General features: G+C 71.3%; 48 protein-coding genes (1 of these 48 running past the window's edge). 14 read left to right on the top strand and 34 right to left on the bottom strand.

Annotated elements, in window-relative coordinates:
* From ABZY33_RS23940 to eccD, 3 genes are all read right to left on the bottom strand, one after another.
* Positions 1-123, bottom strand: the 5' end (the start) of a protein-coding gene (locus ABZY33_RS23940; RefSeq protein ID WP_356493685.1) for a polyribonucleotide nucleotidyltransferase. It extends 2,094 nt beyond the left edge of the window; the window shows 123 of its 2,217 coding nt (coding positions 1-123); its start codon is at positions 121-123; its stop codon lies off the left edge, out of view.
* A 281-nt stretch (positions 124-404) separates the two neighbouring features.
* Positions 405-692 carry a 30S ribosomal protein S15 gene (gene rpsO, locus ABZY33_RS23935; protein ID WP_356493684.1) on the bottom strand — a complete coding sequence of 96 codons (288 nt, stop codon included), beginning with the start codon at positions 690-692 and terminating at the stop codon, positions 405-407.
* 193 nt (positions 693-885) lie between these two features.
* The gene (gene eccD, locus ABZY33_RS23930) at positions 886-2,400 is read right to left on the bottom strand and encodes a type VII secretion integral membrane protein EccD (protein WP_356493696.1); all 1,515 of its coding nucleotides are present in this window, start codon (positions 2,398-2,400) and stop codon (positions 886-888) included.
* A gap of 368 nt (positions 2,401-2,768) precedes the next feature.
* Between eccD and eccCa the strand changes: the two genes are divergently transcribed.
* Positions 2,769-6,737, top strand: a complete 3,969-nt coding sequence (eccCa, locus tag ABZY33_RS23925) for a type VII secretion protein EccCa (RefSeq protein ID WP_356493683.1) — start codon at positions 2,769-2,771, stop codon at positions 6,735-6,737.
* Positions 6,738-6,938: 201 nt separating this feature from the next.
* Positions 6,939-7,283 carry a DUF397 domain-containing protein gene (locus ABZY33_RS23920; RefSeq protein WP_356493682.1) on the top strand — a complete coding sequence of 115 codons (345 nt, stop codon included), beginning with the start codon at positions 6,939-6,941 and terminating at the stop codon, positions 7,281-7,283.
* A 130-nt stretch (positions 7,284-7,413) separates the two neighbouring features.
* Here the strand turns inward: ABZY33_RS23920 and ABZY33_RS23915 are convergent, their stop codons facing one another.
* From ABZY33_RS23915 to ABZY33_RS23885, 7 genes are all read right to left on the bottom strand, one after another.
* Positions 7,414-8,904, bottom strand: a complete 1,491-nt coding sequence (locus ABZY33_RS23915; RefSeq protein WP_356493681.1) for a hypothetical protein — start codon at positions 8,902-8,904, stop codon at positions 7,414-7,416.
* Between the two features lie 89 nt (positions 8,905-8,993).
* Positions 8,994-9,293 carry a WXG100 family type VII secretion target gene (locus tag ABZY33_RS23910; RefSeq protein WP_356493680.1) on the bottom strand — a complete coding sequence of 100 codons (300 nt, stop codon included), beginning with the start codon at positions 9,291-9,293 and terminating at the stop codon, positions 8,994-8,996.
* 69 nt (positions 9,294-9,362) lie between these two features.
* Positions 9,363-9,698, bottom strand: coding sequence for a WXG100 family type VII secretion target (locus ABZY33_RS23905; RefSeq protein ID WP_356493679.1), 336 nt, complete (start codon positions 9,696-9,698; stop codon positions 9,363-9,365).
* A 124-nt stretch (positions 9,699-9,822) separates the two neighbouring features.
* Entirely contained in the window at positions 9,823-10,929 is a 1,107-nt protein-coding gene (locus ABZY33_RS23900) for a S8 family serine peptidase (RefSeq protein ID WP_356493678.1), read from the bottom strand.
* A 202-nt stretch (positions 10,930-11,131) separates the two neighbouring features.
* The gene (locus ABZY33_RS23895; protein WP_356493677.1) at positions 11,132-12,898 is read right to left on the bottom strand and encodes a hypothetical protein; all 1,767 of its coding nucleotides are present in this window, start codon (positions 12,896-12,898) and stop codon (positions 11,132-11,134) included.
* Positions 12,899-13,348: a hypothetical protein gene (locus ABZY33_RS23890; RefSeq protein ID WP_356493676.1), complete on the bottom strand. Its 450-nt coding sequence runs from the start codon at positions 13,346-13,348 to the stop codon at positions 12,899-12,901.
* A 333-nt stretch (positions 13,349-13,681) separates the two neighbouring features.
* Positions 13,682-14,035: a DUF4333 domain-containing protein gene (locus ABZY33_RS23885; protein WP_356493675.1), complete on the bottom strand. Its 354-nt coding sequence runs from the start codon at positions 14,033-14,035 to the stop codon at positions 13,682-13,684.
* A gap of 306 nt (positions 14,036-14,341) precedes the next feature.
* Here ABZY33_RS23885 and ABZY33_RS23880 point away from each other — a divergent pair, with 306 nt between their 5' ends.
* A complete protein-coding gene (locus tag ABZY33_RS23880) occupies positions 14,342-15,061 on the top strand; it encodes a hypothetical protein (protein WP_356493674.1) in 720 nt (239 codons plus the stop codon).
* Positions 15,062-15,146: 85 nt separating this feature from the next.
* Here the strand turns inward: ABZY33_RS23880 and ABZY33_RS23875 are convergent, their stop codons facing one another.
* The 6 genes from ABZY33_RS23875 to eccB all read right to left on the bottom strand — a co-directional run bounded on the left by ABZY33_RS23875 (position 15,147) and on the right by eccB (position 21,009).
* Positions 15,147-15,656 carry a hypothetical protein gene (locus ABZY33_RS23875; RefSeq protein WP_356493673.1) on the bottom strand — a complete coding sequence of 170 codons (510 nt, stop codon included), beginning with the start codon at positions 15,654-15,656 and terminating at the stop codon, positions 15,147-15,149.
* A gap of 46 nt (positions 15,657-15,702) precedes the next feature.
* Positions 15,703-17,001 (bottom strand): putative T7SS-secreted protein, encoded by a 1,299-nt coding sequence (locus ABZY33_RS23870; protein WP_356493672.1) that lies wholly within the window; start codon positions 16,999-17,001, stop codon positions 15,703-15,705.
* 53 nt (positions 17,002-17,054) lie between these two features.
* On the bottom strand, positions 17,055-17,306 hold the full coding sequence (locus ABZY33_RS23865; protein WP_356493671.1) for a hypothetical protein: 252 nt from the start codon (positions 17,304-17,306) through the stop codon (positions 17,055-17,057).
* A gap of 218 nt (positions 17,307-17,524) precedes the next feature.
* Positions 17,525-18,103: a hypothetical protein gene (locus tag ABZY33_RS23860; RefSeq protein ID WP_356493670.1), complete on the bottom strand. Its 579-nt coding sequence runs from the start codon at positions 18,101-18,103 to the stop codon at positions 17,525-17,527.
* Positions 18,104-18,129: 26 nt separating this feature from the next.
* Positions 18,130-19,335, bottom strand: coding sequence for a type VII secretion-associated serine protease mycosin (mycP, locus tag ABZY33_RS23855; protein WP_356493695.1), 1,206 nt, complete (start codon positions 19,333-19,335; stop codon positions 18,130-18,132).
* Positions 19,336-19,476: 141 nt separating this feature from the next.
* A complete protein-coding gene (gene eccB / locus ABZY33_RS23850; RefSeq protein WP_356493669.1) occupies positions 19,477-21,009 on the bottom strand; it encodes a type VII secretion protein EccB in 1,533 nt (510 codons plus the stop codon).
* Positions 21,010-21,384: 375 nt separating this feature from the next.
* Here eccB and eccE point away from each other — a divergent pair, with 375 nt between their 5' ends.
* The 8 genes from eccE (at position 21,385) to ABZY33_RS23810 (ending at position 32,824) form a co-directional block, all read left to right on the top strand.
* Entirely contained in the window at positions 21,385-22,677 is a 1,293-nt protein-coding gene (gene eccE / locus ABZY33_RS23845; protein WP_356493694.1) for a type VII secretion protein EccE, read from the top strand.
* A complete protein-coding gene (locus ABZY33_RS23840) occupies positions 22,677-23,417 on the top strand; it encodes a hypothetical protein (RefSeq protein ID WP_356493668.1) in 741 nt (246 codons plus the stop codon). The genes eccE and ABZY33_RS23840 overlap by 1 nt, the downstream gene beginning before the upstream one ends.
* Before the next feature lie 370 nt (positions 23,418-23,787).
* Positions 23,788-26,616, top strand: coding sequence for an SCO5717 family growth-regulating ATPase (locus tag ABZY33_RS23835; protein ID WP_356493667.1), 2,829 nt, complete (start codon positions 23,788-23,790; stop codon positions 26,614-26,616).
* A gap of 279 nt (positions 26,617-26,895) precedes the next feature.
* The gene (locus ABZY33_RS23830; RefSeq protein ID WP_356493666.1) at positions 26,896-28,782 is read left to right on the top strand and encodes an ABC transporter substrate-binding protein; all 1,887 of its coding nucleotides are present in this window, start codon (positions 26,896-26,898) and stop codon (positions 28,780-28,782) included.
* Positions 28,783-28,837: 55 nt separating this feature from the next.
* A complete protein-coding gene (locus tag ABZY33_RS23825; protein ID WP_356493665.1) occupies positions 28,838-29,926 on the top strand; it encodes an ABC transporter permease in 1,089 nt (362 codons plus the stop codon).
* Positions 29,923-30,846: an ABC transporter permease gene (locus tag ABZY33_RS23820; RefSeq protein ID WP_356493664.1), complete on the top strand. Its 924-nt coding sequence runs from the start codon at positions 29,923-29,925 to the stop codon at positions 30,844-30,846. Before ABZY33_RS23825 ends, ABZY33_RS23820 begins: the two co-directional genes overlap by 4 nt.
* Positions 30,843-31,835, top strand: coding sequence for an ABC transporter ATP-binding protein (locus ABZY33_RS23815; RefSeq protein WP_356493663.1), 993 nt, complete (start codon positions 30,843-30,845; stop codon positions 31,833-31,835). The genes ABZY33_RS23820 and ABZY33_RS23815 overlap by 4 nt, the downstream gene beginning before the upstream one ends.
* Positions 31,832-32,824 (top strand): ABC transporter ATP-binding protein, encoded by a 993-nt coding sequence (locus tag ABZY33_RS23810; RefSeq protein WP_356493662.1) that lies wholly within the window; start codon positions 31,832-31,834, stop codon positions 32,822-32,824. Before ABZY33_RS23815 ends, ABZY33_RS23810 begins: the two co-directional genes overlap by 4 nt.
* Positions 32,825-33,067: 243 nt before the next feature.
* Here ABZY33_RS23810 and ABZY33_RS23805 read toward each other — a convergent pair whose 3' ends face one another.
* The 10 genes from ABZY33_RS23805 to rimP all read right to left on the bottom strand — a co-directional run bounded on the left by ABZY33_RS23805 (position 33,068) and on the right by rimP (position 45,411).
* Entirely contained in the window at positions 33,068-33,556 is a 489-nt protein-coding gene (locus tag ABZY33_RS23805; protein ID WP_356493661.1) for a carboxymuconolactone decarboxylase family protein, read from the bottom strand.
* Positions 33,557-33,647: 91 nt separating this feature from the next.
* On the bottom strand, positions 33,648-34,598 hold the full coding sequence (locus tag ABZY33_RS23800; RefSeq protein ID WP_356493660.1) for a bifunctional riboflavin kinase/FAD synthetase: 951 nt from the start codon (positions 34,596-34,598) through the stop codon (positions 33,648-33,650).
* Between the two features lie 138 nt (positions 34,599-34,736).
* Positions 34,737-38,078: a serine protease gene (locus ABZY33_RS23795; protein WP_356493659.1), complete on the bottom strand. Its 3,342-nt coding sequence runs from the start codon at positions 38,076-38,078 to the stop codon at positions 34,737-34,739.
* Positions 38,079-38,329: 251 nt separating this feature from the next.
* A complete protein-coding gene (gene truB, locus ABZY33_RS23790) occupies positions 38,330-39,235 on the bottom strand; it encodes a tRNA pseudouridine(55) synthase TruB (protein WP_356493658.1) in 906 nt (301 codons plus the stop codon).
* A 2-nt stretch (positions 39,236-39,237) separates the two neighbouring features.
* Positions 39,238-39,702, bottom strand: a complete 465-nt coding sequence (gene rbfA, locus ABZY33_RS23785) for a 30S ribosome-binding factor RbfA (protein WP_356493657.1) — start codon at positions 39,700-39,702, stop codon at positions 39,238-39,240.
* Positions 39,703-39,738: 36 nt separating this feature from the next.
* On the bottom strand, positions 39,739-40,032 hold the full coding sequence (locus tag ABZY33_RS23780) for a DUF503 domain-containing protein (protein ID WP_356493656.1): 294 nt from the start codon (positions 40,030-40,032) through the stop codon (positions 39,739-39,741).
* A 151-nt stretch (positions 40,033-40,183) separates the two neighbouring features.
* Positions 40,184-43,315, bottom strand: coding sequence for a translation initiation factor IF-2 (gene infB, locus ABZY33_RS23775; RefSeq protein ID WP_356493655.1), 3,132 nt, complete (start codon positions 43,313-43,315; stop codon positions 40,184-40,186).
* Positions 43,316-43,461: 146 nt separating this feature from the next.
* Positions 43,462-43,740: a YlxR family protein gene (locus ABZY33_RS23770; protein WP_356493654.1), complete on the bottom strand. Its 279-nt coding sequence runs from the start codon at positions 43,738-43,740 to the stop codon at positions 43,462-43,464.
* 103 nt (positions 43,741-43,843) lie between these two features.
* The gene (nusA, locus tag ABZY33_RS23765; protein WP_356493653.1) at positions 43,844-44,899 is read right to left on the bottom strand and encodes a transcription termination factor NusA; all 1,056 of its coding nucleotides are present in this window, start codon (positions 44,897-44,899) and stop codon (positions 43,844-43,846) included.
* A 2-nt stretch (positions 44,900-44,901) separates the two neighbouring features.
* The gene (gene rimP / locus ABZY33_RS23760; protein WP_356493652.1) at positions 44,902-45,411 is read right to left on the bottom strand and encodes a ribosome maturation factor RimP; all 510 of its coding nucleotides are present in this window, start codon (positions 45,409-45,411) and stop codon (positions 44,902-44,904) included.
* 186 nt (positions 45,412-45,597) lie between these two features.
* Here rimP and ABZY33_RS23755 point away from each other — a divergent pair, with 186 nt between their 5' ends.
* Genes ABZY33_RS23755 through ABZY33_RS23745 form a run of 3 tightly spaced genes read left to right on the top strand, consistent with a single transcriptional unit; the run spans position 45,598 to position 47,515 of the window.
* Positions 45,598-46,092 carry a hypothetical protein gene (locus tag ABZY33_RS23755; protein ID WP_356493651.1) on the top strand — a complete coding sequence of 165 codons (495 nt, stop codon included), beginning with the start codon at positions 45,598-45,600 and terminating at the stop codon, positions 46,090-46,092.
* Positions 46,093-46,097: 5 nt separating this feature from the next.
* Positions 46,098-46,562 carry a ferritin-like domain-containing protein gene (locus ABZY33_RS23750; protein ID WP_356493650.1) on the top strand — a complete coding sequence of 155 codons (465 nt, stop codon included), beginning with the start codon at positions 46,098-46,100 and terminating at the stop codon, positions 46,560-46,562.
* Between the two features lie 50 nt (positions 46,563-46,612).
* Positions 46,613-47,515, top strand: a complete 903-nt coding sequence (locus tag ABZY33_RS23745) for an aminoglycoside phosphotransferase family protein (protein WP_356493649.1) — start codon at positions 46,613-46,615, stop codon at positions 47,513-47,515.
* 64 nt (positions 47,516-47,579) lie between these two features.
* Here ABZY33_RS23745 and ABZY33_RS23740 read toward each other — a convergent pair whose 3' ends face one another.
* The 8 genes from ABZY33_RS23740 to ABZY33_RS23705 all read right to left on the bottom strand — a co-directional run bounded on the left by ABZY33_RS23740 (position 47,580) and on the right by ABZY33_RS23705 (position 57,464).
* Positions 47,580-49,280 (bottom strand): proline--tRNA ligase, encoded by a 1,701-nt coding sequence (locus tag ABZY33_RS23740; RefSeq protein WP_356493648.1) that lies wholly within the window; start codon positions 49,278-49,280, stop codon positions 47,580-47,582.
* 77 nt (positions 49,281-49,357) lie between these two features.
* Positions 49,358-49,912, bottom strand: coding sequence for a GNAT family N-acetyltransferase (locus ABZY33_RS23735; protein WP_356493647.1), 555 nt, complete (start codon positions 49,910-49,912; stop codon positions 49,358-49,360).
* A gap of 52 nt (positions 49,913-49,964) precedes the next feature.
* Positions 49,965-50,813: a GNAT family N-acetyltransferase gene (locus tag ABZY33_RS23730; RefSeq protein WP_356493646.1), complete on the bottom strand. Its 849-nt coding sequence runs from the start codon at positions 50,811-50,813 to the stop codon at positions 49,965-49,967.
* A gap of 319 nt (positions 50,814-51,132) precedes the next feature.
* The gene (gene ispG, locus ABZY33_RS23725) at positions 51,133-52,290 is read right to left on the bottom strand and encodes a flavodoxin-dependent (E)-4-hydroxy-3-methylbut-2-enyl-diphosphate synthase (protein ID WP_356493645.1); all 1,158 of its coding nucleotides are present in this window, start codon (positions 52,288-52,290) and stop codon (positions 51,133-51,135) included.
* A 154-nt stretch (positions 52,291-52,444) separates the two neighbouring features.
* A complete protein-coding gene (locus ABZY33_RS23720) occupies positions 52,445-53,746 on the bottom strand; it encodes a site-2 protease family protein (RefSeq protein WP_356493644.1) in 1,302 nt (433 codons plus the stop codon).
* Complete coding sequence (gene dxr / locus ABZY33_RS23715; protein ID WP_356493643.1) at positions 53,743-55,014, bottom strand: 1-deoxy-D-xylulose-5-phosphate reductoisomerase; 1,272 nt, start codon at positions 55,012-55,014, stop codon at positions 53,743-53,745. The genes ABZY33_RS23720 and dxr overlap by 4 nt, the downstream gene beginning before the upstream one ends.
* Positions 55,015-55,083: 69 nt before the next feature.
* The gene (locus ABZY33_RS23710; protein WP_356493642.1) at positions 55,084-55,449 is read right to left on the bottom strand and encodes a hypothetical protein; all 366 of its coding nucleotides are present in this window, start codon (positions 55,447-55,449) and stop codon (positions 55,084-55,086) included.
* Positions 55,450-55,523: 74 nt separating this feature from the next.
* Complete coding sequence (locus ABZY33_RS23705) at positions 55,524-57,464, bottom strand: acyl-CoA dehydrogenase family protein (RefSeq protein WP_356493641.1); 1,941 nt, start codon at positions 57,462-57,464, stop codon at positions 55,524-55,526.
* Positions 57,465-57,671 lie beyond the last annotated feature (207 nt).

Here is a 57,671-nt window from a genome sequence, read left to right as displayed (position 1 = left end):
GAGGTAGGCGACGGCGGAGCCGGCGGCCTGACGGGCCAGACGGCCCGTCTCGAAGCGGATGGTGCGGGTGCCGAAGGAGCCGTTGTCGATGACGGCCTCGGCGTAGTGGGTCTCGTTCTCCACTAAATTTTCTCCGTTACTTTCGTCTGTTACGTCTTTTGTCCGCAGCTGCCCGTGTGGCAGCGGGACGGGTGGAGAAGCGCGCCGTGAATGCGGGCCGGTCTTCGATCGAAGCTCCCGGAGATCCTCTTGCGTCTCCGGGGGCCACTACCGAGGACCGGCGGCGGCGAGGGTGCGCTACTCCTCTTCTGTGTCACCAGAGTACAAAGCGTCGGTGACAGTGCGCACGTACGGCAAAGGGAGCGGCCCCCTCAAGAGTGGGAACCGCTCCCCTTCACGCTGTCTTAGCGGGCGCCGGCCGCACCGCGGCGGATGCCGAGGCGCTCGACCAGCGTACGGAAGCGCTGGATGTCCTTCTTGGCCAGGTACTGCAGGAGGCGGCGACGCTGGCCGACCAGGATCAGCAGACCACGACGGGAGTGGTGGTCGTGCTTGTGCGTCTTGAGGTGCTCGGTGAGGTCCGAGATGCGGCGGGAAAGCATGGCGACCTGGACCTCGGGGGAGCCGGTGTCGCCCTCCTTCTGGCCGAACTCGGAGATGAGCTGCTTCTTCGTAGCGGCGTCGAGCGACACGCGTACTCCTCGTAGTCTTCTTCATGGCCACCGAGCGCCCCTGGTCTACATCTCAGGAGAGCTTCCGTAACTCGGAGCCGGGGATCCGCTGGGCGCTGCCCCTGGATCAAGCCGGGGGCGCGTACACAAGCGGCCGTAACACAGCGTACCAGCCGCCGGGAGCGCCCCCGACCGGGTCTTGAGGTGTGCGGTCTCAGCTGGTCATCGCGCGTGCCGACGCGTACACGTCGAAGACGGCGAGGGCCAGCGGGATCAGGGTGAGCAGCACGAACGTCTCGGCGATCTCCAGGAAGCGGCCCCAGAAGGGGGTGACACCGCGCCGGGGGGTGATCAGGCCGATCGCGGTGACGAGGGCGGCGGCGGCGCCGATGGCCGCGGTGACCCAGACCGTACGGATGTCGAGCGCGGTGGTGTCGTTCTTCATGGCGTCGTACACGTACGCCATCGGGGGGTGCAGGGCGAGGCCGAGGCCCAGGAAGACGAGGGCCGCGAGGCCCGCCGCGAGGGTGGCGCCGACCTGGGCGGTGTAGCGGAACAGGTGGGCGCGCATCAGCATGGCGACGCCGGTGGCCAGGGCGAGGAGCTGTCCCCACACGTTCGTGGAGAAGCCGAGGACGATCGAGGCGCCCACGGCGACGAGGGCACAGCCGCCGACGAGGCCGACGAGCAGTTCGTGGCCGCGGCGGGCCTGGGCGGCGACGCGCTCGGCGTCGACGGCCTCGTGCGGGTCGGCCGGTTCGCCCGTGGAGTCGTAGCCCGCGCGCGCGGGGTTGGGCGGCGCGAACCCGATGGGCAGGCGCGCGAACCGCATGGACAGGCCCGGCAGGAAGGCCAGCGCGCTCACCGCGAGCGGCGCGCAGAGGGCGGCCGTCTCGATGGGCCTCAGCTCCGTGAGGTTGGCGATGAAGGTGGTGATCAGGCCGATCAGGGAGGCGAAGACGAACGCCACGAAGGGGCCGTCACCGCCCGGCGAGACCAGGGTGAGGACGACGGAGACGACCAGGACCGCCGCGCAGGCGAGGAGGAACTGGAGGCGGCCGATGCCCTGGCCCGCGGAGAGCGGCAGCAGTCCGGAGCCGGCCGCGGCGATGTTCGGCAGGGCGCCCAGGCCGAGGGCGACGGCCGAGCCGCGGTCGTTGTAGACCCGCGCGCGCACGCACGCCAGGGTGACCAGGAGGAGGCCCGCGACGGCGGCCAGGACGCCCTGGAGGCTGTGCATGTCGTGGCGCAGCTCGGAGTTCCAGGCCACGAAGGCGATCAGGGCGGGGAGGATGCCGCCGGCCACGAGGCCCGCCGCGCGCGTGAGGTCGCCGCTCCACAGGGTGCGGTCCTTGGTGACGGCGGAGGCGACGGCCTCGGAGACGTCGTCGAAGACCGCGGGCGGCAGCGACTCGGAGAAGGGGCGCAGCGTGAGCAGCTCGCCGTCCAGGATGCGCTGCGCGGCGAACGAGCGGGCGCTGTCGAGCACCGTGCCGTCGCGCCGGACGAGGTGGTAGCCGACGGGGGCGCCCTCGGCCGGGCTCTGCTGGGAGAGCCGCAGGATCTCGGGGTACAGGTCGGCGACCGGTACGTCGTCGGGCAGCGCCACGTCGATGCGGCTGTCGGGCGCCACGATGGTGACGCGGCAGAAGCCGAGGCCCGTGCCCGCCGCGGCAGGGGCTCCGGTACCCGTTGCGCCGGCGCGGCCGGTCGGCGCGGAGGCCGTCATGCTCACCTGCTGTTCCCCCTTTTTCCGAAGGCTCTTCGAGACTCTTCCGAAGACTCGGTCGTGCGCGGACGGGCGCGGTGCTGTGCCCGGCACGTCCGTCTGTAAAAATCCTGTGTACGTTGCGCTTCCCGCCCCGCGGGGCCGGTCACACGCGCTTCCCCGGCCGGAATCCGGGCCGGGCACACGTTCCGAACCGTGCGGATTGCCCGGATTTCCCGGGTGGATTCGCCCCTGTTCACGCGTACCACCGGCACCCTACCGCCCGCCGCTGTCAGTGGTTGTCAGTAGGATCGCGAACCGCGATCGACGTCCGCCTGACACGGGGCGGCGGACGGAACAGCTCGGTCCGGCAAGGGAATTGGTGCAGAGTGAGCCACATCGTCGTCAAGCGCCCACCTCGGGCACTGCCGTCCGAGGTGCCCACGGAGGAGGTGGTGCTGCAGCCTCCGCCGGAGCTTCCGCGTGGGCAGCAAGAGGGCGCGCTGATGCAGATCCTGCCCATGCTCGGCATGGGTGGCTCGGTCGTGTTCTTCTTCAATCCCCAGGCCCAGCCCTTCATGAAGATCATGGGCATGGTGATGGTGGCGTCCACGATCGCGATGGGCATTGCGATGCTGGCCCGCTACCGCAAGGGCAACCAGGGACAGATGGCGGACATGCGCCGCGACTACCTGCGCTACTTGTCGCAGACGCGGCGCGAGGCCCTGGGCACCGCCCGTAAGCAGCGCGACGCGCAGTACTACCTGCACCCTTCGCCGGAGCAACTGTGGGCGCTGGTCGCCGAGGGCAGCCGCGTCTGGGAGCGGCGCAGCGGCGACGAGGACTTCGGGCAGGTGCGGGTGGGGCTCGGCCCCCAGGGTCTGGCCACTCCCCTGGTGCCGCCGCAGACCGCCCCGGTCGACGAGCTGGAGCCGCTGACGGCGGGCGCGATGCAGCGCTTTCTCGCCACCCACAGCACGCTCGAAGAGCTGCCGATGGCCGTGTCGCTGCGGGCCTTCTACCACGTGTCCGTGAGCGGAGAGCCGGTGACCGTGCGCGGCTCCGCGCGCGCCCTGGTCGCCTCCCTCGCCTCCATGCACTCCCCCGAGGACCTCGTCATCGCGGTCGCCGCCGGGCGCCAGACCGCACCGGAGTGGGAGTGGGCGAAGTGGCTCCCCCACAACCAGGTGCCCGGGCTCACCGACGGCGCCGGCAGCCGCCGCCTCGTCACGACGGACGCCGGCGAGCTGGAGGAGCTGCTCGGCACCCGTCTGGAGGGCCGACCGCGCTTCCACCCCGGCGGCGCCCCCGTACCGGAGCAGCCGCACGTGGTCGTCGTCCTCGACGGCCTCTCCCTGCCTCCCACCTCACTCCTTGCCAGCCCCGAGGGTCTGCAGGGCGTGACGGTCCTGGAGGTCGTCCCCGGCGACCTCACGACCGGCCGCGGCGACCTCTCCGTCGTCGTCCACCCGAAGGTGCTGCGCCTGGAGTCGGCGCACGGCATGGTCTACGAAGGCACCCCGGACGTGCTCTCGTACGCCGCCGCCGAGGCGCTCGCCCGCCAGCTCGCCCCGCTGCGTATGGCGACGGGCGGCGACAGCGACGACGAACCGCTGCTCGCCAACCTCGAGTTCACCGATCTGATGAACCTGGGCGACGCGGCGACCGTCGACACCAAGCGCACCTGGCGGCCGCGTTCGCAGGCCGAGCGGCTGCGCGTGCCCATCGGTGTCGGTGACGACGGCCGGCCCGTGATGCTCGACCTGAAGGAAGCCGCCCAGGAGGGCATGGGTCCGCACGGTCTGTGCGTCGGCGCCACCGGTTCCGGCAAGTCGGAGCTGCTGCGCACCCTGGTGCTCGGTCTCGCGGTGACGCACTCCTCCGAGACGCTCAACTTCGTCCTCGCGGACTTCAAGGGTGGTGCCACGTTCGCCGGCATGGCCCAGATGCCGCACGTCGCGGCCGTGATCACCAACCTCGCGGACGACCTCACCCTCGTCGACCGCATGGGTGACTCGATCCGCGGTGAGCTCAACCGCCGCCAGGAGATGCTGCGCGACGCGGGCAACTACGCGAACATCCACGACTACGAGAAGGCGCGCGCGGCCGGTGCGCCGCTCCAGCCGATCCCCTCGCTCGTCCTGGTGATCGACGAGTTCAGCGAGCTGCTGACGGCGAAGCCGGACTTCATCGAGATGTTCGTGCAGATCGGCCGCATCGGCCGGTCCCTCGGCGTCCACCTGCTGCTCGCCTCGCAGCGCCTGGAGGAGGGCCGCCTGCGCGGTCTGGAGACGTACCTGTCCTACCGGATCGGCCTGCGGACCTTCTCCGCCGCCGAGTCCCGGGCGGCGCTGGGTGTCCCGGACGCGTACGAGCTGCCGAACGTGCCGGGTTCCGGCTTCCTGAAGTACGGCACCGACGAGATGGTGCGCTTCAAGGCGGCGTACGTCTCCGGGGTGTACCGCACCGGTTCGGCGCGGGTCGCCACGCCCGGCGGGCCCCTTCCGGTGGACCGGCGCCCGGCGCTGTTCACGGCGGCCGAGGTCCCCGTGCAGTACAGCCCGGTGCCGCAGCAGCGCGAGGAGGAGGCGCCGCGCGACGACAAGGACGACGCGCTCGCCGACACCGTGCTGGACGTCATCGTGCGGCGCCTGGAGGCGCAGGGTCCCGCGGCGCACCAGGTGTGGCTGCCGCCGCTGGACAGCCCGCCGTCGCTCGACTCCCTGCTGCCCGGCCTCGCGCCCGTGCAGGGCCGCGGTCTCACGCAGCCCGGGTACGAGGGCGCCGGCCGTCTCGTCGTCCCCGTCGGCCTCGTCGACAAGCCCTACGAGCAGCGCCGTGACCCGCTCTGGATCGACTTCGGCGGCGCGGCAGGCCACATGCAGATCCTGGGTGGCCCGCAGTCCGGCAAGTCGACGCTGCTGCGCTCGATCATCGCCTCCTTCGCGCTGACGCACACGCCGCAGGAAGTGCAGTTCTACGGCCTCGACTTCGGTGGTGGCGGTATGGCCGCCGTCGCCGGTCTGCCACATGTGGGCGGTGTCGCCTCCCGCCTGGACCCGGAGAAGGTGCGCCGTACGGCGGCCGAGGTCTACGGCGTGCTGACCCGGCGCGAGGAGTACTTCCGCACGGCGGGCATCGCCTCCATCGCCGACTTCCGCAACCGCCGCGCGCGGGGCGACATCTCGATGACCGACCAGCCGTGGGGCGACGTCTTCCTGGTCATCGACGGCTGGGGCAACTTCCGTACGGACTACGAGGCGCTGGAGCCGCTCGTCCTGGACATCGCGGCGCGCGGTCTCGGGTACGGCCTCCACGTGATCCTGACGGCGTCGCGGTCCATGGAGGTCCGGGCGAACATGAAGGACCACCTCATGAACCGCCTGGAGCTGCGGCTCGGCGACACGATGGACTCCGAGTTCGACCGCAAGATCGCGGCCAATGTGCCGACGGGTGTGCCCGGACGCGGCCAGACCCCGCAGAAGCAGCACTTCATGGCGGCGGTCCCGCGCATCGACGGCCTGTCGTCGGACACGGACCTGGCCGAGGCGACGTCAGCGCTGGCCGCGGAGGTCACCCGGCACTGGACGCAGCCCGGGGCGCCCGAGGTCCGGCTGCTGCCGCGGGAGTTCCCCGCGCGCCAGCTGCCGCCGGGCGACCGCTTCCCGGAGCGCGGCATCTCCTTCGCGCTCGACGAGGACAACCTCGAACCGGTCTTCGTCGACTTCGACCAGGACCCGTTCTTCCTCATCTTCGGCGAGAGCGAGTCCGGCAAGTCGAACCTGCTGAAGCTGATCATCCGGCAGCTGACGCAGCGCTACAGCGGCGACACCTGCAAGCTGTTCGTGGTCGACAACCGGCGCTCCCTGCTCGATGTCGCCCCGGCCTCGCACCTGGCCGAGTACATCCCGATGTCGAACCAGATGTCGCACCACATGGACGCGCTCGTCGACCTGATGCAGCGCCGTACGCCGACCGCGGACGTGACGGCCCAGCAGCTGCGTGACCGCAGCTGGTGGCGCGGGCCGACCGTCTACGTGATCATCGACGACTACGACCTGGTCTCGACGTCCAGCGGCAACCCGCTCTCGGGCCTGACCGAGCTGCTGCCGTTCGCGCGCGATGTCGGCGTGCGGTTCATCATCGCCCGCTCCACGGCGGGTTCGGGCCGCGCCGGTTACGAGGCCTTCATGCAGCGCATCAAGGAACTCGGCGCGCAAGGTGTGGTGTTGGCCGGCGACCCGAACGAGGGCGACCTCCTCGGCGGGGTGCGGCCGCGGCCGATGCCGCCGGGCCGGGGCACGTTCGTCTCGCGCAAGCGGGGCAAGCCGTTGGTGCAGGTGGGGTTGGAGCAGTAGGGCCGGCCCAGCGGGGTCGAGGGAGGGGCTGCGCCTTGCAGGGTGCGGCCCCTTTCTGGTGGGTCCGCCGTTCGGTGCGGCCCTTTCTGGTGCGGGGGGTCATGTGGAGGGGGCTTTCCGGCGGGACGCATGAGGTGGTGGGCCCGCGCCAAGTAGGGTGGCCGCAGCAGCAGTTCGTACGTCCGGAAGGGGCCGCTCACCATGGCGGATGCACAGGAGCCCACCGCGCGGGAGACTCGGCGGACCGAGACCCCCGAGGAGATGCAGGCACGCAAGGAGCGCGAGAAGAACGAGCTGTACGCGCTCGACATCTCCGGCGTGGAGTGGCACAGCGCCCCGGGTACGGAGCAGCACGAGGAGCGCGTGGAGATCGCGTACCTGCCGGACGGGGCGGTGGCGATGCGGTCGTCGCTGGAGCCGGAGACGGTGTTGCGGTACACGGAGGCGGAGTGGACGGCGTTCGTCCTGGGGGCGCGGGACGGGGAGTTCGATCTGGAGCCGGCCGTGACAAATGGCGGGGCTGCGGGCGAGCAGGAGCAGAAGTAGGCGTCGGCTCAACTCGGGGCGATACCAGTCCCGGGAAGGAACACCTGCCCTCATGGGCCTCACAGCATCGGCAGGCCCCCACGGAAGCTCCAGCCGCCCTTCAGTCGCCCGGGGAGGGCTCGTGCACCCTTTACTGTGCGCGGCCCACCCCGAACGCGCGCCAGGTATAGGCGGGTTGACTCTTGGTTCCCCCGCCTTGCACGGTGCGGCTTCCGAAGAAGATCCTCCCGTGCTCGACGACGATGTCGCTCGTGTCCGGGTCCACCAGAATCGACGCTTCGTGGAACGGAGAGAAGAAGAAATAACTGCTTTCCTTGCCAGTTTTCGGGTCTAGGCCGACCAACTGGGTTGGTGCGAAGGTGTCCGTCCCTACTTTGAGAGCCAGCAGTTGGTCACCGCTCATACGTAGCGGAAAGAGCTCCTGATCCTTGCCCGCATCGAACTTGACTCCCGTGTGCCCGGTCTTCAGATCGAAGGACACGATCGAGTTCGTCTCGTGGGCGACGCCCTCCGTCACCTCACCCGTAGTGATGAAGGCCTGGTCGTCGGAGACAGCGATACGTGAGCACTGATCCACGGCCGAGAACATCAGAGCGTCCTCGGCGCTCGACGAAAGACCGCTCTCACACTTCGCCTCGTAATGGTCGCCCGAGAACCGAATGGTGTTCTGGTACTTCCCCTCCTCATCGAGGGTGATGAGGTCCGACAGATTAGCCTCCCCCGCCGACACAGCAAGAACAACCGGTTCCGCGGAGACGAGATAGACGAAATTCAGGTGCTCGTTCGTCTTGTAGGTCCAGACCGGCCTTCCGGTCTCGAGTGAGATGCGCTGGACCCGGTATTGCGTGCCCCCGTCCCTCGTCTGGCAGTCCAGTCGCAACAGCAGCGCCCGGCCTCCCTTGAATCCAGCCTCCCGACAGGCAGACGTACCGGCCCGCGCCCAGAGCTTCTTTCCGCTCGTCATGTCGTATCCCGCGGACCCGGTGCCATAGGCGACCGCGACCACACCTCTGGCCAGGGAGACGTTGGGATACAGATCGAAAGCGTCTTTCTTCCACGGGACAGATTTCTGCCAGATCCTCTCACCCGTATTGACGTTGAAGAACATCAATTCGGTACAGCGGTGGTCCGCGCCCTTGAAAAGGACAGCGGTACTTCCGCCGACGGTCACACTCTGGGTCCACCCACAGATGTCACCTGAGAGTTGGCGTTGCCAGACGAGCTCATCATCGGCGTCGATTTTGAACCCCTGGATGGCGCCCGCCACGCCCTTCGCCAGCACCTCGTCCGTCGCCCAGGTCCCGGGAGTGGTCCGCATCTCGGCCGGCTTGAGCTTGCTGTCACCGATCGCGGACACCAGTCGTCCAGCACCGCCGGCGGGGCGCCTCTCGACCGTCGCCCTCACCTCGTCGGGCGCCTGCTGAGCGGAGGCATTGTCATAGCGGGACGGCTCACTGCCGTCCTTTGTCCAGACCCCCCGAAGGACCCACCCGACCCCGACCGCCACGACCACGAGGGCCACGGCAAACGAGGCCCAGACCCTGACACGACGGCGCCTCGCACGCTCATCAGCAGCACGCGTCGATTGCGTGAACGGAGACGGCGGCGGGCCGAAGCTCATAAGGGATACCTCTCGCTACATATAAGCCAGGACAGCGAAAGGGTGGGCACCTCCCGCGCGTGCCCACCCCGAGACGACAACTGCTTCCTTTACTGGAAGTAGCCGGCGGCCTTCTTGTCGCCATCCATGTACGTACCACCGGACTGCCCGACGACGTGTCCGATGCCGGTCAGCGCCTGGTGGATGTCGGCGGCTTCCTTGTCCCACTTCTGAAGCTTCTCACCGAAGGTGCCCTGCGCCTCACCGGCCCAGTACTCCTGGCTCTTGACGACCAGCTGCCGCAGCTCCTGGAGATCTGCCTCGAGAGCCTTCGCCTCGTTACCGATCTGGGTCGCCGCCTGGTCGAGCCCGTCGTAGGTTACGAGCAGCCCGTCACCGTTACCGGCCATATTCCTCTACCTCGTCTCGCTCGTGTATGTGCGTCTGACGTACTTCTGCTGTCTTGAGCTCAGCGATTCTCAGTACTTGCTGAGCGAGGAGGCTCCGTCGGTGACGGAGATCTTGCTCACGGACGAGCGCACGTCGTCTTCCGAACTGTCCTTGATGTTGCGCGTCTTGTTCATCGCGTCGATGACATCGGCGAGGATCTTGCCGATGTTCTGCAGAGATTCGTTAATCTCGTACTGCTTCTTGTCGAAGGCGCTCTTACCGATGCCCTTCCACTTTCCCTCCAGGGCATCAATGACACCCTGCAGGTTGTGGACGCGCTTGCGGATACCGTCGTACTTCTCCGACATCTGCTTCTCAAGCTGAATTACTTGCTGGTCTTCGAGCTTCTGCTGCCCGCTGGCCATGGCGCTCCTGCCTTTCCTTAGGTGTGCCTCTAGTCCCAACCGATTCGGTTCGTGCTTCGCTAAAGGCCCGAACCGCTCCCCCGTGGCCCGCCCAAGAAGCGAGGAAACTCCACGGTTGAAAGTCTTACTGGCCGCGCCGCGCCCGCATCACGGCGAACCCGCCGCCCCCGACCACGATCACCGCGGCGATCACGCCGAGCGCAATCCACAACGTGTTGCTGTCACTTGACGTCTTCGCCTCTGATTTTGCCGCTTCAGCGGGGACATCTGAAGCGTTTTGGGTGGGCTGTGACGAGCCTGATGCAGAGGTGGAAGGAGCCGCGTCGGAGCCCGAACCGGCCGTCTTCGTCTGCTCGTTGGTGATGGGATCGATGTCGGCGGTTCCCGGCCGGCCTTCGTTGTGCAGCACGTTGCGCGCGGGCCGGACCAGTCCGTAGCCGAGATACTGGCTCGGCCTCTCCTTCGGCCAGCTGCGGCTTGCGGTGTCGGTCAGGACGCGCAGCACCTGGTTGTTGGTCCAGTCAGGGTGCGCGGACCAGATGAGTGCTGCCGAGGCCGAAGCCAGAGCCGAGGCGGAACTGGTGCCCTTGGCATCATTGCAGTACGAACCGAGGGATGCGTCGCACCACTCCGGGATGTGCAGGCCAGGGGCGGCGAGGTCGACGAAGTCACCATGCTCGGAAAACTTCGCCACCTTCCCCGTCTCGTCGGACGCCGCGACGCCCACGACGTTGTCGTACGCGGCCGGGTAACCGATCTCGTTCTTCTTCTCCGCGTCGTTACCCACCGCGGCGAACAGCAGCTTGCCCTGAGAATGGGCGTACTTGACCGCGGCTTCGGTGTCCGGGTCGACCAGGTCCTGCCCGAAGGACATATTGATGATCTTCGCGTCCGTGTCCGCCGCGGCCCTGATCGCGTCAGCAGGCACGGCCGTCTTCTTCTGCTCGGCCGCGTCCTTCATCTTCGATACCTGGACCCGGAACGGGATGATCTTCGCCCCCGGTGCCAGCCCCTTCAGACCACCGCCCGCTCCCGTGCCGGCGATGAGCTCGGCCATGGTGGTGCCGTGTCCGACGTAGTCCTTGGTCGCCCCGTACGCGACCTTCCGCGGTGTCTCGTCCGAGAGGACCTGCCCCTTCAAGGACGGAGTGCTGTCGCTGGTCCCCGAGTCGATCAGTGCAACCTTGACGCCCTTGCCCGTGCTGACCTTCCAGATCGCATCGGCGTCCATGGCGTCCAGGTACCACTGCTGCGACTGGACGTTCCCTGCAGCCAGGGCGGCCGGGGCAAGCCCACATGACGTACCGGCCACCGCGCCCACCGCGGTGGCCGAAACCGCCAACCGCACAGCGAGACGCCGTGGTACATGTACGCTCCGCCGAGTCCGTCGGCCGATCCCTGACTTCATGGTGCTGTACGTCCTCGCTCGGGAGTTAGTCGATCACCGGCGGCACGTCGCGCCGCGGCTGCTGCGGAAGATGCGTGGCCTCGTCCTCGACGAGGTAGTCAGGCCGCTCGGTGCCATCCTGGTCATCCTTTTCGCGGTCCCGCTGCTTGGACGGGCCACGTACGAGACCTTCACCGCCCGACGTGAATCCGTTACGACCGGCGCGCGCCGCCGATGTCTTCCCGGCCGGGCGCCCCGTCACCGCCTCGGAAGCACCCTGGACCTGGCGTCCGACACCCGAGGAGCGGCCCGCCGTCTCCGTGCCGGGCACGCCCATGACGCCCCGCTGACCGATGCGGCCGGACGTTCCCCGGGAGTTGCTGCCGGGGTTTCCGCCCATGACGGTGCCCGGCGGGGTCCGGGCAGCGCCCGGCCCCGCACCCTTGGGCGCGCTGGGTCGGCCACCGACAACACCGTTTGAGCGAGCCGCGCCCGTGGTCCCCGGCCCTGCGGAACGCGCCGCGTTCGCGCCGTTCGGCTTCGGCGTGCCACCGGTGACGCCACGAGCCGTGCTCGTGGGGCGGCCCCCCTGCATGCCGCCCTGGGCACTCGGCCCGGTGCCGCGGCCCATGGGTGGGTTCGTGCCACGCGCCTGGGGACCCCGCGAGGTACCGGACGGGGTCGAGTTCTGCGCCCGTCCCTGCGCGGTGAACGGCGTCCTGTTCGCGCCGCCACCGAACTTGCCGGTGCCCGCTCCGGGAAGATTGGTCAGCCCCTGTGGGAACGGGCTCGGTGTACCGCTGGGGCCCGGGCCGGTCGGACTCACGGGCGTCTGCGGGCTCGGCGTCGAGGTCGTCGGCGGCGGAAGGGTGCCGACGCTGTTGATCTCGGTGCCGACCGGGCGATCGGGTATCGTGACCGACCCCTGAACATCGTCCGGCGTCACATGCCGTGCCTCGGACACGGCGGGGGTGGTGGAGTCGGCCACGTGCGCGGGAGGCGTGCTTGCGGCAGGGCCAGGCCCGGTCTCGCCACCGCGGCCACTGTTGCCGTCGCTGTAGAACCCACCCGTGGGCTCCGGCTTCGGCACCCCGACATTCGGCATCGTCTCGAACGTCGGCGGCTTCAACGACCCCAGCGTCTCCGCGGAGATCGAGTAGAAGGACGCCAACCGGTTCATCTGGTTGATCGCTTCTTGCCGGTGCTTCTCGACCTTGACGGCTTCGTCGTAGTCGGGGTCACCCGCGGTCCGCTTGTCCGCCGGGAGCGCCTCTGGCTTCACCGCCTTGTGCGAGGGGCGGGTATCCCGTGGCGGCAGCGAACTCTTCACCGAGGCGAGGCCGGTCGCGGCAGCGGCGATCTCCACGCCCGCCGTCTGGACGTACCCGCTCAGGGCGTCGGTGTGGCCCGCGAGCTTCGCGCCCCACTTCTGGAAGGCGACGCCCGCCTCACCCTGGAAGTCGTCACTGGCATGCTTGAGGTTGGTACGCAGCTCGGTGGCCGCGTCGGCCATTGCCTGGCTTGCCTTGAACAGGGCCGTGCCGGCGTTCTCGAGGTCGCTCGGCTTGGTGCCCTCGACCAGGTCGAGCATCGCGTTGAGCCGGTGCTCCTCGAAACGCGTGCTCCCTGGTGTGACGTGGAGGTCCTTCGCGAGCTTATCCGAGACGGAGAATGCACGGTCCGACCCGAACCCGAACGTATCGTGCAGCACACTCATGACGCTCTGGACGCCGTCCGTGACCGCGACCTGCCCCGCCACCCGCTCCTGAGGAGTGGGAGGGGTATCCGGCGTCTTCCCGTCGTTGCCGCTCATTTACTTGTACCCCCCCTTCGACTGCGTCTCGTCGCCGTGCCCCTTGGACGGCTCCGCCGCACGATGCTGGTGGTCGATCTTCGTCTGGATCTCCCAGAAGCGGCGCCGCTGGTCCTCTTCCAGGTTGGCGAACCCGACTTCCGCACCGTGTGAGGCGATGCTCATCGCCTCGATCTGCATGCCCAGCATCTTCGAGAGGGACGTGATGCGGCTGTGCACCTGCTCGTAGCTGAGGTGTAGGACGTCAGCCTCGACGAAGGCCCCGGTCCCACTGGTGACGGCAGTGCGGCTGATCTGGTGGTCACCCACCTTGGCCGAACTGCCGGGCGAACCCTCGAAGTCCTGCAGGATCTTGTCCACCCGCTGCTTAAAGGTCGTGAGGACTTCCGAGCCGACCTTGAGATCGGCCGCTGCAGCCTTCGATACGCCCCCGCCTTCCGCTGGAAGCACGACGCCTTCCTCCCCGTTTCCCCGTAAACTCTCCGGCCGAGAGCGCCGGAGTACCCGCCATACGATCGCAAAGCACGTCAGGCCTTACAACGCACTTACCACTGTAGTCACCCGGTACATCTACTCCAACCGAGCTGTGCTGCAACTCCGTCACGAGACGGCGTCAGGGGCAGTCATTTGCCCTATTCGCCCCGGCCGCGCGTCGAGGCGTGGGATGCGTCGCTTCGGACGCGTGCCGGATCAAGAGAGCCAACTCCGCGACCCAGAGGGCGAGTTGTCCCCGTCGCGGTCTCCTGGCGGACGGCCCGCGAGAAGCCCTCCCGGGGCGGCCGTTCAGCTCTGCGCCGGCGTGGGTGTCTTGTCCGCCTGAATGCCGAAGTTGATCTTATCCCGGTCGACGGAGGTGACCTTGACCGTGACGCCCAAGGTGCTGCCATCCGAGGCCGTGAGCTTGCAGCGAGTGGTGGTACCGACATTGCCCTTCAGGTTCTCGGGGCAGCTGATGTCGGGCTTGGCCTGGCCCGTCGAAGCGGCGAGCTTCTCGGCGACGGTGTCCGCCAGCTTGCCCTTCGACAGCTCCGGCTCGGACTTCCCGTCACTGGCCGAGCCCGAGCAGCCGGCGAGCAGCGCGCCCGCGGTGACGGCCGACAAGGTCCACGTGGCGGCAGTGAGGCGGGCCTTGAGCATGGCAAGTTCCATTCCAGGTGAATCAGGAGGAAAAGATGACAAAGACGAACCGCTCGGGGCCCGCTCGGCCCGCCAGCATATGAGGGTCGCCGGGTCGACACTTGACCTCTTTGTTCGCTAACCGGGCAAATGGCTGCGCTCCACGGAGTCTCTGCCGCATCGGCAGACGATCTTCACTTCCGTGTTGATGCGTACGGCGCCGTGCACTGACCATGCGTACGGCATCACTGCCCCGCCGGTGGACTACCGCACAGCGGGCAGACCGCGGTTCACAGGAGCACACGGTATCCGCAATAATCCCGACCCATGGAACAGCTGGTCGGGATCCTCGTGAAGGTCCTTTTGTTCGCTTTCGTCGTCGGCATGTTCACCCTGGTCATCAGGGCGTTCATCCGCAGCGGCCAGGAGGACAAGAGGATGCGCCGAGACTGGGAGGAGCTGGCGCAGGTCGCGGCGGCGCGCGGCTGGACGCATGAACGGCGTGCGCCCGGGCTGGCCACCGAGTTCTGCGGCGTGGGCCCCATGCCGGGCAGCGGAGACAACCTGACCGCTTGGCATTACGTCACCGGGGAGTTCCGCGGCCGCTCGTTCAAGTGCTTCGAGTACCGGTACTCGAATCCTCTCTCGGGCAGCACCGGGGCCGGGGAGAGCAAGAAGCTCACGATCGAGTCAGTGTTCCTTGTCTCGGTGCCCGGATCGGGACCATACCTCCAGGTGGGACGCCCCGGAAAGTTCGACACGGTGATGGGGCGCGGCGCGAAGACGCTCCTCGGACTGCCCGCATTCGACGCCGCGTTCCGTGTCGACACGGAGGACGAGACTTTCGCTCGCACCATCCTGAGTGACGAGGTTCAGGCCTTTCTGCTGGCGGACGAGCGTGCGAAGAAGAATCCTCTTCGTGTCCGACACGACGAGCTGTTCACCTGGTACACCGGCACACTGTCGCCACAGGCGCTCGAGGACCGGCTTCATTACCTGTGCGATGTGCTGGACCGGATTCCCGCCCAGGCCTGGGCTGCCGCCTGAGAACGCCGAGTGCCCCTTGCCCAGACGCGTGGTCGCCGTGGGGCAGGGGGCGCTGCCGTGCGTTTAACGTTCGGCCGTACCGAACTCAGGTCGCGTCGCCCGGACGGACGGTGCGCAGGAAGTGCCGGAAGTCGCCGATCACTTCACGCATCTGTTTCTGCGTTCCCGTGAGGACGAGTTCGAGCACCGCGCGCTGTGCCGGATTGTGCACGTCCTCCAGACCTAGGAACACCTGGCTCTGGCCCAACTCGATCGGCTCCCCCCGCAGCGTGGTGGAGAGCACGACGTCCTGCGCGATCCCCGGAGCGTCCGTGAGGCCCGGAAGATCGGGCGTGCCGATCTCGGTCTTCTTGAGGACGCGTACGGGGCCGCCCTGCTGGAGGCGGGGAATGGCTTCGTCGGCGATCTGCGAGATGGTGGCGCCGTCGTTGCGCATCCCACCGGAAATGGTGATGTTCGCGGTGAATCCGTCATCGACGGAGTCGGGATGCAGCGCAACGAAGGCGACGTGCGGTGTCCCCACCTCGTCGGGCGGGGCCGCCCGCCAGCCGTCCGGCAGCGAGAATGAAATCTTGACCGGCAACGTGGCCGCCATGATGGTTCCAATCCTTCGGTGAAACTCGGCGCGGGCTCGAACGGGGCTACAACCAGCTGCCGACGGTGCTGTCCCAGGCATCGCCCACCGCGTCGGCGCCGTCCCCGAGCGCGTCGCCGAGCTTCGCCGGATCGACCGTGACATTGAAGCCGACCTTGCCACCGACGCCCACTCCGACACCGACGTCGCCGCCGATGGTGAACTTCCCGTCCTTCACGCCGACATCGGCATGGGCTTCCGCACCCACTCCTGCCCAGGCCTCGCCATTCACACCGGCACCGACACCGGCGACGTCCGCGGAGGCGGAACCGGTCGCCTTGGCGCCGGCGAACGCCTCGGCTCCGGCATGTACGCCGTCCTTGCCCGCGGACAGCTTCACCCCCGCGTCGGCACCCGCGAAGGCCTTCCCCTCTGCCTGTGCCCCGACGATGCCGTACTCCAGACTGCCGCTCGCGGACGCCTGGGCGAGATAGGCGGTCCCGGAGACGCCGGCTTGGAACTGGCCGTTGGTGACGCTCGCGCCGACTGAGCCGTCCACGCCCAGCGTCTGGACACCCGCCTCGTACTTGTACTTGGCGCCGCTCCAGTTGCCTTCACCGTCGATACCGGCGGACCACACACTGGCTTTGCCCGACCACTCAGCGAGCTTGATGCTCCACTCGGTCTTCTTACCGGCCGTCGCGTCGTCGTCGGCTCCGGGCTCCGTAGTGGTCTTGTCCCGCAGGTACCAGTTGCCATCCTCGCCCTTGCCCCACTCCCTCTCGCGGTGACGCGGGTTGTCCTCGGTACCGAACCACGACTTCTTCTCCCTGGCCCAGGCCTCCGGTGCGATGGCACTCTTGCCGACGCCATGGTCCTCGGCCCACTTCTTGGTATCGACTCCGCTGCGGATCCCCGCCAGCCAGCCAGGAGCGTCCTTGGCGTCGCCCGCGAGGCCGTGCAGTTTCCCGGCGAGCTTGTCCGCCTCTTCCTTGAGCTGCTTGCGCGCACTGCTCAGCAACTGCTCGGCGCCCTCGTGGTCGTCGGCCTTCCACTTGTCGATGGCGGTCCCGGCCTGCCGCTGTGCCCAGGTCAGCGTGGTGGAGTACGAGTGAACCGCCTTGGCCGCGTCCGACATCGCGTCGCTCGCGTAGTACCAGTTCTTCTTCTCTTTGCCCAAGGTGGGCCAGAAGGCGTCGCTGGCCTGACCGACCCAGCCTTTGATGCGCAGGTCGCGCAGGCCGTCGCCGATCTCCTCGAACGTGTCCGACCACTTCTTGAGGTCGGTCTCGATGTCGCCGAGCTTCCCGGTTTCCCCTGGGATGAGGTCCTTCGGGTCGTCGGTCGAGCCGAGCGTGGCTGCCATGAGTGCGGAGATCCCCGTTCTTGTTCTTCGAATCCGTTCCTGCGTCAGGGATCTCAGGCCAAGGCCGACTTGACCGTGTTCACCGCGTCCCGGATGGCCTCGTCGGTGTCCTCGTAGTCACCGTTGGCCTTGTCGAGTCCGCTCGCCAGGCCGGCCGCACAATCGGCCAGGAACTCGGCACCCGACTCCCACGTGGCGCAGAACGTCACCAGAGCCGCCGCCGCGTCGTCGTTCCCGATCTTCGCGGCTGCGTCGGCGGGGTCGCCCAGATCCACCTTCTTGACCGGCTTGAGCACGTCCACCATGTCCTTGGCCCCCTGCTTGAGGACTCCTGGACCCACTCCGAGATCACCGGCCACAGCGGCTCCCCCTCTTCTTGTCTCACCTGCTCAGAGCCACATACGCGCCGAGTTCACGAACGCTATCAGCGACCCGGGGCCCCCAAACGTGCCCTCACGGCCCCTTCACGACTCCACCCACACGGTCACCGGGTCTCCCGAAAGGCTCCGGCCGAAGCCGAACGTCAGCACGTCCCTTCCCGCGCCCTCACCCGCATCCGATATGCCAACTCCCGGTACCCGGCGCTGCCTTCACCCCCCGAGATCCCCGGAGGGGTGTAGTCCTGCTTCTTGTAGCGGGACTTCGTCACGTGGAAGCAGAAGGTGCGGTCCGTGTCGTCCGCGGTCAGGGTGAAGTCGCCGTCGCTGTGCGGGGTGCCGGCGAGCGCCGAAGCGTGCACCCCGGACTGCGGGGCGCCGCCGCCTCCGTAGCGGACGACCTTTTCCTCGATGAGTGACTCGTAGTCGTCGAAGTAGGGGGTGTCGTGCGTCAGGGAGGACTCGCGGTACCAGTACCCGTCCAGGTCGTCGGCGGCCCGGTGGGCGGCGCTCGTCAACTCGGCGTCGCTCCACCGGGAATCAGCGTCCGTCGCCCGGGCCTGCGCGCCCTGCCAGACGCAGATCGCCGCCATGGTCAGGAGCACGGCACGCGCCACCGCGAAGGCGGCAGGGGGCAGTTGGCCGCCGGACGGGTGGGTGCGGCGGCGCAGCGCGCTGACCCGGTCCGCCCGCACGCACGCCATCGCCACCAGAACAGCCGCCATAAGGAACAGGGTCGCGGCAAGACCCGTCACGCGCCGCGCTCCGCCCGGGCCCGTCTGCGCCGTGCGTCCCGTACGGCCACCGCCGCGCCCGCGAGGGCCACGACGATCACCACCGCGCCGACCGCCGCGTAGGTGGCCAGGCGGGCGTTGCGTTCGTCGGCCGTCTCGCCGAAGTGGACGGCGGCGAGGTCCGGCGGGTCGACGGTGGTGACGGCCCGGTCGGGGGTCGGGGACTCGATCGGGTCCTTGGGGTCGGCGATCTCGGTGACCGCCTTGACCGGGTCGACGACGCCCCAGCCCACCCGGTTGTCGTGGCCCGGGATGGAACGCTCCGCCGTCTGCTCGATCTGGGCGACGACCTGCTGCGCCGTCCAGTCCTTGTGGTGCTGCTTGAGGAGCGCGGCCACCCCCGCCACGTACGGGGCCGAGAAGCTCGTGCCGTTGTCGGAGCAGTGGCCGCCCTTGGGGACCGTGGAGATCATGTCGACGCCGGGGGCCGCCACGCCGACCGCGGCGTTGGACTGGGAGAAGACGGCGCGCTCGTTGTTGCGGTCCGAGGCGGCGACGGCCAGCACGCCCTTGTAGGAGGCGGGGTAGGTGGCCTTCTGGTTGCCGCCCAGGCCGTCGTTGCCCGCGGAGGCGACGACCACGGCCTTGTGGGCGAGGGCGTTGTTCACCGCCTGCTCCAGCTTGGAGCCGGCGGAGAGCGCCTTCTCCGTGTCCTGGGAGATGTTGATGACGTCGGCCCGCATCTTGACCGCGTGGTCGATCGCCTGGGCCAGTTCGTTCGAGTCGCCGTGGCCCTCGGCGTCGTTCTGCTTGATCGGGATGATCGTGGCGTCGGGGGCGAGGCCCACGAAGCCGGTGTGCTCCTCGTCCTTGCGGGCCGCGATGATGCCGGCGACGCGGGTGCCGTGGCCGACCGTGTCGGTGGTGCCGTGGCTGTTGCCGCGGTCGATCTTCTCGCCCTTGTCGTCCTTCGGGGGCAGGAAGTTGGCGCCGAGCGACTCCGCGACGGCGTCCTTCAGCTGCGGGTTCTTCGTGTCCACGCCGGTGTCGATCACCGCCACGCGTACGCCCTTGCCGGTCGCGGTCGCCCACAGGGCGTCGAGGTTGACGCGTTGCAGCGACCACGGGCGGCCCTTGTAGTCCTTGCCACCGAACGTGCACTCGCCGCTGTCCGCCAGGGCCGGCGCCGCCGGCAGGGCGAGCACCGACACACAGGCCGTCAGCGCGGTGACCGCGATCAGCGCGCCCGGGCGCCGCAGGGCCCGCCCCAGGTACGTCGGCCGCTGCGAGCGCCTCACGTGCTTCACGTTCTCTGTTCCCGGCATCAGTTGGTGACCCCTCCCCTTCCCGCCTCGTCGCGCCGCTTACGAACCCTGCGGCTGGCCCGCGTCCGGCTTGGACAGCCGCGGCCCCGTGGGCAGGAACGTGGACCAGGTCAGCGGGATCGGCCGCGGCGTCACCTGGTCGTAGCCGAGGAGCTTCTGCGTGGTCTGCGTCTCCTTCTCCAGCTCCTTGCGCTCCTTGTCGGACATGCCGACGCTCTTGTCGCTGGAGGTGCTGTCGCCGTTGGACTGCAGCGCGTAGCGCAGTCCGGTGTCGGTGACGAGGAAGATCTGGCCCACCTTGGTCGCCGTGCCCTGGATCTGCCGGAAGACCTGGCCCGAGCCGGGCGTGACGTACGCGCTGGAGGAGCCGGTCGGCAGGGCCTGGGGGAAGTCGGTGCCGACCCAGGTGGAGAGCGTCGTGCCGTCGGCGCCGCCGACCTCGCGCAGGACGTTGCAGGCGGTGTTGCGGCCGCTGGTGGCGCTCGTGCCGTCGTTGACGGTCTCGGGCTGAAGCGTGGGCCAGCCGGCGCTCTCGCCGTCGAACGCCACCGCGTTGGCGACCGAGGCGGGGCTGACCTGCGAGGCCTGGCCGCTGGGGTTCACGTCGACGAGTCGCTTGCTGTTGAGCAGGAGCCGCGAGGTGAACTCGGAGATGCGCGCGACCTTGTTCTGCAGCACCACGTAGTACTGCGTCTTCGTGCCGTCGAGCGACTTGAGGACCGTACCGACCTTGTCGTACTTGGCGTTGCCGCTGCCCACCACTGCGTTGGCGGCCTGGCCGGGGGTGCCGGGGACGACGGGCATGGTGATGGGGGCGCCCGGGTGGAGCGTCTTCAGCCACTCGGAGGAGACGCGCTGCGGCGGGCGCTGCTGGGTGTCGAGCGCGGTGAGCACTTCCGTCTGCGCCGGATCGGCGATCTCGTGGGCGGTGCCCTTGGCGTCGACCACGTACTGCTTCTTGGTGACCGAGTCGGCCACGTACATCAGCTGGCCGCCCTTGAGCTGGTTGCGGCCCTCGGTCTTCTTCCAGTCCTTCCGGGCGAAGACGAACGCGGCCTTCTGTATGGCGCGGCCGCCGTCGCTGGGGCGCTCGCACACCATCCAGCGCTTCGCGGCCTCCGCCTCCTTGGCGTCCGGGAGGCGGTCGGGGGCGTAGGGGATGCCGAGGGTGGCGCCGTGCGGGAGGTCGCCGTTGTCGAGGACGCCCTCGTCGACGGTGACGACCTTGTCCGTGCGGTCCTTGAGGAGGAGCTTGGCGGAGGCCATGTTCAGGACCGGGTGGAGCTGCTTCTGCTTGCCCGTCTTCAGGACCACGTACCGGGTGGTCGAGTCGCTGGCGACGATGACGTTCGTCGCCGTCGCGTCCCAGCCCTTCGGCGCCGTGGGCTTGAACAGGCCGATGCCGCCGAAGACCATCAGGATCACCACGCCCATGATCGTGCCGGGCAGCACCGCCCGCAGCGGCCTGGGCGCCCCCTCCTCCGACCCCGACGGTGAGGGCTGCACGAAGGACGCCAGGGTGCGGCGCTTCGCGAAGGTGTAGGCGTTGAGTTCGTCCCGCCGTGATGCCATCTGTGTCCGCTCTCTCCCCGTGCGGAGCCGTGGGGGCGCGATCATCCCCCGACTTCGGTCGACCGGTGTCGACTGTGCGTGCCTCGGGCCGCCGAGCGGCTGTCGTGCGGCTGCCGCGGCTGTCAGACCCGGCCCCTACTATGCCTGTTACGACGTACTGCGTGTGGCACGGGTAGGGTGCTCAGGCCTTCCAAGGGGCCCGTGGGTCCTGTACGGGGAGCCTGTGCGCATGGGATTTCGGGAGAGTTCGGGGGGTTTGGAGTGATGGCTTCCGCAACGCGGGCTCGATCGCGGTCGCAATCGAGGTCACGATCGGGTGACCGTTCTGGGCAGGGTTCACCGCAGGGCTCCCCCTCTCCTTCACAGATGTCTCACATGCCCGCGCAGCGCGCGGGTGGCCCGCACACCGGCGCCGGCTCTCCCGCGCCGTACCGCGGCGCCGTGACCCCGCACCTGAAGTCCCGTTCGGGCCGCGGCGGTTCGTTCCGCGCCCAGCGGCTGGTGATGATCGAGCTGGCCGCCGCCCTCGTGGTCTGCGGCTGGGTGGCCGGCATGGTCGCCATGGTGGTGACCTGCGTGGTCGCCGCCCTCCTCCTGCTGCTCGCTCTCGTCCGCCGCCGCGGGCGCTCCCTGCCGGAGTGGCTGGGCACGGTGCTGGCGATGCGGGCCCGGCGGCGCGGCGCGGCGAGCAGCCCGGTGCCGCCGGGGACCGAGCCGGGGCTCGCGCCCGCCGTCGAGTGCGACCCGAGCCTGCGCACGTACAGCCACAACCGCGGGGACGACCGCGACCAGCGGCCCGTCGGCATGGTCGGGGACGGCGGCTTCCTCACCGCCGTGCTCCAGGTCGAGTCGGACGCCACCGCGCTGCGCGCCGAGCGCAGCCGCCGTCCGCTGCCGATCGCCCTGGTGCGCGACGCCCTCGACGTGGACGGCATCCGGCTGGAGTCGGCGCAGGTCGTGCTGCACACCCAGCCCGCGCCCGCGCTGCACCTGCCGCAGCAGTCGGTGGCCGTGAGCAACTACGCGCCGTTGCAGGCGCAGACCGGTTCGCCCGCGGTGCGCATCACCTGGATCGCGCTGAAGCTCGACCCCGAGCTGTGCCCGGAGGCGGTGGCCGCGCGCGGGGGCGGTGTGGTCGGGGCGCAGAAGTGCCTGGCGCGCGTCGCCGAGCACCTGTCGAGCCGGCTGAGCGGCGCCGGGTTCCGGGCGAGTGTGCTCACCGAGGAAGAGCTGATCTCCGCGGTCGCCACCTCCGCGTGCGCCAACCCGATGGTGACCGCGCAGGCCGGCCGGAGCGAGGCCCCGCAGCGGCGCACCGAGGAGTCCGGGCGCAGCTGGCGGTGCGACAACCGCCGGCACACCACGTACTGGGTGCGGCGCTGGCCCCAACTGGGCGCCGGGGGCGCGACGTTGCCGCAGCTCGTCGCCCAGCTGACGACGGTCCCGGCGCTCGCCACGACCTTCAGCCTGACGCTGTCCAAGGGCGACCAGCAGGACGTCACCCTCGCCGGGCACCTGCGGATCACCGGCCGCAGCGACAGCGAGCTGACCACCGCCCGGCGGGATCTGGAGCGGGCCGCGCGCCAGGCGCGCACCGGACTGGTCCGGCTGGACCGTGAGCAACTGCCCGGCGTCCTCGCCACTCTGCCGCTCGGAGGTGCCCGCTGATGGCCCTGACCAGCCACCGGATTCCCGACCTCGGCGAGCGGCTGCGGACCGGCTTCGGTCTGCTCGGCCCGCGCCACCAGCGGCACGCCCTCACCCCCGAGCAGCTCGACACGCTGGCGCTGCCCATCGGGGACGACGGCGTCGTCGTCGGGGTGGACGCCGAGGGGCAGCCCGCGGTGATGGGCATCAACCGCCCGACGCCGTACGACATCGTGCTCATCGGCGGTCTGTGGACGGCGCAGGTGCTGGCGCTGCGGGCCGCCGCGACGGGCGCGCGGGTGGCCGTGGAGACGGGCCGCGCGCAGCAGTGGGCGCAGCTCGTGCAGGCGGTCGGCGGCGGGCAGTCGGGCATGACCGTGCACGACGTGGGGCGTGTGCCGCCGCAGGGCGCCTCGGCGGGCGGGCCCGTGCTCGTCATCCGGGACTGCGGGATGCGGCCCCCGCGCGGGCGGGTGGCCTCAGCGCCCTGGCAGTCGGTGCTGACGCTGCTGCCGTACCTGAGCCCGGTCGCGCCGCGCCTGATGCGGCAGGCCCGGCTCGTGGGCGTGCAGCGGGTCTCCCCGGACGAGGCGACCGAGATCGGCCGCGTCATAGGGCTGCCGCGCGGGGAGTACGAGTCGCTGCCGACGCTCGCCGACGGTGTGACGCTGTGGTGCACCGACCGGGACCGGCAGTACGTGATGACGCAGGCGACGGACGCCGAGACCGGATTGTTGGGAACCGCACGCCGCATGGACTGAACGGACCGAGGCGTCCGTTCCTCGTCCCGGCGAGGCCGGGGCGGGGACGCGGGAGCGCCGAACTACCGCCATTTTCCGGGCGATCCGGACATGTCGCGCCACCGGACCGTGCTCGTTCGTCACGTTTTGGTGTCCGTCCACGGCGGGCGCGGGAGCCTCCGGGCCCCGCGTGACGCGGCGGACATCCGTGACCGGGCGGACGGGCCTGCCGTGCACGTGGCTTTCGTGATTAGGCTGGGGCAGGACGTGTTGTGAGCGCTCGTGTACGGGTGCCGCAGCTGTCAGGGGGCCAGGGGTCAGCCCGGCGGATCGACAGGAACGGTCGGCCCCCAGCACGGCACGAGGGTGCTCGACCACACCAGGAGGCATTGTGAACAGCGATCGGGACGGTATCCGCGGGGGCTGGGATTCGCCCGTCGATGATCAGTCCGACGCGGAGTCCAGTGCCGAGATGACGGGCGAGTTCACCATCGACTACGCCCCTCCGGCCTGGTACACGCAGAACGCGTCGGCGGCCGCCGCGCCCGAGCCGCCCGCGCCCCCGGTGCCGCCGGCTCCGGCGCCCGCCCCGGCCCCGCCCGCCGTGGCCCCCGTCGCCCCCGCGCCGGACTCCGGTGCCGGAAGCGGAGACCTGGAGAGCGGCGCGACCATGAAGTTCTCCGCGTCCGCGCTGAAGCGGGAGTTCGCGGAGCTGGCCGCTCGCGAGGCTGAGCAGAACGCCGCCGACGCGCCGGACCGGGCGCCGGGCCAGGAGAGCGCGGAACCGGCCGGGCCCGGCTCCGCCGCCGACACCGCCGGGGCCGACCGGTCACCCCGCTCCTGGGTGGACACGCACGGCACCGACGGCACACCCGAGACCCCGGGCACGCCGAGCGCCGCCGGTACGCAGGCCGCCCCTGACGCCCCCGGCGCTCCCGACCGGGCCGACGCCGCCTCCACCGAGCCCCCCGTCGGCGCGGACGCCGCGCAGCCCGCCTCGGACACGGCAACGGGCACGGATGTCCCCGCCGTCCCGGACGCCGGGCAAGAAGCGGCCGCCGAAACCGCCCCCGACGCCACCCCGGACAGCGGCGACCGGCCCGCGGTCCCGTCCTCGGCCCCCGAGGCCGCGCCCGCAGCTCCCGGCGACGTACCGGACGCCCCAGACGCTCCGATCGGTTCGGACGCGCCGCTCACCCCGAACGCCCCCACCGCACCGCCCGCGGCCGCCGCGGCCTGGACTCCCCCGCCCGCTCCGGACGGTGGTGTCCCGCCCCTGCCGCCGGCGTTCCAGCCGGCCGCGCCGCCCGCGGCGCCGCAGTGGACCGACCCGGCCGCAGCGGCCCAACAGCCGCCCGCCGCCTGGCCGGGGCAGCCCGCCGCCGCGGCGCCCGGCCCGGCCGCGCCGCCGCAGCCCGCACCACAGGACAGCTACGGCTTCCCCCCGGCCCAGCCCCAGCCGCACGCCCAGGGCCAGCCCCAGCCGCCCCTCCAGGGCCAGCCCGGCCAAACCCCTACCCCGCAGCCCGGCTACGGCTTCCCGCAGCCCCACGCCCAGCCGCAGCCCCCCGCCCAGGGCCACCCCGACCAGCCCCCCGCCCCGCAGCCCGGCTACGGCTTCCCCCAGCCCCCGGCCCAGAGCCAGCCCCAACCCCAGCCCGGCTACGGCTTCCCCCATCAGCCACCCCAGCCCCAGCCCGGCTACGGCTTCCCCCATCAGCCACCCCAGCCCCAGCCCCAGCCCCCGGCCCAAGGTCAGGGCCAGCCCCCGCAGACCCCCCAGCCGCACCCCCCGGCCGGCTACGGCTTCCCGCAGCAGCCCGGGCCCGCCGCCCAGCCGACCGCCCCCCACGCACCCGCACCCGCGCCGCAGCCCCCGTACGGTGCGCCGCAGCCGCCTGCCGTCGCGGACCCGCGTACCGGCACCGCGTGGCCGCAGCCGGTCCAGCACGACCAGCGCCAGCCCACGAACGTCGGCGGCGCCCCGCTCGGCTACACCGCGGCGGTGGAGCTCTCCGCCGACCGGCTGCTCAACAACAAGCGGCAGAAGGCGAAGAGCACCCGCCCCGGCGGCGGCAACGCGCGCTTCAAGCTCGGCGGCAAGAAGGAAGAGGCCGAGCGGCAGCGCAAGCTGGAGCTGATCCGCACGCCGGTCCTGTCCTGCTACCGGATCGCCGTGATCAGCCTCAAGGGCGGCGTCGGCAAGACGACCACGACGACGGCGCTCGGCTCCACCCTCGCCACCGAGCGGCAGGACAAGATCCTCGCGATCGACGCCAACCCGGACGCGGGCACACTCGGCCGCCGGGTGCGCCGGGAGACGGGCGCGACCATCCGCGACCTGGTCCAGTCGATCCCGCACCTGCAGTCGTACATGGACATCCGGCGGTTCACCTCGCAGGCGCCGTCCGGCCTGGAGATCATCGCGAACGACGTGGACCCGGCGGTCTCGACGACGTTCAACGACGAGGACTACCGCAGCGCCATCGACGTGCTCGGCAAGCAGTACCCGATCATCCTGACCGACTCCGGCACCGGTCTGCTCTATTCCGCGATGCGCGGGGTCCTGGACCTGGCCCACCAGCTGATCATCATCTCGACCCCGTCGGTGGACGGTGCGAGCAGCGCCAGTACGACGCTGGACTGGCTCTCCGCGCACGGGTACGCCGATCTCGTCTCGCGCTCCATCACGGTCATCTCCGGAGTCCGCGAGACCGGAAAGATGATCAAGGTGGAGGACATCGTCAGCCACTTCGAGACGCGCTGCCGCGGGGTCGTCGTGGTCCCGTTCGACGAGCATCTGGCGGCCGGAGCCGAGGTCGACCTCGACATGATGCGGCCCAAGGTGCGGGAGGCGTACTTCAACCTCTCCGCGATGGTCGCCGAGGACTTCTCCCGGGCCCAGCAGCAGCAGGGCCTGTGGACCTCGGACGGCAACCCGCCGCCCACGATGGCCCCGCCGATGCCGGGCGGCCAGCAGCCGTACCCGGGACAGCAGCCCTACCCTGGGCAGCAGCAGCCCTACCCGGGGCAGCAGCCGCCCGCGCCCTACCCGCCGCAGGGCGCACCCCAGGGCCCGCCGCCCGCGCAGCCCCAGCAGCCGGGTCCCCAGCCCGGCTGGCAGGTGCCGCCGCCCCCGCCGCAGGGGCACCAGCAGTCCGGGCAGCAGCCGCAGCCCGGTCCGCCGCCGGGGTGGCAGCAGCAGCCCCCGCAGCAGTAGGAGCAACGCGCCGAAAGGCCCGCACCATTGGACGGTGCGGGCCTTTCGCGTGTACTGGTCACTACTGTCGCGTCAGGGGCGCCACTCCCTGGCCTGCAAAGCGTCACAGGTCTCGACCAATGTGCGTGAAATACCGGTCAACTCGTTATTTCCGCAGGCCACATGGGGTTCGCCTGCCGTTGACGTGCGTCAACTGCCGCTGGTAAACCAACACTTCATTCCACCTGAACAGTTCAAGTCCAGCCATGCTGTGCGAGCGATGCGTGAGGTCACCGACCGATGGATACAACGGCCCAGCAAGATCAGCACCACAGAACGGCACGCGCCGGGCGGCGCGGCGCCCGGCTCTTCCTCGCGGCCGGTGCCGCCGCCTTCACCCTGACGGCGGGTCTCGCCACACCGCTCAACCCCGCTCCCCAGCAGGCCGAGGCCAAGGCCGACGGCGGTAAGAGGACCCTCACGGTGGCGCTCGCGCAGAGCGTCGACTCGCTGAGCCCGTTCCTGGCACAGCGGCTGGTCAGCACCAGCATCCACCGCCTGATGTACGAGTACCTGACCAACTACGACCCCAAGGACAACCACGTCGTCCCGGGCTTCGCCACCAAGTGGGAACCCTCCGCCGACAAGTTGACGTGGACGTACACCATCCGGTCGAACTCGACGTGGTCCGACGGCCAGAAGGCGACGGCCAAGGACGCGGCGTTCACCTTCAACAAGATGATGACCGACGACGGGGCGGCGACCGCCAACGGCTCGTTCGTCGGCAACTTCAAGAAGGTCACCGCGCCCAGCGACACCCGGCTCGTCATCGAGCTGAAGAAGCCGCAGGCGACCATGACGGCGCTCGACATCCCGATCGTCCCGGAGCACGTCTGGAAGGACGTCAAGGACTACGCGAAGTTCAACAACGACCAGAAGTTCCCGGTCGTCGGCAACGGCCCGTTCGTCCTGACCGACTACAAGACCGACCAGTACGTGAAGCTGAAGGTCAACAAGGACTTCTGGCGCAAGTCGAAGACGCCGCAGTTCGACGAGATCGTCTTCAAGACGTACAAGGACCAGGACGCCGCGGTCGCCGCGCTGCGCAAGGGCGAGGTCTCCTTCGTCGCCGGCTCGCCCGCCCTGACGCCCGCCCAGGCCGCGTCCCTCAAGGGCGAGAAGAACATCAAGGTGAACGAGGGTCCGGGCCGGCGCTTCTACGCGATCGCGGTGAACCCGGGCTGGCGGACCAAGGACGGCAAGAAGTTCGGCGACGGCAACAAGGCGCTGCTGGACCAGAAGGTGCGCCAGGCGCTCTTCCGCGCCGTCGACACCAAGGCCATCGTCGACCGGGTCTTCCAGGGCCACGCCGTGCAGGGCGCGGGGTACATCCCGCCGCGCTTCTCGGACTACTTCTGGCAGCCCTCGGACTCCCAGAAGCTGACCTACGACGCGACGGCCGCGGGCAAGTTGCTCGACGAGGCGGGCTACCCGCTCAAGAACGGCAAGCGCGTCGGCAAGGACGGCAAGCCGCTCGACCTCCGGATGCTGTGCCACGCCACCGACCCGAACGACAAGGCGGTCGGCAAGTACCTCAAGGAGTGGTGGGGCAAGATCGGCGTCGGCCTCAAGCTCAACTGCGTCGACGACGTCTCGGTGCCCTGGTACGCGGGTGAGTACGACCTCGCCTTCGACGGCTGGTCGGTCAACCCGGACCCGGACTTCGTCCTCGGCATCCACACCTGCGCCGCCCTGCCGGCCAAGGCCCGCGAGACCGCGGCGACCGACAACGGCATCTGCGACAAGACCTACGACGACCTGTACGACAAGCAGCTGGCCGAGTACGACCCGGCGAAGCGGGCGGGATACGTCAAGCAGATGGAGTCGTGGCTGTACGACTCCGGGTACATGAACGTCATGGCGTACCCGAACGCGGTCGAGGCGTACCGCACGGACCAGATCAAGTCCATCGAGACGATGCCCACGGCGGCCGGCAACATCTACGGGCAGGACGGCTACTGGAGCTGGTGGTCGGCGCAGCCCGCGTCCGCGTCCAGTGGTGACTCGGACTCCTCCGGTTCCTCCACCGGCATCGTGATCGGGATCGTGATCGCCGCGCTCGTCGTCATCGGCGGCGGCGTCTTCTTCGCCATGCGGCGCCGGACCACGGCGGACGACCGCGAGTAGCCCGCCCGCCGCGCACCGGTCACACCCGCACGAGTAACGAGAGTTCGCATGAACCATGACAGCTGACAGCACTCCCGCGCTCGTGCAGCCCGCGGACGCGCCCGACGGCGACCCGGCCATCCCGGCCGGGGCGTCGCCGGGCGCCCGCGGCCCACGGGCCCGTACCACCACGGCGTACCTGCGGTACGCGGCGGCGAAGATCGCGGGCGCGGTCGTCTCGCTCTTCGCCGTCCTCGTCACGAGTTTCTTCCTCTTCCGCCTCATCCCGAGCGACCCGGTCAAGCAGATGACCGGCGGCAAGCGGGTCTCCGCGCAGCAACTGGAGAACCTGCGCCACCAGTTCGGCCTCGACCAGCCGATGTGGAAGCAGTTCACGTCCTACATCGGGGACGCGCTCACCGGTGACTTCGGCACCTCCTACCAGTTCCACACCCCGGTCATCGACAAGATCACCGACGCGCTCCCGGCGACGCTGCTGCTGACCGGCACGGCGTACGTCCTGTACTCGGCGCTCGGCATCTGGCTGGGCACGCGCACCGCGTGGCGCAACGGTTCGCGCAGCGACCGCTTCAACACGGCGTTCGCGCTCACGCTCTACTCGGTCCCGTCGTTCTGGCTCGGCCTGCTGCTGATCATCGTCTTCGCGGTGGGCATCGGTCCGATCCCGGGGATGTTCCCGACCGGCGGTCTCGAATCGGGCGGCGAGAGCGGCTTCGCGTACATCGTCGACGTCGCACACCATCTGGTCCTGCCCGTCATCACGCTCGTCGCGGTCGGGTACGCGCAGACGCTGCTCGTCATGCGCTCCTCGCTCCTCGACGAGATGGGCAGCGACTATCTGACGACCGCGCGCGCCAAGGGGCTGCGCGACGACGTGGTGCGCCGCAAGCACGCGGTGCCGAACGCGATGCTGCCCACGTTCACGCTGATGTTCGTCAACCTCGGGCACGTCGTCGCCGGGCAGATCCTCGTCGAGACGGTCTTCTCCTGGCCGGGTCTCGGCGGGCTGTTCTACTCGGCCCTGTCGGTGCCTGATCTCCCGCTCGTCCAGGGCCTGTTCTTCGTCTTCGCCACCGCGGTGATCCTCGCGAACACCCTCGCCGACATCCTCTATCCGCTGCTCGACCCGAGGGTGGGCCGATGACGACCGAGACAGCGCCCGTCACGAAGACGGGCGACCCGCGGGCGCTCGCCCGGGCCCGCAAGCGCCAGTCCCTGGCTCGCTTCTGGCGCGCGTACCGGGCGCACCGCGGCGGCCTGTGGGGGCTCGGCCTGCTCATCCTGATCGCGCTCGTCGCCGTCCTCGCCCCGGTCCTGGCCGGCGCGGACGCGCAGAGCGTCACGGACGCGCCGGGTGGCCCGCTGGAGGGCCCGAGCGGTGCGTTCCCGCTCGGCACCGACCAGTTCGGCCGCAGCGTGCTGGCGCTCCTGGTGTACGGGGCCCGCGTCTCGCTGACCGTGGGGCTGCTCGCGGCGTTCCTGTGCGTGGCGATCGGCACCGTCATCGGGATCGTCGCCGGCCACTTCCGCGGCTGGTACGCGACCGTGCTGATGCGGATCACGGACTGGTTCCTGGTGATGCCGACGCTGGTCCTGGCCATCGCGCTGGCCACGGTGATGGACCGCTCCATGTGGACGGTGATCATCGCGATCGGCGTGACGACCTGGCCGACGACGGCCCGGCTGGTGCGCGCCCAGACCCTGGCGGTGGAGTCGCGCCCGTACATCGAGCGCTCCCGGGCGCTGGGCGGCGGTCACGGCCACATCATGACCCGGCACGTGCTGCCGAACGTGATGCCGCTGGTCCTCGCCCAGACCACCATGATCATCTCGTCCGCGATCCTGACCGAGGCGACCCTCGCCTTCCTCGGCCTGTCCGACCCGACGATCACCTCGTGGGGCGGCATGCTCCAGGACGCGCGCGAGGCGGGCGCGGTCAGCGCGGGCGACTGGTGGTACCTGGCACCGCCCGGCATCGCCATCGCCGTCGTGGCGCTCGCCTTCACGCTCTGCGGACGAGCCATCGAGTCCGTCCTGAACCCGAAACTGGGGGCCCGGTCATGACGCTGCTCCAGGTGAACGACCTGACGGTGACGTACCCCGGCGGGGTGCGGGCCGTGCGCGGGGTGGACCTGTCCGTCGCGGCGGGCAGCAAGCTCGGCATCGCGGGCGAGTCGGGGTGCGGCAAATCGACGCTGGCGCTGGCCCTGCTCCGGCTGCTGCCGGCCGGGGCGAAGGTCACCGGCGAGATCCTGCTCAACGGCGAGGACGTCCTGACGATGAAGTGGGGCCGGGTCCGCGCGGTGCGCTGGGCCGGTGCCTCCATCGTCTTCCAGGGCGCCATGCACTCGCTCAACGCGGTGCACCGCATCGGCGACCAGATCGCCGAGCCGATCCTGCTGCACAAGAAGGCGACGCGGGCCGGCGCGGAGAAGAGGGTCGCCGAACTGCTGGAGCACGTCGGTCTTCCGGCGGCGCGCGCGGCGGCGTACCCGCACGAACTCTCCGGCGGCCAGCGCCAGCGCGTGATGATCGCGATGGCGCTCGCCTGCGAGCCCGAGCTGATCATCGCGGACGAGCCGACGACGGCCCTGGACGTGATGATCCAGGCGCAGATCCTGCGCCTTATCGAGCAGCTGGTGGCGGAGCAGGAGGTCGGGCTCATCATGATCAGCCACGACCTGGCCGTCCTCTCCGACACGTGTGACCGGCTCGCGGTGATGTACGCGGGCCGCGTCGTCGAGGAGGGGCCCGCCCTCCAGGTCTACGACAACGCGCTGCACCCGTACGGCAACGCCCTCTCCGCCGCGTTCCCCACCATCGGCGACCCGGCGTCCAGGTTCGCGCCGCGCGGCCTTCCCGGCGATCCGCCGGACCCCGCGGCGCTGCCGTCGGGCTGCACCTTCCACCCGCGCTGCCCGGTGGCGCTGGAGGTGTGCGCGGTCGAGGACCAGCCGCTGCGGGAGGCCGGGGGCGGACGCCGGGCGGCCTGTGTACACGTAGCGAACGGGGCCGGGGCGCCGGACGTCGAGGCAAGGAGCACCACGGCATGACACAGACCCTGTTGTCCGCGGACCAGTTGAAGGTGGCGTTCCCCGGGCGGCGCGGCGCGCCGCGGGCGCGGGCCGTGGACGGTGTGGACCTGGACATCGCGCCGGGCGAGATCGTGGCGCTGGTCGGCGAGTCCGGCTGCGGCAAGACGAGTCTGGCGCGCACGCTGCTCGGCCTGGAGCGACCGACGGCGGGGCGGGTCACGTTCGCCGGTGCGCCGCTGGACTACGGCGCCCGCGCCCTGAAGGCGTACCGCAAGCGGGTGCAGCTGGTACTCCAGGACCCGAGCGGTTCGCTCAACCCGCGGCACACCGTCTACGACGCGGTGGCGGAGGGCCTGCGCATCCACGGGTACGCGGGCGACGAGCGCGAGGCGGTGGCGGGCGCCCTGTCCCGGGCGGGGCTGCGGCCTCCCGAGCGGTTCTTCCTGCGCTATCCGCACGAGCTGTCCGGCGGGCAGCGCCAGCGGGTCGTCATCGCGGGCGCCCTGGTCCTGGAGCCCGAACTCATCGTGGCGGACGAGCCGGTCGCGTCCCTGGACGCGTCGGTACGCGGCGAGATCCTGGCGCTGCTGCTGCGGCTCCGTGACGAGCTGGGTCTGTCGGCGCTGGTGGTCACGCACGACCTGGGTCTCGCGTGGAACATCGCGGACCGGGTGGCCGTGATGTATCTGGGCCGGATCGTGGAGACGGGGGCGGTGGAGCAGGTGCTGACCTCGCCTCAGCACCCCTATACGCAGGCGCTGTTGTCGGTGCTGCCGGAGGCGCCGGGTGAGCCGGTGGTGCTCACCGGCGAGCCGCCGGATCCGTCCCGGATTCCTGGCGGCTGCCGCTTCCACGCGCGGTGTCAGGTGCTGGCCTCCGGGGAGGCCGAGCGGGTGGGTGTCTCCGACGCGTGCCGCTCTGTGGATCTGCCCGTGCTTTCGGGCGGGGGCGAGGCGCAGGTGGCTTGTCACTGGGCTCGGGCGCGGGTGGGTTCTGGGGCGCCCTAGGGGTTGCCGCGGAAGGTGGACGGGTCGGGTGCCCGGCCGGTGGGGGCTTCTCGCGCAGTTCCCCGCGCCCCTGGAGATGCGCACCTCGTGCGCGACCTCCAGGGGGAAGCGCGGCGAAGCCGCAGCTTTCAGGGGCGCGGGGAACTGCGCGAGAAGCCCCACCGGCCCGCAGCCGAGGCGACGACCCGTACCCCCGTCACGGGCCGAGCCCGAAGGACCCCGCGCCCCGAGCGGAGCGCTACCTCACTGCTTGAGGAACGCCGCCGCCTGCCCCGCCTCATAGTCGCCGGCCGGCTGCCGCGTGATCACGTTCAGGCGGTTGAACGCGTTGATGTTCGCGATCAGGCAGACCAGTGCGGCGAGCTGCTCCTCGTCGTAGTGCTTGGCCGCGTTCGCCCACGCCTCGTCCGTGACGCCGCCGGCCGCGTCCGCCAGCCGGGTGCCCTGTTCCGCCAGTTCCAGGGCGGCGCGCTCGGCCTCGGTGAAGACCGTGGCCTCACGCCAGGCCGCGACCATGGTGAGCCGCAGCCCGCTCTCCCCGGCGGCGGCGGCCTCCTTGGTGTGCATGTCCAGGCAGCCCGAACAACCGTTGATCTGGCTGGCCCGGATCTTCACCAGTTCCTGCGTCGCGGCCGCCAGGCCGGAGTCCGCGATCGGCAGGTTGGCCCCGGCGAGGCGCTTGGCGAAGCCCATGGCGGTCTTGCTGGCGAACATGTTCAGACGCGCTTCCATGACGTGCTCCTTGTGCCGTGGTGATTGCTTCCACCAACGAGACGAAAGGAGCGGGCCCGTCTGTGACATGCCCCGGCGTGACGTGGGTCACCTACGCCTGATAGTCCTCGACCAGCTCACGGGAGCGCTTCACGTCGTTCGCGATGGCCTCGATGAGCTCGTCCAGCGACTCGAACTTCGCCATGCCGCGCACGAACGCCAGGAAGTCCACGGCCACGTGCAGCCCGTACAGGTCAAGACCCACCCGGTCGATGGCATACGCCTCGACGGTCCGCTCCGTGCCGTCGAACTGCGGGTTGGTCCCCACCGAGATCGCCGCCGGCATCGCCTCACCGTTCACGTGCAGCCAGCCCGCGTAGACGCCGTCCGCCGGGATCGCGGTGTGCGGCAGCGTCTCCACATTGGCGGTGGGGAAGCCCAGCTCGCGGCCGCGCTGCGCGCCGCGCACGACCACGCCCTCGACGCGGTGCGGCCGGCCGAGGATCTCCCGGGCGCCCTGCACGTCGCCCTCGGCGACCAGGCGCCGGGTCAGCGTGGAGGAGAACGGCTGCCCGCCGCCCGCGGCGCCGCTCACGTACAGGTCCACGACCTCGACACCGAAGTCGAAGGTGCCGCCCTGCTCGGCGAGGAAGGCCACGTCGCCCGCGGCCCTGTGCCCGAAGCGGAAGTTGGGGCCCTCGACGACGACGCGCGCGTGCAGCTTGTCGACGAGCACCTTGGCGACGAACTCGGCGGGCGAGAGCTTGGAGAACTCAGTGGTGAAGGGGAGGATCAGCACGGCGTCGACGCCCAGCTCGGCCATCAGCTCGGCGCGCCGGTGGTGCGGCGCGAGCAGCGGCGGGTGCGAGCCGGGGCGCACGACCTCGCTGGGGTGCGGGTCGAAGGTGACGACGACGGCCGGCAGGCCCAGCTCGCGCGCCCGCTCGACGGCCCGCCCGATGATCAGCTGGTGCCCGCGGTGCACCCCGTCGTAGGAGCCGATGGTGACGACGCTGCGCCCCCAGTCCTCGGGGATGTCCTCCAAGCCACGCCAGCGCTGCACGGTGATTGCTCCTCGCAAACCTGTGTACGACGAATCCGTCCCTGCGGTCCCGGCGGCCCTGTCGATCTCTGCGGCCCCTTGCCGTGACGCAGGTCTAAGAGTGCCATGCCGACCGCCCGCGCCTCTCATCGGGCGGGCTCACGCGGACACCCGGAACCCCGCCAGGTTCTCGATCATGCGGCGGGCGCTCGGTCCGACCAGCGCGGCCCACTCCTGGGGCGCGGCCGCGAGCCAGCGGGCCACCGGCGCGGCGAACCCCGGCACCGTCCGCGCCAGTTCCACCAGGCTCCGGTCGAAGCGCGCCGCACCTTCCGGGGTACGGACGAGCAGCAGGCCCGTACGGTGCACCAGCTCGCGCGTGCGGGGCAGCCCGCGCCGCACCGTGCTCCAGGCGGCGGCGCCCAGCACCGCGTCCAGGACGGCGGGCTCCCGCTCCTGCCCGAGCAGGACGTCGAGCAGGTCGGCCCGCGGTCCGCGCGAGGCGGCGGCGCCGGGCGTGGCGAGGACGGGCGCGAGCGCGGTGCGCACGGCCGGGGGCCCGGTCCGCAGCAGCTCCGTGACGAGCGGGAGGAGGACGGCGTGCGCGGCGGGACCCTGGTCGAGGCGCCGGTCGACGAAGGCGGCGAGGGGCCCGGCGGCGGCCTCCGGCGCGGTCCGCGCCAGCTCCGCCACGAGCGCGGCCGCGCGCCGCGCCAGGTCGGGCGGTGTGATGTCGGCGAGGGTGCGCAGCAGTTCGCCCAGGCCGGGTCCCGGGTCCGCGAGGCGGGCGCGGAACGCGGCGAGGACCGCCTCCGGGTGCGTGGCGAGGGCCGGGGCGAGCGCCGAGGCGGGCAGCTGCGGGTCCTGGGCGGCGAACCGGCGCAGGGCCTGTCCCAGGTACTGGGGGCGCGACTGCGGGTCCCGGACGAGCAGGGCGAGCGCGGCGCCGTGCGGGGTGCAGTCGGCCGGGCGGGCCAGCAGGGTGAGCGCGGCGCGCCGCAGCAGCCGCCGGTCGGTCTCGGCCGTGACCCGGGCGGCGACCCGGGGGCCGTAGGCACCGGCCGCCACGTGCCGCGCGGGCCGCTCGTCACGCGCCCACCGCTCGACGGCCCGGCACAGCGCGGCGGGCTCCTCGTCGGCGAGGTCGGCCAGCAGTTCGTCGGCCCGCGGATGGGCGCAGTCGACCAGCGCCTCGACGAGGTCGTCGACGGCCCGGCCCCGATGGGTGTGGAGCAGGGCCTGCGCGGCGGTGGCCACGGTGGCGTCGGGCAGCGCGGGCAGCGGCCGCTCGTCGTCGAACCAGCGGGTCAGGCGCCGGTGCGCCAAGCCCGGCTCGGCGGCCAGGGACGCGGCGACGGCGTCGAGGTAGCGGCCACCGGGCTCTGGCGCGTCGTGCACGACGAGGCGCCGCAGCAGTTCGAAGCGGGTGTCGTCGTCCACCCGCAGCGCGGTCCAGAACCACGGTCCGAAGGCCCCCCGGTCGGCCAGCTCCTCCAGGACGGGCAGGTAGGGGCGGGTGTCGGGGACGCGCAGCAGCACCTCACCGACGAGATGCGCGGCCCACCAGCCCGCCTCGCCGGCGGCCTGGTCCGCCGCGGGCGGGCCGAACCGGCCGCTCAACTCCCGCAGCCGCGCCCCGAGTCCGGCCGGGCCGTCCTCCTGCCGCTCCTGCGCGAGCAGGGCGCGGACCACGGGCCCCGCCCGGTGCCTGGGCACCGGGACCGAGCCGGTGCCGCGGCGCCGGAAGACGAGGGCGTCCAGCGCCGCGTCCAGGTCCAGGTGCATGCCCTGCATCCAGTCGGCCACCTCCTCGTGCGCGAACCGGTATCCGCCGCCCGCGGGCACCAGCACGCCCTCCGCGAGCACGGCCGACGCCCAGCCGCTCACGCCGTGCCGCGCGCCCCATGGGAACAGCTCCTCGAACGTCGCGCGGTCCAGCTCCCCCTGGCCGGGTCCGAGACTGCGCCGCGCCGCCTCGTGCAGCTGCCCGCAGACCCGCGCCGCGAGCCGCCGCACACCGCTGCCCCGCACCCCGCAGGGCGCCGCGAGCCGCACCGCGACCCGCAGGCACATCAGATCCAGCGCGGCCGCGAACACCTCGTCGCGGCCCACGCCTGCGGGCACCCCCGCCGGCAGCGCCGCGTGCACCTCGCCCAGCAGCCGCAGCGCGAGGGGGTGCCGCGCGTCCGCCGGGGCCGGCGCCTCCTCGGGCAGGCCGAAGCGCTCGCGCGCCGTCCGCGCCTGCGCCGCCGTCAGCTCCCCGACCTCTACGCACGCGGGCAGCCGTCCGGCCCGCCCGTGCAGTGCGGCGCCGCCGAAGAGCGCCCCGGCCTGCTCCCAGTACTCCGGCCGGCACGCCACGACGAGCCGCGTCCCCGACGCCCCCAGGGCGCGCTCGGTCTCCCGCGACCACGCGGCGAGCCGGTGGGCGAGGACCGGCGGCATCTCCTCGGGCCCGTCGAGCAGCACCACGAGCGGCCGGCCCGCGGTCCGGGCGACCCCGGCGACGCGCTCCGGCGAGAGCTCGCCGAGCGCCCGCGCGGCGACGGAGCGGGACGCGGCGACGATCCGTCCGGCCCGCTTGAGGGCGCGCCCCACGGCGTCCAGCACCGAGGTGTCGTCGCCGTGCAGATCGGCGCCGCGCAGCCAGAGGGTCGGCGCGGCCGCCCCGTCCGCGGCCCGCCGCGCGGCGAACGCCGCCAGCTCCGTCGTGCGGCCGCTGCCCACCTCCCCCACCAGCGCGCACACGGCTGCCGCGCCCCGGGAGAAGTCCGCCAGCTCAGCCACGAGGCCGGGGCGTTCGACCGGCTCCACACCGGCCGGGCCCGGCCCGTCGCTGCCCACCGAGACGGCGGTCAGCTGGAGCACGGCGGCGAGGTTCAGATCGGGGCCGTACGCCGGCACGGTGGCGTCGTTGCGGGCCAGCAGCACGGCGAGCCGGGGCTCGGCGCGGGCCGCCGCGCGCAGCGGCACCGCGAACCCGGCCGCCTCGCGCCCGGCTTGCAGCGCGGTGCCGAGGACCGCGACGACGGCGCCCGTCCGGGCGTCCAGGACGGGCCCGCCCGCGGCCTGGCCGCCGAGGCGCAGCGCGTCGGCCCCGGCGGTGCCGACCGCCAGCTCCATCGCGCCGGACAGCAGGTGGAAGCGGTCGGTCGCGGTGTACGTGACGTCCACGTGCCCCAGCACCCGCGCCTCGCGCCATCCGCCGGCCGCGATCCGCAGATACGTGCCCGGCTCGCGGAGCGCGCCGGACCCGACGGGCAGGGGCGGCGCGCCCAGCCCCTCGGTGCTCACCAGCGCCAGGGCCACCCCGGGCAGTTCGACCACCGACTCGGGCCCCACCAGGCAGGTCTCGCCGCCCGGGCCGTGCAGCACCACGCGTCCGAGTCCGTCCACCGCCTCGTGGCTGGTGACGACGGTGCCGCGGTCGTCCGCGACGAACCCCGTGCCGCGCGGCCGCCCGGCCAGATCACAGATCCGTACCAGAGGCGGATCCACCATGCCGCGCCCCTCCCGCCGCTCTCCGTTACGCCCCGTATGTCCGACGGTAGGCGCGTGGTGATCAGCTGGACAGGACGCCGGGCGAACGCGCCCCCTTCCACTCCCCCATATCACTCCGAGCGCCTGCCCGAAGGGGTGAACGAATCGGCCCGTCGGATAGACCCTTGAAAGGGGGAAGAAGAGGGGGAACGTGGAGCGGCGGCCACCCGGCGACCGGGCGACCGCCGCTCCACGCAGGCGTCGGGGGTCTGTCAGACGAACACGGCCAGACTCTTGGCCTTGCCCTTCGCCTCTTCGACCAGCGCGAGCAGGCGGCCGGCCGCGTCGAAGACGCCGACGGGACCGCGGCCCGCGTACTCCTCGGGCACGTCGAGCCGGACCCCGTTCAGCAGCAGCTTGCCGCGGCGCTCGTCCACGTCCCAGCGGGGGAACGCGGCCGCGGCGGCCTCGGCGACCGGCAGCACGGACAGCTCTTCCTGGTGCTGGTCGAGCGTGCGCGCCGCATCGAGCTTGTAGGGGCCGACACGGGTGCGGCGCAGCGCGGTCAGGTGTCCGCCGACGCCGAGACCGGCGCCCAGGTCACGGGCGAGCGCCCGGATATAGGTGCCGGACGAGCAGACCACGGAGACGACGAGGTCGAGCACGGGCGTACCGTCCTCGGCGACCGCCTCCCGCATGTCGTGGACGGTGAAGGCCGAGACGGTGACCGGCCGCGCCGGGATCTCGAACTCCTCGCCGTCCCGGGCCCGCTTGTAGCTGCGGACCCCGTTGATCTTGATGGCGCTGACCTTCGACGGCACCTGCATGATGGCGCCGGTCAGCTGGGCGATCCCCGCATCGACGGCCTCGCGCCGGACCCCGGAGGCGTCGGTGGAGGAGGTGATCTCGCCCTCGGCGTCGTCGGTCAGGGTGTCCTGGCCCAGGCGGATGGTGCCCAGGTACTCCTTCTCGGTCAGCGCGAGGTGGCCGAGGAGCTTGGTGGCCCGCTCGACGCCGAGCACGAGGACGCCCGTCGCCATCGGGTCGAGAGTGCCCGCGTGGCCGACGCGGCGGGTCTTCGCGATCCCGCGCATCTTGGCCACGACGTCGTGCGAAGTGAAGCCCGACGGCTTGTCGACGATGACAAGCCCGTCGGGCGGTGGGGTGCGGTCCGCCATGCTCAGGTGTCGCCGTCCGTCTCGTCGTCGGCGTCGTCCTCGGCGTCCTCCGGCTTGCGGTACGGGTCGGCGCCGCCGGCGAACGTGGCGCCCGCGGACGTCTCGCGCACCTTCTCGTCGGACTGCCGCGCCCGGTCGAGGAGGTCCTCGATCGTCTTGGCGTTGTCCGGCAGGGCGTCCGCGACGAAAGTCAGGGACGGCGTGAACTTCACGCCGGCCGCCGCCCCGACCGCGGACCGCAGGACGCCCTTGGCGCTCTCCAGCCCGGCGGCCGCCTCGGCGCGCTGCTCGTCGTCCCCGTAGACCGTGTAGAAGACGGTCGCTTCCCGCAGGTCACCTGTGACGCGGGTGTCCGTGATGGTGACGTGGGTGCCGAGCCGCGGGTCCTTGATCCCGCGCTGCAGCTTCTTGGCCACCACCTCGCGGATGAGGTCCGCCAGCCTCTTGGCACGCGCGTTGTCGGCCACTGGTCCGTCTCCTTAGTAACTGTCTCGCTTGTTGCTTCAGTCTTCGTCGCTGTGGAGCCTGCGTCGAACCGAGAGCAGTTCCACCTCGGGCCGCCCGGCGACCAGACGCTCGCAGCGGTCCAGTACGTCGGTGAGGTGTCCCGTGTCCCCGGAGACCACCGCGAGTCCGATCTCGGCCCTGCGGTGGAGGTCCTGGTTCCCCGTCTCCGCCGCGCTCACCGCGTGCTTGCGGATGAGCTCGGCCACGATCGGGCGGACCAGAGAGCGTTTCTCCTTCAGCGAGTGCACGTCGCCGAGGAGCAGATCGAAGGACAGAGTCCCCACATACATGTGTGTCCGGATGTCCCGCCGGTTCGGGTTCGTATAAGCGCACATGACGTGACGCCGATACCAAGACCGTACACGCAACGGCCGGGGCCGATCGACGGAAATAAGCTCCGCCGACCGGCCCCGAACCTGCTGCCGCGTGGATCCGTGAGGATCAGGCGCGCGGCTTCTCGCGCATCTCGTACGTCGCGATGACGTCGTCGACCTTGATGTCGTTGAAGTTGCCGAGGTTGATACCGCCCTCGAACCCTTCGCGGATCTCGGTGACGTCGTCCTTGAAGCGGCGCAGACCGGAGATGTTGAGGCTCTCCGCGATGACCTTGCCATCGCGCAGCAGGCGCGCCTTGGTGTTGCGCTTGACCTCGCCGGACCGGACGAGCACACCGGCGATGTTGCCCAGCTTGGACGACTTGAAGACCTCGCGGATCTCCGCCGTGCCGAGCTCGACCTCTTCGTACTCCGGCTTGAGCATGCCCTTGAGGGCCGCCTCGATCTCCTCGATGGCCTGGTAGATCACCGAGTAGTACCGGACGTCGACACCCTCGCGCTCCGCCATCTGCTGCGCACGGCCGGCTGCCCGGACGTTGAAGCCGATGACGATGGCGTCGGAGCCGGTCGCCAGGTTGATGTCGGACTCGGTGACCGCACCCACACCGCGGTGCAGGACGCGGATGTCGACCTCTTCGCCGACGTCGAGCTGGAGCAGCGAGGACTCGAGAGCCTCCACCGAACCGGACGCGTCGCCCTTGATGATGAGGTTGAGCTCCTGCACCAGACCGGCCTTGAGGGCCTCGTCCAGGTTCTCCAGGGAGAACCGGACGCCGCGGCGCGCGAAGTTGGCGTTGCGCTCGCGGGCGGCGCGCTTCTCGGCGATCTGACGGGCCGTACGGTCCTCGTCCACCACCAGGAAGTTGTCGCCGGCACCCGGGACGTTGGTGAGACCGAGCACGAGGACGGGGGTCGAGGGACCCGCTTCCTCGACGTTGTTCCCGTTGTCGTCGAGCATGGCGCGGACTCGGCCGTAGGCGTCGCCGACCACCATCGTGTCGCCGATGCGCAGCGTGCCGCGCTGGACCAGGACCGTCGAGACGGCACCGCGGCCCTTGTCGAGGTGCGACTCGATCGCGATGCCCTGCGCGTCCTGCTCCGGGTTGGCCCGCAGGTCGAGCGAGGCGTCCGCGGTCAGGACCACGGCCTCGAGCAGGGAGTCGATGTTGAGACCCTGCTTGGCGGAGATGTCGACGAACATGGTGTCGCCGCCGTACTCCTCGGCCACCAGGCCGTACTCGGTCAGCTGACCGCGCACCTTGGTCGGGTCGGCACCCTCGACGTCGATCTTGTTGACCGCGACGACGATCGGGACCTCGGCGGCCTTGGCGTGGTTGAGCGCCTCGACCGTCTGGGGCATGACGCCGTCGTTGGCCGCGACCACGAGGATCGCGATGTCGGTCGACTTCGCACCACGGGCACGCATGGCGGTGAAGGCCTCGTGACCGGGGGTGTCGATGAAGGTGATCCTGCGCTCCTCCTCGTTCACCTCCGTCGTGACCTGGTACGCACCGATGTGCTGCGTGATGCCGCCGGCCTCGCCCGCGATGACGTTCGTCTTGCGGATGGTGTCGAGCAGGCGGGTCTTACCGTGGTCGACGTGACCCATGACGGTGACGACCGGCGGACGGGAGACGAGCATCTCCTCGCCGCCCTCGTCCTCGCCGAACTCGATGTCGAAGGACTCGAGCAGCTCGCGGTCCTCCTCCTCGGGGCTGACGATCTCCAGGACGAAGTTCATCTCGTCCGCGAGGAGCTTCAGCGTCTCGTCGGAGACGGACTGCGTGGCAGTGACCATCTCGCCGAGGTTCATCATCACGCCGACGAGCGACGCCGGGTTGGCGTTGATCTTCTCGGCGAAGTCGGTGAGCGAGGCACCGCGCGACAGGCGGACGGTCTGTCCGTTGCCGCGAGGCAGCATGACGCCGCCCACCGACGGGGCCTGCATGGCCTCGTACTCCTGGCGCCTCTGCCGCTTCGACTTGCGGCCACGACGGGCGGGCCCGCCGGGACGGCCGAACGCACCCTGCGTGCCACCACGGGCACCGGGACCACCGGGACGACCGCCACCGGGGCGACCGGCGAAACCGCCACCGCCACCGGGGCGACCGGCGAAGCCGCCGCCACCGCCGCCACCGGGACGACCGGCGAAACCGCCGCCACCGCCACCGGGACCGCCCGGACGACCGGCGAAGCCGGGACGACCGCCGCCGCCACCACCGCCGGGACGACCGCCGCCGCCACCGGGACCACGGCCACCGCCGGGGCCACCACCGGGACGCGGGCCCGCGGCGGGACGCTGCGGCATCATGCCCGGGTTCGGACGGTTACCACCGGGGGCACCGCCGGGACGCGGACCGGCCGCGCCGCCCTGCGGACGAGGCATGCCGCCCGGGGTCGGACGGGCGCCGCCCTGACCCTGCGGACGGGGACCACCCTGGCCGCCGCCCTGCGGGCGCGGGCCGCCGGGGGCACCCTGGCCGCCCGGACGCGGGGCGCCACCCGGACGGGGCGCCTGCGGGCGCGCCATGCCGGTGGAACCACCAGAGGTGAAGGGGTTGTTGCCCGGACGGGGACCCGCGGGGCGGGCTCCACCGGGGCGGGGACCGCTCTGCGCACCCTGGCCACCCTGGCGCGGGGCGCCCTGACGGTCGCCGCGGTTGTCACGGTCGCCGCGGCCCTGGCCACCCTGCGCGGGGGCCGGACGGCCACCGGGCTTGGGGGCGCCGGGACGGGCCGCCGGACGCGGGGCGCCGGACGCCGGGGCCGACGAAGCGGCCGGGGCGGCGGGAGCCGCGGGGGGCGCGGTGAACTCGGGCGCGGCGGGCGCCGGCGAAGCGGGCTTGGGAGCCGGCTTCGGACCGGGGCGCGGGCCCGACGCCGCGGCCGGAGCGGCCGGAGCCTGCTCCTCGGCGGCGGCCGGCTTGGGAGCCGGCGGACGCGGCGCGGCAGGCTTGGCGGCCTGCGCGGGGGACGGGGTGGGACGCGGCGCCGCGGGCTTCGCAGACGATCGCGCGGCGTCAGCCGCCCCGGTGGAGCCGGTGCTTGCACCGGACTTCTTGGCGGGCTTGCCGCCGTTGCCCTGCTGGAGGGCGTCAGTCAATTTGCGTACTACCGGCGCCTCGATCGTCGAGGACGCCGAACGTACGAATTCACCGAGTTCTGTGAGCTTGGCCATGACGACCTTGCTCTCTACGCCGAACTCCTTGGCGAGCTCGTATACCCGGACCTTAGCCACTTCGCTCCTTTTAGGTCCGGGTTACGCCGGACCGTCGCTACTTCATGGGCGTACTCATCGCGTGCTCATCGAGTGCTCATCGCAATCTCGACCTACTTCCAACTCGCGGGGTACCAGGGCCGCACAGGGGTTCCGTGCGGCGCTTCTTACGGTGTCGCCTGCTCGATCCGGTGGCGCAGCGCCTCCGTGTCGAACGGTCCAGGGGCCTTGTACGCCCGCTGGAACGCCCGGCGGCGGACCGCCAGGTCGAGACAGACCAGGGCGGGGTGCACGTAGGCACCCCGGCCGGGCAGCGTACCGCGATCATCGGGGACACATCGCCCCTCGGTCACCACGATCCGCAGCAGATCGCTCTTGGCCGCTCGCTCCCGGCATCCCACACAGGTTCGCTCAGGGCATGCGCGGGTTGGCGTCCGGCCAGACACGATTAAGTCTACCTCCCCGTACCGACCTCACCCCTCCGGGGCAACAATCGAACGGCTGTTTCTTGTCACATTCTGTCGTGATCCAAGCGCGGAGCGCCCGGTTTTATTCCCGGCCCCGGCGGTCCCGGGCATCCCGGTCGTCCCGCCTGTCCCGGTCGTCCCGGTCGTCGCCGTCGGGGGCGGACTGCTCGGTGTCGGGGCGGATGTCGATGCGCCAGCCGGTGAGGCGGGCCGCGAGGCGGGCGTTCTGCCCCTCTTTGCCGATGGCGAGGGAGAGCTGGTAGTCCGGGACCGTCACGCGGGCCGAGCGGGCCGCGAGGTCGACGATCTCGACCTTGGAGACCCGGGCCGGGGAGAGGGCGTTGGCCACCATCTCGGCCGGGTCGTCCGACCAGTCGACGATGTCGATCTTCTCGCCGTTCAGCTCGCCCATCACGTTGCGCACGCGGCCGCCCATCGGGCCGATGCAGGCGCCCTTGGCGTTCAGCCCGCTGCGCGTCGAGCGCACCGCGATCTTGGTGCGGTGACCGGCCTCGCGGGCGATGGCCGAGATCTCCACGCTGCCATCGGCGATCTCCGGCACTTCGAGGGCGAAGAGCTTCTTCACCAGGCTCGGGTGCGTGCGCGAGAGGGTCACGGAGGGACCGCGCACCCCCTTCGCGACCCGGACGACGTACGAGCGCAGCCGCATGCCGTGCTGGTAGACCTCGCCCGGCACCTGCTCCTGCACCGGCAGGATCGCCTCGAGCTTGCCGATGTCGACCAGCACGTTCTTCGGGTCACGGCCCTGCTGGACCATGCCCATGACGATGTCGCCCTCGCGGCCCGCGTACTCGCCGAGCGTCGCGTCGTCCTGCGCGTCTCGCAGCCGCTGCAGGATGACCTGCTTGGCGGTGGTGGCGGCGATGCGGCCGAAGTCGGACGGGGTGTCGTCGAACTCCTTGGCCTCCTGCCCCTCTTCGAGGTCGGCCGGGTCCTCCGTCGCCCACACCGTCACGTGGCCGCTCTCGCGGTCCAGCTTCACGCGTGCGCGGCGGAAACTTCCTTCGGTGCGGTGGTAGGCGATGAGGAGGGCCGACTCGATCGCCTCGACCAGCAGATCGAAGGAGATCTCCTTCTCCCTGACCAGCCCCCGCAGGGCACTCATGTCGATGTCCATGGCTACGCCTCCTCTGCTTCTGATGCGTCGTTCTTGTTCTTGCGGTTGAACTCGACCTGGACCCGCGCCTTGGCGATGTCACCGAAGCCGAGCCGTCGGGCGGTGGCCTTGCGGCCCTTCACGCCCGGTACTTCGAGGTCGAGTCCGTCGTCGTCGACCCGGAGGATGCGCGCCACCAGCTCGGAGTCGTCGGTCAGCTGGAACCGGACGAGGCGGTCCGTAGCGCGGACGTAGTGCCGGTGCTCGGTGAGGGCGCGCTCGGCGCCCGGCGTCCCGACCTCCAGCTCGTACTCGCCGTCGCCCATCGCGTCCGTCTCGTCGAGCTTCGCCGAGAGCGCGCGGCTCACATCGGCGACCTGGTCGAGGTCGGCTCCTTCGTCGGAGTCCACGACGACGCGCAGCACCCGCTTGCGCCCTACCGAGGCGATCTCGATCTCTTCGAGGTCGAGCCCCTGGGAGCCCACGAGCGGTTCCAGTAGTTCCCGCAGCCTCTCGTTCTGGGTCGTGCTCATCCGGGTGACTCCTCGGCCGCGTGTGCTGTTGTGGTGGGTCGGCGTTCCGTCGCGCGTCAGGTCAAAGGGTATCCGGTCCAGGGGGGTGTTGCGGTCCACCGGGCGAGGGGCGGCGGTACGGTGATCACCGGCCGCGCCGTCCCGGTCGTGCCGACACCGCCGCCACTCTGCCGAGGACGACCGCCCGTGCCGCTCACCACTCAGGCCCGACCGGGGCCCCGCCGTAGAACTCTGCTCGCCTCGCTGGCCGGGGCCGCGCTGCTGACCGGGTGCTCGGACGGGAGCGGCGCGGGCACCCAGGGCGCCCCCTCGCTCGCGCAGGAGAAGCGGCTGCGGGCGCGGGCTGCCCGCGAGAGCGCGGACCTGCTGGGCCGGTACGACGCGGCGCTCGCCGCGCGGCCCGGGCTCACGGACCGGCTCGCGCCGCTCCGCGCGGAGGTGGAGCGGCACGTGTCGGCGTTCGGCGGGGCCGCCAGGCCGTCCGCGCTCCCGCCGTCGGCGTCCACTCCGCCGGTCGCCGAGGAGGACGTGCTGAAGGCGCTGGCGGCGGCCGAGCGGGCCCTGTCGGACCAGCGCATGTCGGCCCTCGCCGACCCCGGCACCCCCGCCGAGCACGCCCGGCTGCTGGCCTCGGTGGCGGCGGCCGGGGCCGGCCACGCGTACCTGCTGACGGAGGGCTGAGAGCGATGGACGAGGACGGACTGCTGGCGTCGGTGCAGGCGGCGCTGCGCGCCGAGCACGCGGCGGTGTACGGGTACGGGGTGGTCGGCGGCCGGATCGGGCAGAGCCGCCGCGCGGAGGCGCGGGCCGCGTACGACGCGCACCGCGCCCGCCGCGACGGGCTGCGGCGCACCGTGCGCGACCTGGGCGCCGGCCCGGAGGAGTCGGCGGGGGCGTACGCGCTGCCCTTCCCGGTGCCGGACGCCGCCGCGGCGGCCCGGCTCGCCGCGGACATCGAGGACAAGGTCGCCGGCGCCTACTCGGACCTCGTGCGGGCGGCGAGCGGAGCGCGGCGCCGCGACGCGGCGGACGCGCTGCGGGAGGCGGCGGTCCGTGCGGTGCGATGGCGCGGCGGGAGCGTAGCCTTCCCTGGGCTCGCCGAACGGGCCGCGGCGCCCTCCGCGTCACCCTCGGCGTCCTCGCGTACGTAAGCAGCCACTGGATGCGGTGGCTGCGCCGCTCGGAAGGGAATCTCTCGCGCATGGCTCTCGAACCGCCGCAGCGGCTGGTGAACGCTCTCGGCGAAGTGCGCGACGAGGGGGCGAGCGCCTGGCTCGGCCGGCTCGGTGCCCTGCTCGACGAGGCCGCGGCCCGGCGTGCGGTCACCGTCGAGCGGGTGCAGGTGCCCGGCGGGCGCAGCAGCCTGGTCGCCCATGTCAGGACGGCGGAGGGTGCGCCCGCGGTACTCAAGCTGGCGCCGGAGCGGTTCCGGCCGGAGGCGGAGCGGGCGGCGCTGACGCACTGGGACGGGTTCGGTGCGGTCCGCCTCCTCGATCCCGGGACCAACGACGGGGCGCTGCTCCTGGAGCGGCTGCACCCCGAGGTCTCCGTACGGACGCTGCCGGAGGCGAAGGCGCTCCTGGAGGCGGCGGGGACCCTGCGGCGGCTGTGGACGGAGCCGCCGGCCGGGCGCAACTGCGAGACCGTGCCGGAGCGCACGGGCCGGCAGGCGACGGCGATGCGGGCGGCCGTGGCCGCCTTCCCCGAGGTCGCCCCGCTGGTCGACGCGGCCGTGGCGGCCCGCGAGGAGCTGGTGGCCGCTCCGCCCGAACTGCGGCTGCTGCACGGCACGTTCCGCCAGTCCAAGGTGGTCTCCGGCGAGCGGATGCCGTGGCTGGCGGTCGGCCCCGACCCGGTCGTCGGCGAACGCGCCTTCGATCTGGCCCGGCTCGTGCGCGACCGGGTCGAGGACCTGATCGGCTCGCCGTCGGGCCCTGCCATCACCCGGCGCCGCGTGAAGCGGCTCGCCGAGTCGCTCGACGTGGACCAGGAGCGGCTGCGCGGCTGGACGCTGTTCCGGGCCGTCGAGTCGGGGGTGCGGGCGCTGCGGGTGGGCCGGGAGCGGGACGGCGAGAACCTGCTGGAGTTCGCGGGCTGGCTCTGAGCCCTTCCGGACGAGGCAGCGCCCCGGATGCCGTGCATCCGGGGCGCTGCTGTGTGCGGTGGGCTCACGCGGTGAGACGGGCGACGGCCTCCGCGACCGTCAGCTCCTCGCGCTCGCCGGTGCGGCGGTCCTTCAGCTCCACGACGCCGTCGGCGCTGCGGCGCCCCGCGACCAGGATCTTCGGTACGCCGATCAGCTCGGAGTCGGTGAACTTCACGCCCGGGGAGATGCCGGGGCGGTCGTCGACCAGGACGCGGACACCGGCCGCGGCCAGCTGCTCCGAGACGTCCAGGGCCAGCTCGGTCTGGAGCGCCTTGCCGGCGGCGACCACGTGCACGTCGGCCGGGGCGATCTCCGCGGGCCAGATGAGGCCCTTGTCGTCGGCGTGCTGCTCGGCGAGGGCGGCGACGGCGCGCGAGACGCCGATGCCGTACGAGCCCATGGTGACGCGGACCGGCTTGCCGTTCTGGCCGAGCACGTCGAGCTGGAAGGCGTCGGCGTACTTGCGGCCGAGCTGGAAGATGTGGCCGATCTCGATGGCGCGGTCCAGCTTGAGCCCGGTGCCGCAGTTGGGGCAGGGGTCGCCCTCCTGCACCACGACGACGTCGACGTAGGCGGAGACCTCGAAGTCGCGGCCCGCGACGACGTTCTTCGCGTGGACGCCCGCCTTGTTCGCGCCGGTGATCCAGGCGGTGCCGGGGGCGACGCGCGGGTCGGCGAGGTAGGTGACCTTCTCCAGGCCCTGCGGGCCGACGTAGCCGCGCACCAGGTCGTCGCGGCCCTCGAAGTCCTCGGCCGTGACCAGCTCCACGGCGGCCGGGGAGAAGTGCGCCTCGACCTTGTCCATGTCGACCTCGCGGTCGCCGGGGACGCCGACCGCGACGATCTCGCCGTCCACCTTGACCAGGAGGTTCTTCAGGGTGGCCGACGCGGGGACGTCGAGGTACGCGGCGAGCGTCTCGATGGTCGGGGTGTCGGGCGTGGGGATCTCTTCGAGCGCGGGCGCGTCGGCGGCCTCGACGGGCTTCAGGGCGAAGGTGACCGCCTCGGTGTTGGCGGCGTAGTCGCACTGCGGGCAGTCCGCGAAGGTGTCCTCGCCGGCGCCGGCCGGCGCGAGGAACTCCTCGGACTTGGAGCCGCCCATGGCGCCCGCGGTGGCGGCGCAGATGCGGTAGTCGAGGCCGAGGCGCTCGAAGATGCGCTGGTAGGCGGCGCGGTGCAGACCGTAGGACGCGGCGAGGCCCTCGTCGGTCAGGTCGAAGGAGTAGGAGTCCTTCATCTGGAACTCGCGGCCGCGCAGGATGCCGGCGCGGGGGCGGGCCTCGTCGCGGTACTTCGTCTGGATCTGGTAGAGGATCACCGGCAGGTCCTTGTAGGACGTGCACTGGTCCTTGACCAGCTGGGTGAAGATCTCCTCGTGGGTCGGGCCCAGGAGGTAGTCGCCGCCCTTGCGGTCGTTGAGGCGGAACAGCTCGGCGCCGTACTCCTCCCAGCGGCCGGTCGCCTCGTAGGGCTCCTTGGGCAGCAGGGCGGGGAGCAGGACCTCCTGGGCGCCGATGGCGTCCATCTCTTCGCGGACGACGCGCTCCACGTTGGCGTAGACCCTGCGGCCGAGCGGCAGCCAGGACCAGACGCCGGCCGCGGTACGACGCACGAAACCGGCGCGGACCAGCAGTTTGTGGCTGAGCACCTCGGCGTCCGCCGGGTCGTCGCGCAGGGTCTTCACCATCAAGCGGGACATGCGCTGGACCTGGGCCTTGGCCATATTTCTTGACTCCTGCGACGAAAGGGTTGTGCCCAGGAGGTTAGCCGGGCGGTCGGCGCGGCCGGAAATCGGTCCGCTCAGCGCAGCAGCGGCAGGGGCGCGCCCATCACGGCGTACGGCTTCGGGGCGCTGGGGAACAGGACCTGGCGGGAGAGGTCGTCGTAGCCGAGGGAGTGGTACAGGCCCCGGGCCGGGCTGTCGAAGTCGATCGCGGAGAGGATCGAGCGGGGCTGGTCGGCGCCGTCGGTGAGGGTGGTGATGAGGGTCCGGCCGATGCCGCGGTCCTGGTAGCCGGGGTGGACGTGCAGCTCGGTGATGACGAAGGAGTCGTCGAGCCAGTGGTCCTGGCCGCGGGCGCGCAGGTACGGCTCGACGACCGTGGACCACCAGTGGGTGCGGTCGTTGGGCATGCCGTAGACGAAGCCGACGAGGCGGCCGGAGTCCGTGGTGGCTCCGAGGGCGCGGGCGCCGGTGTACGTCATGTGGCGCAGCACGATCTGGCGGCGGACCGCGATCTCCTCGTCGCTCAGGCCGAAGGCGTGCGCCTGGACGGCGAGGGCTTCGTCGACGCGGGCGTGCAGATCGAGGGGCCCGATGGTGACGGCGTCGTCCGTACGGTTCCGGTGCGGCATGCCCGGAGGGTACCCCGGCGGGCGGGGCCTGCGTACGGGGACCCGGGGCGGTCTAGAACAGGACGCTCATGAACGCGCCGACCTCTTCGAATCCCACCCGGCGGTAGGCGGCGCGGGCCGGGGTGTTGAAGTCGTTGACGTAGAGGCTGACGACGGGGGCGACGTCGGCGAGGGCGTAGCGCAGTACGGCGGCCATGCCGGGGGCGGCGAGGCCGCGGCCGCGGTACTCGGGGGCGACCCAGACACCCTGGATCTGGCAGGCCTCGTCGGTCGCGGCGCCGATCTCGGCCTTGAAGACGACCTTGCCGTGCTCGTCGAGGCGGGCGAAGGAGCGGCCGGAGCCGACCAGTTCGGCCACCCGCGCCTGGTAGAGCAGGCCGCCGTCGCCGGCGAGCGGGGAGACGCCGACCTCCTCGGTGAACATCGCCACGCACGCCGGCATGATCGCGTCCATCTCGTCCTTGCGGATGCGGCGCACGTACGGGTCCGGGGTGACGTCGGCGGGCATCCGGTCGGTCACCATCAGCGGCTGGCGGGGCCGCACGTCGCGGGCCGGGCCCCAGCTCGCCTCGAGCAGGCGCCACAGCTGGGCGGTGGGGCCGGCCGGTCCGACGATCGAGGAGCAGCGGCGGCCGGCCCGGCGGGCGCGGTCGGCGAAGCCGCGGATGGCCCGGTCGGTGGCGCAGATCGGTACGAGGTTGGCGCCCGCGTAGCAGAGCGAGGCCAGCATGCCGTCCTCGTACCAGCCCCACATCTCGCCGCCCAGGCGCCAGGGGTCGAGGCCCGCGACGCGGACGCGGGCCGTCACGAAGGCATTGGCGACCGGCTCGCGGCCGAGTACGGCGAGCGCGGCGTCGAGGTCGCTCGGTTCGAGGACCCGGGTGGTGGTCTGAGTCAACACGTGCGGGTGGGCCTTCGCCTGGTGGGGGCTGGTCTCCGCACTGTACCTGCCGGTGGTTTGGGCCGCCTCGGCCTGTGCGGGGCTGCTCGCGCCGTTCCCCGCGCCCCTGGGTCACATGTCGGCTGCCGGCCGGTGGGGGCGGGCCGCGCCGTTCCCCGCGCCCCTGGGCCGTACGCCGACTGCCGCGCCGTCGTGGCTGCTCGCGCCGTTCCCCGCGCCCCTGAGAGGCGCACTGCGTGCGCCGTCTCATCGGGGCCGATGGGGCTGCGGCGAAGCCGCAAGCTTCTCAGGGGCGCGGGGAACCCAGCCGCGGGATGGGTCAGCCCGCTACCGCTACCGAGGGCTCGCCGGAGGCGACGCCGTCCTTCTCCATCTGCTCGGCGATCTTCAGCGCCTCTTCGATGAGCGTCTCCACGATCTTCGACTCGGGGACCGTCTTGATGACCTCGCCCTTGACGAAGATCTGCCCCTTGCCGTTGCCGGAGGCGACACCGAGGTCGGCCTCGCGGGCCTCGCCCGGCCCGTTCACGACGCAGCCCATGACGGCGACGCGGAGCGGAACCTCCATGCCGTCGAGACCGGCCGTGACCTCCTCCGCCAGCTTGTAGACGTCGACCTGGGCGCGGCCGCAGGACGGGCAGGAGACGATCTCCAGGCGGCGCGGGCGCAGGCCGAGCGATTCCAGGATCTGGTTGCCGACCTTGATCTCCTCGACCGGCGGCGCGGAGAGCGAGACGCGGATGGTGTCGCCGATCCCCTCGGAGAGCAGCGCCCCGAACGCGACGGCCGACTTGATGGTGCCCTGGAAGGCGGGACCGGCCTCGGTGACGCCGAGGTGCAGCGGATAGTCGCACTTCTCGGCGAGCAGCCGGTAGGCGTTGACCATCACGACCGGGTCGTTGTGCTTGACCGAGATCTTGATGTCGCGGAAGTCGTGCTCCTCGAAGAGGGACGCCTCCCACAGCGCGGACTCGGCGAGCGCCTCGGGGGTCGCCTTGCCGTACTTCTGGAGCAGGCGGCGGTCGAGCGAGCCCGCGTTCACCCCGATGCGGATCGGCGTGCCGTGGTCCCGGGCCGCCTTGGCGATCTCCTTGACCTTGTCGTCGAACTGCTTGATGTTGCCCGGGTTGACCCGGACCGCGGCGCAGCCCGCCTCGATGGCGGCGAAGACGTACTTGGGCTGGAAGTGGATGTCCGCGATCACCGGGATCTGCGACTTCTTGGCGATGACGGGCAGCGCGTCGGCGTCGTCCTGCGTGGGACACGCCACCCGCACGATCTGGCAGCCCGACGCGGTCAGCTCGGCGATCTGCTGGAGCGTGGCACCGATGTCGGACGTCCGCGTCGTCGTCATCGACTGCACCGAGATGGGCGCGTCGCCGCCGACGGCCACCGTGCCGACCTGGATCTGCCGGCTCTTGCGCCGCTCGGCGAGCTTGAGCGGTACATCCGGCATGCCGAGTGAAATCGCAGTCATCTGCTGTGCAACCCCAAGGTATGGATCGAGGACCGAGTCCAGAGGCTTTCGAGATTACGTCACCGGCGCGCGGCCGAGCACATCGCGCCCGCAATCCACCCGAAGGTGGGCGGCCGGACACCCAGGGTGTGCGGCCGCCGTGCATGAGATGTGATCAGGAGATTCTCACCGGGTTAACGACATCGGCGATCAGTACCAGGATCGTGAAGCAGACGAAGATCCCCGCCACCACGTACGCGACCGGCATGAGCTTCGCGACGTCGAAGGGGCCCGGGTCGGGGCGGCGGAAGACGCGGGCCAGGTTGCGCCGCAGCGCCTCCCACAGGGCGCCCGCGATGTGGCCGCCGTCGAGCGGGAGCAGCGGCAGCATGTTGAAGAGGAAGAGCGAGAGGTTGAAGCCGGCGACCAGCATCAGCGACATCGCCAGTTTCTGGGTGGCCGGGATGTCGAGCGCCGCGATGTCGCCGCCGACCCGGGCCGCGCCGACCACGCCCATCGGGGAGTCCTGGTCGCGGGGGCCGTCGCCGAAGGCCGCGTCCCACAGGGCCGGGATCTTCGCCGGGAGGGCGACGATGGAGTCGACGGCGTCGCCGACCCGGTCGCTCATCCACGTGACGGAGTCGCCGAAGTCCTGGTGGACGACGCCGGTGGCGGCGGTGAAGCCGAGGAAGCCGGCCTTGACGTAGCCGTCGGTGATCTGGCCGCTGGCGTCCTTCTTCGCGACCTGGTTGGTGGCGATGTGCGCGTTCAGCGTCCGGCGCTGTCCGTCACGCTCGACGACGATCGGGACGGTCCGGCCGGCGCTCTCGCGGATCTTGTCGGACAGGACGTTCCACTTGTCCGTGGTGACGCCGTCGAACGAGACGATCTTGTCCTTGGCCCGGAGGCCGGCGGACTCGGCGGGCGACTTCGGGTCGGACGCCTTGCAGGTGTCCCGGTCGGCGCTGGCCTGGATGACGCAGGGCGAGACGGACTGGACCACGTTCGTCTGCTGGGTGATGCCGAAGCCCATGAGGACCGTGAAGAAGAGGCCGACCGCGAGGATCAGGTTCATGAAGGGGCCCGCGAACATCACGATCACGCGCTTCCAGGGCTTGCGCGTGTAGAAGAGGCGGCTCTCGTCGCCGGGTTGCAGCTCCTCGAAGGCGGCCGCGCGGGCGTCCTCCACCATGGAGCGGAACGGCGAGGTCGAGCGGGACTCGATGCGGCCGTCCGCGCCGGGCGGGAACATGCCGATCATGCGGATGTAGCCGCCGAGCGGGATCGCCTTGACGCCGTACTCGGTGTCGCCCTTCCGCCGGGAGAAGAGGGTCGGTCCGAAGCCGACCATGTACTGCGGGACGCGGATGCCGAAGAGCTTCGCCGTCGACAGGTGGCCCAGTTCGTGCCAGGCGATGGAGATGAGCAGGCCCACCACGAAGACGACTACGCCGAGGATCATCATCAAGGTCGTCATGCACGAGCCTCCGCGGCTGCCTGGTCCCGATCGGTCAGTGCACGGGCCCGGGCGCGTGCCCAGGTCTCCGCTTCGAGGACGTCCGCGAGGGTCAGGGAAGTTCCCGGCACCGCCGGCGTGCCGTGTTCCTCGACGACCCGGGTGACGGTCTCCATGATCCCGTTGAACGGCAGGGCGCCCTTCAGGAAGGCGTCCACACACTCCTCGTTGGCGGCATTGAACACCGCCGGGGCCGTGCCCGCGAGTTCCCCGACGTGCCGGGCCAGGCCCACCGACGGGAACGCCTCGGTGTCCAGGGGGAAGAACTCCCAGCTCGCGGCCTGCGTCCAGTCGAACGCGGGGGCCGCGTCCGGGATCCGCTCCGGCCAGCCGAGGCCGATCGCGATCGGGCCGCGCATGTCGGGCGGGGTCGCCTGGAGGAGGGAGGAGCCGTCGACGTACTCGACCATGGAGTGCACGTAGGACTGGGGGTGCACGACGACCTCGATGCGGTCGAAGGGGATGTCGTAGAGCAGGTGCGCCTCGATGACCTCCAGACCCTTGTTGACCAGGGTCGCCGAGTTGACCGTGATGACCGGGCCCATCGCCCAGGTCGGGTGGGCGAGCGCGTCCTCGACGGTGACGTGCGCGAGGTCGGCCTTGGTGCGGCCGCGGAACGGGCCGCCGGAGGCGGTGACGACCAGCTTGCGCACGTCGGCGCGGGTACCGGCGGCGAGCGCCTGGAAGAGCGCGGCGTGCTCGGAGTCGACCGGGATGATCTGTCCGGGCCGCGCCAGCGCCTTCACCAGGGGGCCGCCGACGATCAGCGACTCCTTGTTGGCGAGGGCGAGGGTGCGGTCCGCCTTGAGCGCGGCGAGCGTGGGCGCCAGGCCGATCGAGCCGGTGATGCCGTTGAGCACGGTGTGGCAGTCGCCGCGGCCGGCGACCTCGGTGGCCGCGTCCGGTCCCGCGAGGATCTCCGGCAGCGGCTCCCCCGGCCCGTACCGCGCGGCCAGCGCCTCGCGCAGCGCGGGCACGGCCTCCTCGCGGGCGACGGCGACGGTGCGCACGCGCAGCTGGTGCGCCTGCTCGGCCAGCAGGGCCACCCGGCCGCCGGCGGCGCTGAGGGCGGTGACGCGGAAGCGGTCCGGGTTGCGCAGCACGAGGTCGATGGCCTGCGTCCCGATCGAGCCCGTCGAGCCCAGCACGGCGATGTCCCTGGGGGCGTCGCCGGGTGCGGGGTCGAAGACGAGGTGCGGATCGGCGAGCGGCGATGGGCTGTCGGTCATCCCCCTATTGTTGCCTGGCTTTGCTGTGAGCCGGACGGGGCTACCCCGTACGGGTCCGGGGCCGTGATGTCAGGAGGCCATCGTCCGCACGTAGTGGCTGAGATTGGCGCTGACCAGACCCCGTACGTACAGGGCCGCGCCCGTGACGAGCAACGGCACGGAGGCCGCGAGGACGGCCAGGAGAGTGGGCCAGGGGATCACCGCGCAGGGATTGCGGACGCTGTCCTCGTAGCCGAGTTCGAGCCGTTCGAAGAGCGGGGCGCCGCAATCCGGGTCGGCGCCGAGGACAGACCACGGCAGGACGAGCCGGAGGACGACATAGAGCCACAGGAGGCCGCCGGCGGAGAGCAGGAACAGGCCGCGCCCGCGCATCCGCCGGGTCTCCGCGAGGAAGCGGCGCTCCAGGTCGTCGCGGTACTTCGTCTCGTCGCGCATGGGGCCCCCGGTGTCGTGGTGACGGATCCGCCGGAGAGTACCGGCCGGTCCGCTCGCCAGGACGGGCGGGGCCGTCAGCGGATCGGGCGGTGGACGTTCTCCCGCTGACTCGCTCCCGGGGTGGTGTCGGCGATCCAGGGGCCCTCGCCGCTGGGGTCGACGACGCCCTGCTCCAGCCAGGTGTACGTGCCGCTGAGGACGCCCTTGACGACCGTGTGGTCGAGGTCGTCGGTGTTGGTCCACAGGCGGGCGAAGAGTTCGTCGGCGCGGATGCGGGCCTGGCGGCAGAAGACGTCGGCGAGCTGGTAGGCCTCGCGGCCGTGCTCCTCGGTGGTGCGCAGGAGTTCGGCGCGGACGCAGGCGGCGCTCATCGCGAAGAGTTCGGCGCCGATGTCGACGATGCGGCCGAGGAAGCCCTGTTTGGTCTCCATGCGGCCCTGCCAGCGGGACATGGCGTAGAAGGTGGTGCGGGCGAGTTTGCGGGCGGCGCGCTCGACGTAGCGCAGGTGGCCGGAGAGGTCGGGGTGGCCCGCCGGGTGGAACTCGGCGTAGGAGCGCGGGAGCTGGCCCGGTCCGGCGACGAGCTTCGGCAGCCACTTCGCGTAGAAGCCACCCGCTCTGGCGCCCGCCTTCGCCTTGTCGGCGAGCGACGTGTCGGGGTCGATGAGGGCGCCGGCCACGGAGAGGTGGGCGTCGACGGCCTCGCGGGCGATCAGCAGGTGCATGATCTCGGTCGAGCCCTCGAAGATGCGGTTGATGCGCAGGTCGCGCAGGATCTGCTCGGCGGGGACGGCGCGTTCGCCGCGGGCCGCGAGGGACTCGGCGGTCTCGAAGCCGCGGCCGCCGCGGATCTGGACCAGTTCGTCGGCCATCAGGCAGGCCATCTCGGAGCCGTACAGCTTGGCGAGGGCGGCTTCGATGCGGATGTCGTTGCGGTCCTCGTCGGCCATCTGCGAGGAGAGGTCGAGGACGGCCTCCAGGGCGAAGGTGGTCGCCGCGATGAAGGAGATCTTCGCGCCGACCGCTTCGTGGAACGCGACCGGCTTGCCCCACTGTTCGCGCGCCGCCGACCACTCGCGGGCGATCTTCAGACACCACTTCCCGGCGCCGACGCACATGGCGGGCAGGGAGAGGCGGCCGGTGTTGAGCGTGGTGAGGGCGATCTTCAGGCCCGCGCCCTCGGGGCCGATGCGGTTGGCCGCGGGGACGCGGACCCGGTGGAAGCGGGTGACGCCGTTCTCCAGGCCGCGCAGGCCCATGAAGGCGTTGCGGTTCTCGACGGTGATGCCCTCGGCGGCGGCCTCGACGACGAACGCGGTGATGCCGCCCTTGTGTCCCTCGGACCGCGGCACGCGGGCCATGACGACGAGGAGGTCCGCGACGACCCCGTTCGTCGTCCACAGCTTCACCCCGTCGAGGACGTAGTCGTCGCCGTCGGGGACGGCCGTGGTGGCCAGGCGCGCCGGGTCGGAGCCCACGTCGGGTTCGGTGAGCAGGAAGGCGCTGATGTCGGTGCGCGCGCACCGCGGCAGGAACGCGTCCTTCTGCTCCTGGGTGCCGAACATCTTCAGGGGCTGCGGTACGCCGATCGACTGATGGGCGGAGAGCAGCGCCCCGATGGCGGGGCTGGCCGAGCCGACCAGGGCGAGCGCCTTGTTGTAGTAGACCTGCGTGAGGCCGAGGCCGCCGTACTTCGTGTCGATCTTCATCCCGAACGCGCCGAGTTCCTTCAGCCCGTTGACGGTCTCGTCGGGGATCCGCGCCTCGCGCTCGATGCGGGCCGAGTCGATCTTCGTCTCGCAGAAGTCGCGCATCTGGGCGAGGAACGCCTCGCCGCGCCGGGCGGCCTCGTCGGCGGGGACCGGGTGCGGGTGGACGAGGTCGAGCCGGAACCGGCCGAGGAACAGCTCCTTGGCGAAGCTGGGCTTGCGCCAGTCCTGCTCACGGGCGTCCTCGGCGACCTGCCGGGCCTCCCGTTCGGAGACCTTGGCCCGGGGCTTGGGTGTTGCGGACATGAGGTTCACCTCGCCGCGCGTCGGGGCACCGGACCGGCCCGTTACCGGCTGGTGCTACTCGATCGTATGTACCCGATCCGCGCCGTCCCGGCCAGTCCTCGCGCGGCCCCGGCACGTGCCGACACCCGCCGAGTGCGGCGGCGTCCCCGACCCGTACGCCCTCCTGGAGACGGTCCGCCGGGTGCGGGCCGAGGGCGGCGATCCCCG

The organism is Streptomyces sp. NPDC006552, from assembly GCF_040611655.1.
In the GTDB taxonomy this organism is placed as follows: domain Bacteria; phylum Actinomycetota; class Actinomycetes; order Streptomycetales; family Streptomycetaceae; genus Streptomyces.
The sequence above is the reverse complement of the archived record's forward strand: the minus strand, read 5'-3'. Positions and strand labels throughout refer to the sequence as shown.

Coding starts and splice junctions, on each gene's coding strand:
- ABZY33_RS23880 (WP_356493674.1), top strand. CDS start 14,342: ATGGAACAGCTGGTCGGGATCCTCGTGAAGGTCCTTTTGTTCGCTTTC.
- ABZY33_RS23740 (WP_356493648.1), bottom strand. CDS start 49,280: ATGGCCAAGGCCCAGGTCCAGCGCATGTCCCGCTTGATGGTGAAGACC.
- ABZY33_RS23735 (WP_356493647.1), bottom strand. CDS start 49,912: ATGCCGCACCGGAACCGTACGGACGACGCCGTCACCATCGGGCCCCTC.
- eccE (WP_356493694.1), top strand. CDS start 21,385: ATGCCCGCGCAGCGCGCGGGTGGCCCGCACACCGGCGCCGGCTCTCCC.
- ABZY33_RS23750 (WP_356493650.1), top strand. CDS start 46,098: ATGGACGAGGACGGACTGCTGGCGTCGGTGCAGGCGGCGCTGCGCGCC.
- ABZY33_RS23815 (WP_356493663.1), top strand. CDS start 30,843: ATGACGCTGCTCCAGGTGAACGACCTGACGGTGACGTACCCCGGCGGG.
- ABZY33_RS23900 (WP_356493678.1), bottom strand. CDS start 10,929: ATGGACGCCGATGCGATCTGGAAGGTCAGCACGGGCAAGGGCGTCAAG.
- ABZY33_RS23895 (WP_356493677.1), bottom strand. CDS start 12,898: ATGAGCGGCAACGACGGGAAGACGCCGGATACCCCTCCCACTCCTCAG.
- ABZY33_RS23865 (WP_356493671.1), bottom strand. CDS start 17,306: ATGGTGGACGTGCTCAAGCCGGTCAAGAAGGTGGATCTGGGCGACCCC.
- ispG (WP_356493645.1), bottom strand. CDS start 52,290: ATGACTGCGATTTCACTCGGCATGCCGGATGTACCGCTCAAGCTCGCC.
- ABZY33_RS23910 (WP_356493680.1), bottom strand. CDS start 9,293: ATGGCCGGTAACGGTGACGGGCTGCTCGTAACCTACGACGGGCTCGAC.
- ABZY33_RS23745 (WP_356493649.1), top strand. CDS start 46,613: ATGGCTCTCGAACCGCCGCAGCGGCTGGTGAACGCTCTCGGCGAAGTG.
- ABZY33_RS23905 (WP_356493679.1), bottom strand. CDS start 9,698: ATGGCCAGCGGGCAGCAGAAGCTCGAAGACCAGCAAGTAATTCAGCTT.
- eccD (WP_356493696.1), bottom strand. CDS start 2,400: ATGACGGCCTCCGCGCCGACCGGCCGCGCCGGCGCAACGGGTACCGGA.
- truB (WP_356493658.1), bottom strand. CDS start 39,235: ATGGCGGACCGCACCCCACCGCCCGACGGGCTTGTCATCGTCGACAAG.
- ABZY33_RS23710 (WP_356493642.1), bottom strand. CDS start 55,449: ATGCGCGACGAGACGAAGTACCGCGACGACCTGGAGCGCCGCTTCCTC.
- ABZY33_RS23820 (WP_356493664.1), top strand. CDS start 29,923: ATGACGACCGAGACAGCGCCCGTCACGAAGACGGGCGACCCGCGGGCG.
- ABZY33_RS23795 (WP_356493659.1), bottom strand. CDS start 38,078: ATGGTGGATCCGCCTCTGGTACGGATCTGTGATCTGGCCGGGCGGCCG.
- ABZY33_RS23805 (WP_356493661.1), bottom strand. CDS start 33,556: ATGGAAGCGCGTCTGAACATGTTCGCCAGCAAGACCGCCATGGGCTTC.
- ABZY33_RS23920 (WP_356493682.1), top strand. CDS start 6,939: ATGGCGGATGCACAGGAGCCCACCGCGCGGGAGACTCGGCGGACCGAG.
- ABZY33_RS23885 (WP_356493675.1), bottom strand. CDS start 14,035: ATGCTCAAGGCCCGCCTCACTGCCGCCACGTGGACCTTGTCGGCCGTC.
- ABZY33_RS23720 (WP_356493644.1), bottom strand. CDS start 53,746: ATGACGACCTTGATGATGATCCTCGGCGTAGTCGTCTTCGTGGTGGGC.
- ABZY33_RS23825 (WP_356493665.1), top strand. CDS start 28,838: ATGACAGCTGACAGCACTCCCGCGCTCGTGCAGCCCGCGGACGCGCCC.
- ABZY33_RS23875 (WP_356493673.1), bottom strand. CDS start 15,656: ATGGCGGCCACGTTGCCGGTCAAGATTTCATTCTCGCTGCCGGACGGC.
- eccB (WP_356493669.1), bottom strand. CDS start 21,009: ATGGCATCACGGCGGGACGAACTCAACGCCTACACCTTCGCGAAGCGC.
- ABZY33_RS23705 (WP_356493641.1), bottom strand. CDS start 57,464: ATGTCCGCAACACCCAAGCCCCGGGCCAAGGTCTCCGAACGGGAGGCC.
- ABZY33_RS23860 (WP_356493670.1), bottom strand. CDS start 18,103: ATGGCGGCTGTTCTGGTGGCGATGGCGTGCGTGCGGGCGGACCGGGTC.
- ABZY33_RS23870 (WP_356493672.1), bottom strand. CDS start 17,001: ATGGCAGCCACGCTCGGCTCGACCGACGACCCGAAGGACCTCATCCCA.
- nusA (WP_356493653.1), bottom strand. CDS start 44,899: ATGGACATCGACATGAGTGCCCTGCGGGGGCTGGTCAGGGAGAAGGAG.
- ABZY33_RS23810 (WP_356493662.1), top strand. CDS start 31,832: ATGACACAGACCCTGTTGTCCGCGGACCAGTTGAAGGTGGCGTTCCCC.
- ABZY33_RS23830 (WP_356493666.1), top strand. CDS start 26,896: ATGGATACAACGGCCCAGCAAGATCAGCACCACAGAACGGCACGCGCC.
- ABZY33_RS23780 (WP_356493656.1), bottom strand. CDS start 40,032: ATGTATGTGGGGACTCTGTCCTTCGATCTGCTCCTCGGCGACGTGCAC.
- dxr (WP_356493643.1), bottom strand. CDS start 55,014: ATGACCGACAGCCCATCGCCGCTCGCCGATCCGCACCTCGTCTTCGAC.
- ABZY33_RS23915 (WP_356493681.1), bottom strand. CDS start 8,904: ATGAGCTTCGGCCCGCCGCCGTCTCCGTTCACGCAATCGACGCGTGCT.
- ABZY33_RS23840 (WP_356493668.1), top strand. CDS start 22,677: ATGGCCCTGACCAGCCACCGGATTCCCGACCTCGGCGAGCGGCTGCGG.
- rimP (WP_356493652.1), bottom strand. CDS start 45,411: ATGAGCACGACCCAGAACGAGAGGCTGCGGGAACTACTGGAACCGCTC.